Origin of the sequence: Actinosynnema sp. CA-299493 (genome assembly GCF_050946825.1) — a bacterium.
Lineage (GTDB): Bacteria > Actinomycetota > Actinomycetes > Mycobacteriales > Pseudonocardiaceae > Actinosynnema.
The window spans coordinates 3772328-3829998 of record NZ_CP191993.1; the positions used below are offsets into that span (position 1 = coordinate 3772328).

At 73.0% G+C, this 57671-nt stretch carries 34 protein-coding genes and 1 pseudogene (2 of these 35 running past the window's edge); 22 read left to right on the plus strand and 13 right to left on the minus strand.

Annotation, left to right across the window (positions count from 1 at the left end; genetic code table 11):
* The 5 genes in view from ACQPYE_RS16900 to ACQPYE_RS16920 are tightly spaced (each overlapping or abutting the next) and all read left to right on the plus strand, a layout consistent with a single transcriptional unit that may run on beyond the window.
* A protein-coding gene (locus tag ACQPYE_RS16900; RefSeq protein WP_498722265.1) for a non-ribosomal peptide synthetase crosses the window boundary here: on the plus strand, positions 1–441 show its 3' end. The gene continues 1281 nt to the left of window position 1, outside the view; only the last 441 of its 1722 coding nucleotides appear in the window; its start codon lies beyond the left edge, outside the window; it ends in the stop codon at positions 439–441.
* Positions 438–1724 (plus strand): cytochrome P450, encoded by a 1287-nt coding sequence (locus ACQPYE_RS16905; protein ID WP_498722266.1) that lies wholly within the window; start codon positions 438–440, stop codon positions 1722–1724. The genes ACQPYE_RS16900 and ACQPYE_RS16905 overlap by 4 nt, the downstream gene beginning before the upstream one ends.
* Complete coding sequence (locus ACQPYE_RS16910; protein WP_498722267.1) at positions 1699–2484, plus strand: thioesterase II family protein; 786 nt, start codon at positions 1699–1701, stop codon at positions 2482–2484. The genes ACQPYE_RS16905 and ACQPYE_RS16910 overlap by 26 nt, the downstream gene beginning before the upstream one ends.
* Entirely contained in the window at positions 2466–4430 is a 1965-nt protein-coding gene (locus ACQPYE_RS16915; RefSeq protein WP_498722269.1) for a carbamoyltransferase C-terminal domain-containing protein, read from the plus strand. The genes ACQPYE_RS16910 and ACQPYE_RS16915 overlap by 19 nt, the downstream gene beginning before the upstream one ends.
* Positions 4430–5716 (plus strand): MFS transporter, encoded by a 1287-nt coding sequence (locus ACQPYE_RS16920; protein ID WP_498722271.1) that lies wholly within the window; start codon positions 4430–4432, stop codon positions 5714–5716. Before ACQPYE_RS16915 ends, ACQPYE_RS16920 begins: the two co-directional genes overlap by 1 nt.
* A 52-nt stretch (positions 5717–5768) precedes the next feature.
* Here ACQPYE_RS16920 and ACQPYE_RS16925 read toward each other — a convergent pair whose 3' ends face one another.
* The 4 genes from ACQPYE_RS16925 to ACQPYE_RS16940 are packed head-to-tail and all read right to left on the minus strand — an operon-like array spanning position 5769 to position 10454.
* Positions 5769–7307, minus strand: a complete 1539-nt coding sequence (locus ACQPYE_RS16925) for an AMP-binding protein (RefSeq protein WP_498722272.1) — start codon at positions 7305–7307, stop codon at positions 5769–5771.
* Positions 7304–7963, minus strand: coding sequence for an FMN-binding negative transcriptional regulator (locus tag ACQPYE_RS16930; protein WP_498722273.1), 660 nt, complete (start codon positions 7961–7963; stop codon positions 7304–7306). The genes ACQPYE_RS16925 and ACQPYE_RS16930 overlap by 4 nt, the downstream gene beginning before the upstream one ends.
* Positions 7964–7973: 10 nt before the next feature.
* On the minus strand, positions 7974–9242 hold the full coding sequence (locus ACQPYE_RS16935; protein WP_498722274.1) for a lysine N(6)-hydroxylase/L-ornithine N(5)-oxygenase family protein: 1269 nt from the start codon (positions 9240–9242) through the stop codon (positions 7974–7976).
* A gap of 30 nt (positions 9243–9272) precedes the next feature.
* Entirely contained in the window at positions 9273–10454 is a 1182-nt protein-coding gene (locus tag ACQPYE_RS16940; RefSeq protein WP_498722275.1) for an NAD(P)/FAD-dependent oxidoreductase, read from the minus strand.
* Between the two features lie 461 nt (positions 10455–10915).
* On the opposite strand from ACQPYE_RS16940, the gene ACQPYE_RS16945 reads away from it, so the two are divergent.
* Both ACQPYE_RS16945 and blsG read left to right on the plus strand, forming a co-directional pair.
* Positions 10916–15937 carry an amino acid adenylation domain-containing protein gene (locus ACQPYE_RS16945; RefSeq protein ID WP_498722276.1) on the plus strand — a complete coding sequence of 1674 codons (5022 nt, stop codon included), beginning with the start codon at positions 10916–10918 and terminating at the stop codon, positions 15935–15937.
* Between the two features lie 15 nt (positions 15938–15952).
* On the plus strand, positions 15953–17101 hold the full coding sequence (gene blsG, locus ACQPYE_RS16950; RefSeq protein WP_498722277.1) for an arginine 2,3-aminomutase: 1149 nt from the start codon (positions 15953–15955) through the stop codon (positions 17099–17101).
* 619 nt (positions 17102–17720) lie between these two features.
* On the opposite strand, the gene ACQPYE_RS16955 is transcribed toward blsG, so the two are convergent.
* The 3 genes from ACQPYE_RS16955 to ACQPYE_RS16965 are packed head-to-tail and all read right to left on the minus strand — an operon-like array spanning position 17721 to position 19769.
* Positions 17721–18860, minus strand: a complete 1140-nt coding sequence (locus tag ACQPYE_RS16955; RefSeq protein ID WP_498722278.1) for an MAB_1171c family putative transporter — start codon at positions 18858–18860, stop codon at positions 17721–17723.
* Positions 18853–19338, minus strand: a complete 486-nt coding sequence (locus ACQPYE_RS16960) for a hypothetical protein (RefSeq protein WP_498722279.1) — start codon at positions 19336–19338, stop codon at positions 18853–18855. Before ACQPYE_RS16960 ends, ACQPYE_RS16955 begins: the two co-directional genes overlap by 8 nt.
* Positions 19335–19769 carry a helix-turn-helix domain-containing protein gene (locus tag ACQPYE_RS16965; protein ID WP_498722280.1) on the minus strand — a complete coding sequence of 145 codons (435 nt, stop codon included), beginning with the start codon at positions 19767–19769 and terminating at the stop codon, positions 19335–19337. The genes ACQPYE_RS16960 and ACQPYE_RS16965 overlap by 4 nt, the downstream gene beginning before the upstream one ends.
* Positions 19770–20048: 279 nt before the next feature.
* On the opposite strand from ACQPYE_RS16965, the gene ACQPYE_RS16970 reads away from it, so the two are divergent.
* The 3 genes from ACQPYE_RS16970 to ACQPYE_RS16980 all read left to right on the plus strand — a co-directional run bounded on the left by ACQPYE_RS16970 (position 20049) and on the right by ACQPYE_RS16980 (position 27546).
* Positions 20049–26684 carry a DNRLRE domain-containing protein gene (locus tag ACQPYE_RS16970; protein WP_498722281.1) on the plus strand — a complete coding sequence of 2212 codons (6636 nt, stop codon included), beginning with the start codon at positions 20049–20051 and terminating at the stop codon, positions 26682–26684.
* A gap of 140 nt (positions 26685–26824) precedes the next feature.
* Positions 26825–27064 carry a LuxR C-terminal-related transcriptional regulator gene (locus ACQPYE_RS16975; protein WP_498722932.1) on the plus strand — a complete coding sequence of 80 codons (240 nt, stop codon included), beginning with the start codon at positions 26825–26827 and terminating at the stop codon, positions 27062–27064.
* 149 nt (positions 27065–27213) lie between these two features.
* Positions 27214–27546 (plus strand): hypothetical protein, encoded by a 333-nt coding sequence (locus ACQPYE_RS16980; RefSeq protein ID WP_498722282.1) that lies wholly within the window; start codon positions 27214–27216, stop codon positions 27544–27546.
* Between the two features lie 77 nt (positions 27547–27623).
* On the opposite strand, the gene ACQPYE_RS16985 is transcribed toward ACQPYE_RS16980, so the two are convergent.
* The 3 genes from ACQPYE_RS16985 to ACQPYE_RS16995 form a co-directional block, all read right to left on the minus strand.
* Positions 27624–28103 carry a hypothetical protein gene (locus ACQPYE_RS16985; protein WP_498722283.1) on the minus strand — a complete coding sequence of 160 codons (480 nt, stop codon included), beginning with the start codon at positions 28101–28103 and terminating at the stop codon, positions 27624–27626.
* Positions 28104–28406: 303 nt separating this feature from the next.
* Entirely contained in the window at positions 28407–28901 is a 495-nt protein-coding gene (locus ACQPYE_RS16990) for a hypothetical protein (RefSeq protein WP_498722284.1), read from the minus strand.
* Positions 28902–29087: 186 nt separating this feature from the next.
* Positions 29088–29261 (minus strand): hypothetical protein, encoded by a 174-nt coding sequence (locus ACQPYE_RS16995; RefSeq protein ID WP_498722285.1) that lies wholly within the window; start codon positions 29259–29261, stop codon positions 29088–29090.
* 223 nt (positions 29262–29484) lie between these two features.
* Between ACQPYE_RS16995 and ACQPYE_RS17000 the strand changes: the two genes are divergently transcribed.
* A complete protein-coding gene (locus tag ACQPYE_RS17000) occupies positions 29485–29997 on the plus strand; it encodes a DUF1360 domain-containing protein (RefSeq protein ID WP_498722286.1) in 513 nt (170 codons plus the stop codon).
* A gap of 381 nt (positions 29998–30378) precedes the next feature.
* On the opposite strand, the gene ACQPYE_RS17005 is transcribed toward ACQPYE_RS17000, so the two are convergent.
* A complete protein-coding gene (locus tag ACQPYE_RS17005; RefSeq protein WP_498722288.1) occupies positions 30379–31554 on the minus strand; it encodes a zinc-dependent alcohol dehydrogenase in 1176 nt (391 codons plus the stop codon).
* Positions 31551–32093, minus strand: coding sequence for an SRPBCC family protein (locus ACQPYE_RS17010; protein ID WP_498722289.1), 543 nt, complete (start codon positions 32091–32093; stop codon positions 31551–31553). Before ACQPYE_RS17010 ends, ACQPYE_RS17005 begins: the two co-directional genes overlap by 4 nt.
* Positions 32094–32883: 790 nt before the next feature.
* Here ACQPYE_RS17010 and ACQPYE_RS17015 point away from each other — a divergent pair.
* The 7 genes and pseudogenes from ACQPYE_RS17015 to ACQPYE_RS17045 form a co-directional block, all read left to right on the plus strand.
* Complete coding sequence (locus ACQPYE_RS17015; protein ID WP_498722291.1) at positions 32884–33843, plus strand: NADP-dependent oxidoreductase; 960 nt, start codon at positions 32884–32886, stop codon at positions 33841–33843.
* Between the two features lie 127 nt (positions 33844–33970).
* On the plus strand, positions 33971–34579 hold the full coding sequence (locus ACQPYE_RS17020; RefSeq protein ID WP_498722292.1) for a flavodoxin family protein: 609 nt from the start codon (positions 33971–33973) through the stop codon (positions 34577–34579).
* Positions 34580–34590: 11 nt separating this feature from the next.
* The gene (locus tag ACQPYE_RS17025; protein WP_498722294.1) at positions 34591–35661 is read left to right on the plus strand and encodes an L-dopachrome tautomerase-related protein; all 1071 of its coding nucleotides are present in this window, start codon (positions 34591–34593) and stop codon (positions 35659–35661) included.
* A 331-nt stretch (positions 35662–35992) separates the two neighbouring features.
* Positions 35993–37204 (plus strand): zinc-dependent alcohol dehydrogenase, encoded by a 1212-nt coding sequence (locus tag ACQPYE_RS17030; protein WP_498722295.1) that lies wholly within the window; start codon positions 35993–35995, stop codon positions 37202–37204.
* The gene (locus ACQPYE_RS17035) at positions 37201–38982 is read left to right on the plus strand and encodes a thiamine pyrophosphate-requiring protein (protein WP_498722297.1); all 1782 of its coding nucleotides are present in this window, start codon (positions 37201–37203) and stop codon (positions 38980–38982) included. Before ACQPYE_RS17030 ends, ACQPYE_RS17035 begins: the two co-directional genes overlap by 4 nt.
* On the plus strand, positions 38979–39131 hold the full coding sequence (locus ACQPYE_RS17040; RefSeq protein WP_498722298.1) for a hypothetical protein: 153 nt from the start codon (positions 38979–38981) through the stop codon (positions 39129–39131). Before ACQPYE_RS17035 ends, ACQPYE_RS17040 begins: the two co-directional genes overlap by 4 nt.
* A 451-nt stretch (positions 39132–39582) precedes the next feature.
* Positions 39583–39699 (plus strand): annotated as a pseudogene (locus tag ACQPYE_RS17045) (YbhB/YbcL family Raf kinase inhibitor-like protein); the annotation flags it as partial.
* A gap of 205 nt (positions 39700–39904) precedes the next feature.
* Here the strand turns inward: ACQPYE_RS17045 and ACQPYE_RS17050 are convergent.
* A complete protein-coding gene (locus tag ACQPYE_RS17050; RefSeq protein ID WP_498722299.1) occupies positions 39905–40294 on the minus strand; it encodes a hypothetical protein in 390 nt (129 codons plus the stop codon).
* A 625-nt stretch (positions 40295–40919) separates the two neighbouring features.
* Between ACQPYE_RS17050 and ACQPYE_RS17055 the strand changes: the two genes are divergently transcribed.
* The 4 genes from ACQPYE_RS17055 to ACQPYE_RS17070 all read left to right on the plus strand — a co-directional run.
* Positions 40920–41126, plus strand: a complete 207-nt coding sequence (locus tag ACQPYE_RS17055) for a hypothetical protein (RefSeq protein WP_498722300.1) — start codon at positions 40920–40922, stop codon at positions 41124–41126.
* A 218-nt stretch (positions 41127–41344) separates the two neighbouring features.
* Positions 41345–53494: an SDR family NAD(P)-dependent oxidoreductase gene (locus tag ACQPYE_RS17060; RefSeq protein WP_498722301.1), complete on the plus strand. Its 12150-nt coding sequence runs from the start codon at positions 41345–41347 to the stop codon at positions 53492–53494.
* Positions 53491–56709, plus strand: coding sequence for a non-ribosomal peptide synthetase (locus tag ACQPYE_RS17065; RefSeq protein ID WP_498722303.1), 3219 nt, complete (start codon positions 53491–53493; stop codon positions 56707–56709). Before ACQPYE_RS17060 ends, ACQPYE_RS17065 begins: the two co-directional genes overlap by 4 nt.
* Before the next feature lie 14 nt (positions 56710–56723).
* Positions 56724–57671: the 5' portion of an adenine nucleotide alpha hydrolase family protein gene (locus ACQPYE_RS17070; protein WP_498722304.1), read on the plus strand. 201 nt of this gene lie beyond the right edge of the window; the window shows 948 of its 1149 coding nt (coding positions 1–948); its start codon is at positions 56724–56726; its stop codon lies beyond the right edge, outside the window.

Consider the following 57671-nt stretch of genomic DNA (forward strand, 5'->3'; position numbering starts at 1 on the left):
GTGTCGGTCGCCGACCTGCGGCGCTCGCTCGCCGCCGTGCTGCCCCGGCACATGGTGCCCGCCACGTTCAGCCGGCTGCCCGCGCTGCCGCTGACCGCCAACGGCAAGGTGGACCGCGCCGCGCTGGCCGCCACGCCGCTGCGCGGGCGGCCCTACCTCGACACCGACTACCGGGCGCCCAGCGGCGAGGGCGAGCTGTGGCTGGCCCGGCTGTGGGCCGACGTCCTGGAGGTCGACGACATCGGCGTGGACGACGACTTCTTCGAGCTGGGCGGCCACTCGCTGCTGGCCACGATGATCACCGCGGAGATCGGCAACGAGCGGGGCGCGTTCGTCCGGGCCCGCACCTTCTACGAGAACCCCACCATCGCCGAACTGGCCCGGCACCTGGACACCGCGCACCCGGTCACCGGGAACGACCCTGCGGGGGGACCCCGATGAGGCTCAGCACACCGACCGGCGACGAGGAGGTCGACCTCGACGCGGTGGACCTGTTCGACGCGGCCACCTACTCCGACGGCGACCCGCACGTGGTGTGGCACGCCATGCGCGACCGCGCGCCCGTGCACCGCCAGGTACTGCCCGACGGCCGCGGGTTCGTGTCCGTGACGCGGTACGACGACGTGAGCGCCGTGCTGCGCGACCACACCCGGTTCACGTCCAAGCGCGGCACCCTGCTGTCCATCCTCGGCAACGCGGACCCGGCGGCCGACAAGATGATGGCCGCCAGCGACCCGCCCGTGCACACCGCCATGCGCGAGCCGATGGCCAAGGCGCTGTCCTTCACCGCGCTGCGCGCCCGGCACCCGTCCGTGCTGAACGTGGTGCGGCGGCTGCTCGCCCCGCTCGCCGGCGACGAGCCGTGGGACGTGGCCGAGGCGGGCGCCGGGTTCCCGATGGAGTTCACCGGGGCGCTGATGGGCCTGCCCGAGTCGGACTGGCCCGAGCTGGCCCGGCTGACCACGATGGCCGTCGCGCCGGAAGACCCGTCGTTCGGCGCGGAGGCCGGGCACGGCTCGCTGATCGCCGCGCACCACGAGCTGTTCGAGTACTTCGCCGAGCAGGTCCACGGCCGCGGCGAGCGCGACGACCTGATCGGGTTCCTCAAGGCGATGGACGTCGGCGGTCGCGGCATGCGCGCCGACGAACTGGTCTACAACTGCTACAGCCTGCTGCTCGGCGCGAACGTCACCACGCCGCACGCGCTGGCAGGGACGGTGCTGGCGTTCAGCGAGCACCCCGACGAGTACGCCCGCCTCACCGGCGACGACGACCAGACGTCGATCGCGGTGGAGGAGGGGTTGCGCTGGGCCTCGCCCGCCAACCACTTCATGCGCTACGCCGTGGTCGACACCGAGCTGAGCGGGCAGCCGGTCCGGGCGGGCGAGGCCGTGGTGGCGTGGCTGGGCTCGGCCAACCGCGACGAGCGGGCCTTCGCCGACCCCTACCGGTTCGACGTCGCGCGCGCCCCGAACCGGCACGTGGCGTTCGGGTTCGGCCCGCACTACTGCATCGGCGCCCCGCTCGCGCGCATCGCGCTGCGCCTGCTGTTCGGGGAGGTCGTGCGCCTGGTCGAGCGGTTCGAGCTCGCCGGTCCGGTGGCGCACTTGAGGTCCAACTTCGTGGCGGGCATCCGGAGCATGCCGGTGCGCGCCGTCCTGCGGCCGGGCGCCGCGACCGAGCCGGGGGAAGGTGCCGATGTCGTCTCCGCCACGTCGAGGTAGGTGGCTGCTGCGGCGCCCCGACCCGGAGGCCGCCGCCCGCCTGTTCGTGTTCCCCTACTCGGGGCTGGGCGCGTCGATGTACGCCCGGTGGCCCGCGCGGGTCGGTGCGATGGAGGTCTGCGCCGTGCAGCCGCCCGGCCGGGAGAACCGCATCCGCGAGCCCCACTACGGCGGCTACGCCGACCTGGCCGAGGCCGCCGTGCCCCAGTTGCTGCCCTACCTGGACCGGCCGTTCGCGTTCTTCGGGCACTGCGGCGGCGCGCTCGCCGCGTTCGCCACGGCCGTGCGGCTGTGGGAGACCGGGGGACCGCCGCCCGCCGTGCTGTTCATGTCGTCCCAGGTCGCACCGCACGAGGGTCCGTACGGGCGCTTCCTGTCGATGACCGACGCCGAACTGGCCGTCGAACTGACCGCGCTGACCCGCGCGATGGGCGGCGCGCCGGACCCCGACATGATCGACCTGGGACTCGGGGTGCTGCGCGCCGACATCACCGCGAACCAGCGCTACCGGCTCGACGACCCGATCGAGCTGCCGAGCGCGGTGTGCGCCCTCGGGTGGGCCGACGACGTCGAGATCAGGCCGGAGCAGATGGGCGGCTGGTGCGAGTACGCGCCGGCCGGCCGGTTCTCCGCACCCGTGCTGACGGGCGGCCACCACGAGTTCCTCGGGGCGCCCGAGTACCTCGTGACCGAGCTGGACCAGACCATGGCCAAGGCACTCGCGTCACCCGGGGGGCGAACGTGGCCGAGCACGTCCTGAGCTGCTACCTGACACCGCCCGGCGCGCACGCCGTGCTGCAACCGCGGCACGACCAGAACGTCAGCCTGTGGCGGCGCACCGCGACCGACGTCGAGCTGGTGCGCCTGTGGGAGCTTGAGCGGTTCAGCGGGCAGAAGCACCACTACTGGCCGCTGCACACCCCCGGCCGCGTGGAAGCGGTGCTGACCGAACTGCTCGCCGCCGAAGGGCTCACGCTCGCCGACGTCCGCACCACGTGGGGCACGCCCTGCCTGCCCGCCGCCCAGGACGTGCCGGTGCCGCCCGGCGCCGAGGACTACGCCGTGCACTCGCTGGCGCACCTGTTCAGCGGGCTGCTCATGGACAGCGACGTCTTCGCCACCGGCACGATCGTGGCGATGGCCGTGGACGCCGCGCCGGACTTCGTGCTGGAGCGCGACACCAAGCCCTATTGGTACGCGGGCGCGGTGTCGCGGCGCGGCCGGATCACCTACGCGCCGGTCGAGTCGCCCGCGCCGCTGTACTCGGCGGCCGAGCAGCTGTTCGGCAAGGAGCCCGGCACGCTCATGGCGCTGGCGTCGGCATCGACGAACACCGTCGAGTTCGACGTCGGGGGCGTGACCGCGCTCAACCTCCTCGGCGGCCGGGTGCACCCGGTCTCCGAAGCGGTGCCGTTCGTCGCGTCGATCGTGAAGGCGGCCCACGAGCAGCTCGCCCACCAGGAGCCGGACCCGGACTTCACCGCAGAGGAGAACCTGCAGAGCGCGGTGATGAAGGTCGTGCAGCGGGCGTGCGAGCTGATCGCGGCGCGCAACGTGCGCAAGCTGTGCGACCTGGCCGGTGTCGACCCCACCACCGCGCACCTGTCGATGAGCGGCGGCTACGCGCTCAACTGCCCGACCAACACCGCCCTGCTCGACGAGTTCGGCTTCCGCGGCCTGCTCACCCCGCCGTGCGCCAACGACTCCGGCCAGTCCTACGGCCTGGGCCTGCTCGGCTTCTACGCTACCGGCGCGTTCGACACCGGCGCGACGGGTCCGGCCCGGCACCGGCTCGGCACCGCCTACCACGGCGCGGAGGTCACCGACCTGGACGACGCGCTGGCCGAGTTCGCGCCGTGGATCGAGGACGTCGCCGACTTCTCGCCCGAGCAGTTCGTGCTCGACGTGACCAAGGCGCCGCTGGCCTGGGTGGACGGCGCGGCCGAGATCGGGCCGCGGGCGCTGTGCCACCGCAGCCTGCTCGGCGACCCGCGGTCGATGAAGACCAAGCAGTCGCTCAACGAGCACAAGCGGCGCCAGTGGTGGCGGCCCGTCGCGCCGGTCGTGCTGGCCGAGCACGCGGGGGAGTGGTTCGCGGTGGACCGCCCGTCGCCGTTCATGCTGGAGGCGGTCGCCGTGCGTCCCGAAGTGCGCGACCGGGTGCCCGCGATCCTGCACCTCGACGGCTCGGCACGGCACCAGACCGTCACCGCCGCGGACAACCCGCTGCTGGACCGGGCGCTGCGCGCGTTCCACGAGGCGACCGGCGTGCCCGTGCTGTGCAACACCTCCCTCAACGACCGCGGCGAGCCGATCGTGGACACCGCCGCCGAGGCGCTCACGTTCTGCCTGCGCAAGGGCATCGGCGTGGCCTACGTGCTGGGCAGGCGGATCGCGCTGCGGGTCGATCCCGCCGCCGCGGCCCTCCCGCCGCGCACCCGCCGTGAACGGTTGTTCGCCGATCAGGAATCGGATCGCGACGCCGCCTGGAACAGGTGGGTGGACGCCGGTTACACCGAAAGTGCGATGTACCTGATGACGCAGATGCCGCAATTGCGGGCCGAACCTGATCCGGAGGCCGCCGAAGACCTGAACGGGTTGGCGGACTATGTTGGCTCGGTCGACCCGGCGTTCGAATTCTGGGTCGACGAGTTCCGACGCGACCAGGGGCCTGGTACCCGGTTTCCCTCCGGAAGGCACACGTGATGAATGGCCGGACCGGCAGTTTGTTCCGGCAGGCGAATTTCCGCAACCTGTGGTTCGGACAGACCCTGTCGTTGTTCGCGGCGGAGATCACCGCCGGGGTGATCCCGCTGCTCGCGGCGCTCACCCTGAACGCCAGCGTGCTGGAGATGGGCGTGCTGTCCGCCGTCTCCTTCCTGCCCTACCTCGTGATCAGCCTGTTCGCGGGCGTGTGGCTGGACCGGCTGCCCAAGCGGCCGGTGATCGTGGCGGCCGACCTGGCGCGCGGCGTGCTGCTGCTGCTCGTGCCGCTGGCCGCCGTGCTCGACCTGCTCAGCATGCCGTTCTTGCTGGTCATCGCGGTGCTGATCGGCATCGGCACGGTGATCGCCGACATCGGCAGCGCCTCGTTCCTGCCCAGCGTGGTGGGCAGGCGGGACCTGGTCGACGGCAACGGCAAGCTGGAGATCAGCAACAACGCCTCCCGGATGGCGGGTGAGGCGGTGGGCGGCGTCCTGGTGCAGGTGCTCACCGCACCGTTCGCGCTGCTGTTCAACACGGTGGCCTATGCGGCGTCCGCGGTGTTCACGCGGCGCATCCGGGTGGACCCGGACGCGGCGCCCGAGGACGACGATGACGACGAGGAGCAGCCCGACGCGCGCAAGCCCGACTTCTGGCGCGAGGTCGGCGAGGGGCTCCGGTTCGTCTTCGGCAACCCGATCGTGCGCACGCTCGCCATCACCGCGCTGCTGTTCAACCTGTTCACGTTCTTCATCGAGCCGGTGTTCCTGATCTTCATCACCCGGACGCTCGCGCTGGAGCCGATCTACATCGGCCTCATCCTGTCCTCGTCCGGCGTGGGCGGCGTGGTCGGCGCGATGATCTCCGGCTGGGTGTCGCGGAAGCTGCCGCTGGGCACGCTGCTGGTGGTGACGCAGTGGCTCGCGGGCGGCGCGTCCCTGCTGATCCCGGTCGCCACGCTGGTGCCCAAGCCCGCCGCGGTGGTGCTGATCATCGTGATGCACTTCGTGGACGCGGTCATGGTCATCGTCTACAACGTCAACCAGCGCAGTTACCGGTCCGCGGTCACGCCCGACGCCCTCCAGGGCCGGATGAACGCCTCGATCCGGATGATCGTGATGGGCGTCTGCCCGCTCGGCGCGCTGCTCGGCGGCGTGGTCGGCAACGTGCTCAGCGCCACCACCGCGCTGATCATCGGCGCGGTGGGCATCCTCAGCTCGGGCGTGTACATCGCGTCCACCCGCATCCGCTCGGTCAAGGAGATCCCGACCGAGCAGCCCACGTCCTAGACGCCGGGCAGGAGGGCCGCCCGCACCGGGTGGCCCTCCTCGTCGTGCCCGGTCACAGCGCCGCGGCGAGGTCCTTGGCGACGGCCTCGCGGTCGACCTTCCCGCTCGGCGTGCGCGGCAGCGCGGGCCGCACGGTGATCGACTGCGGCACGGCGTGCGCGGGCAGCACGCCTTCGAGGGCCTTGAGCAGGCCCGGCACGTCCAGCTCGGCGCCCGCCTTCGGGGTGACGGCCGCGCGCAGGGTCCGCGCGCCCTCGCCCGCCTCCACCACCACGCACACCGCCGCCGCGACGCCCGGCTGCTCCAGCAGCCACGCGTCCACCTCCAGCGGGTTCACCCGGTAGCCGCGGATCTTCACGTCGTGGTCGGCGCGGCTGAGGAACCACGCCACCCCGTCCGCGAACCGCACCAGGTCGCCGGTGCGGAACGCGCGGGTGTGACCGTGCGGCGTGCGCGGCACCTCCACGTACCGCCGCTCGTTCAGCTCCGGCTGGTTCAGGTAGCCCAGCGACAGCGGCAGGCCCGCCACCAGCAGCTCGCCCACGTCCGGCACGTCCGGGTCGGTCGGGTCGAGCAGCAGCTCGCAGCCCGGCAGCGGCACGCCGATCGGCGGCAGCGCGGGCCACGACGAGGGCGGCCCGGTGAGCACGTGCGAGCTGACCATCGCCGACTCGCTCTGCCCGTAGTGGTTGGTCAGCCGGCACCCCGGCAGCCGCTCGAACAGCTCGCGGATCGGCGGCGTGCACACCAGCTGCTCACCCGCCGTGTTGACCTCGACCAGCGACAGGTGCTCCAGCGAGTCCTCGGCGGACGCGGCCACGGCCAGCATGGTCAGCGCCACGTTGGGCAGGAACAGCCGCTCCACCCGGTGCTCGGCCAGCCAGTCCAGCAGCTCGAACGGGTCCTGGCGCAGCTCCTCGGGCACGATCACCAGCGTGCCGCCGCCGCCCAGCGTGCCCAGCACCTCCTGGAACGACACGTCGAAGTTCAGCGGCGCGAACTGGGCGGTGCGCAGGTCCGGCCGCGGCGAGTGGGCGCGCTGCCACTCGGCCATGCCGTCCAGGCAGCTGTGCGGGATCGCCACGCCCTTGGGCCAGCCCGTCGAGCCGGACGTGTAGATGACGTACACCGGCAGGTCGGGCGAGCACGCCACCACCTCGTAGGCCGCGCCCGCGCCGGGTCGCGGGATCGCCACGGGCACGGCGGCGGAGTCGAACCGGGGTCCCGTGCCGGTGTGCAGCAGCACCGACGCGCCGCTGTCGGTCAGCATGTGGGCGAGCCTGCGCTCCGGGTACTCCGCGTCCAGCGGCACGTAGGTGGCGCCCACCGCGGCCACCGCGAGGAACGCGGCCACCACCTCGGCGCTGCGCGCGCCCGCCACCGCGACCCGGTCGCCGGGCCGCACGCCGTGCCCGTGCAGCAGCGCGACGACCTCGCCGACCCACCCGTGCAGCCCGGCGTAGGTGAACGAGCGGTCGCCGTCCACCACCGCGACCCGGTCCGGGTGCTCGCGGGCCGTGGCCACCAGCGAGTCGAGCAGGCACGGCGGTCGCGCCGGGCCGCCCCACAGGGTCGTGGTCGCAGCGGTCATGTGCCCTCCACTCCGTCGTGCCCCAGCCCGTGCAGCCGCATGATCCGGCCCAGCTCCGGCTCGGTGCCGCGACCGGTCTCGTGCAGGCTCGCCATGATCCGGGACTGCACCTCGGGGGACTTCTCCTGGCTGAGCTTGAACATCGAGTCGACCGACTCGACGTGGAACCGGAACGCGCCGACGCCGACGATGATCCGGGTGAAGTACTCGTGGGACGACTCGGCCGCCCACCCGTCGCCGAACGACGCCTCGAACACCTCGACCGTCCGCTTCACCACCTCCAGCGAGCCCTCCGCGCCCTCGATCGGCTCCACCCGGCCGTGCAGGTGCACCGAGACGAAGTCCCAGGTCGGCGCGGCCGGCGTGGTCCGGTAGGCGGTCGGCGTGATGTAGGCGTTCGGCCCGGTGAAGATCAGCACCGACCGGGGCCGGTCGGCCAGCGCCCGCCAGTGCTCGTTGGCCCGGTTGAGGTGACCCCACAAGGTGGCCCCGACCAGCTCGCCGTCCTCCGGCGTGCCGGGAGGCCGGACCACGGGCAGGTGCGTGGCCAACGGCGCGCGGGGCCCGTTGCTGACCAGGGTGGCCAACGGGTAGTCCCGCACGATCTCGCGAGGCCAGCCGTCGTCGGTGGCGCGGTACATCGATGGCACGTACACGGAGACCTCCTCACCGCCTCTGGCCGAGGATCGACCGGACGATCTCCCCGGCCCGGACGGCCGTGGTGGACAACAGGCCCGCGGACAGCCCGTGCGACGACTCGGCGACCGCGCCCTGCAGGTAGATGCCGCAGTGCACGGAGTCGGAGGTCACCACCCGGTAGTCCCGGTCCAGGACCGGCCTGCCCGCTTCGTCGAGCTTGGCCAGGCCGCGCAGCATCGGCGTCGGGTCGGCCGGCCGGTAGCCCGTCGCGCACACCACGGCGTCCACGTCGAGGCGCGACACGGCGCTGGTCGGCAGGTGCTCGACCCGCAGCGCCACCCCGTCGTCGGTCTCGACCAGGCCGTGCAGCCGCGAGGCGTTCACGATCCGCAGCCGCGGCGTGCCCAGCACCTGCTCCTGGTAGTGGGTGCGGTAGAGCCGGGCGGACAGGTCGGCGTCGACCACCGAGTAGTTGGTGTTCGCGTGGTAGGCGAGCAACCGCGCCCGGGCGTCGGCCGGCGCGTCGAAGAACAGGTCGACCGCGTCGGGGTCGAACACCGCGTTGGCGAACGGGCTGTCGTCGGCGACGCTGTAGCCGTACCGGGAGAACACCGCCAGCACCTCGGCGCCGGGCAGTTCGCGGTGCAGGTGGTCGGTGACCTCGGCGGCGCTCTGGCCCGCGCCGACCACGGCCACCCGGCGCGGCGACCGCGCGCGCAGCTCCTCCACCCGGTGCAGCAGCTCGCCGCTGTGCCAGACGCGGGACGAGGTGGTCACGCCCGGCGGCAGGACCGGGGTCAGGCCGGTGGCGATCACGACGTTGCGGGTGCGGCGGGCCGTGGTGCGGCCGTCGCGGCGCACCACCACGTCCAGGTGCTCGACCGCGCCGTCCTCGGCGACCGGCTCGATGCCGACCACCTCGCTGCCGTAGGCGACGGAGTCGGCGAAGTGCCCGGCCACCCACTCCAGGTAGTCGTGGAACTCCACCCGCAGCGGGTACAGCGTCTTGCTGTTGATGAAGCCCGGCAGCCTGCCCTTGGCGTGCAGGTAGGCCACGAAGCTGTGCCCGCTCGCCGGGTTGCGCATCGACACCAGGTCCTTCAGGAACGACACCTGCATCGTCGCGCCGTCCAGCAGCATCCCCCGGTGCCAGCCGAACCGGGGCTGGCGCTCGAAGAACTCCGCCCTCAGCGCGTCGACCTCCGCCAACGCCACCGCGAGCGCCAGGTTCGACGGTCCGAACCCGACGCCGACGACGTCGGCCACCGTGGCGATCCCGCGCGGTACCGCAGCCAATCGCTCCGCCTCCCCAGTAGCAGTAGCGCGTCAGATGAAGTCGAGCAGCTCCTCGGTCAGCAGGTCCTCCATCGGCATGAGCCCGGCCACGACGGCGAAGTACCCCGCGGTCAGCTCCGGGTCCGCGGCGATGGCGCGCAGCACCGCCAGCCGCGCGTCGGTGACCTCCAGACGGGCCAGTTGCAGCGTGCCGTGGTAGCTCTCGACCAGTTCGTCGTCCCGCCGGGCGGCCCACGCGCGCAGGCCGGCGGCCCTCGTGCCGGGGTCGCGCAGACCGTCGCCGAGCGCGTCGGTCAGCAGCTCGGCCTGGAGGAACGCGTTGGAGATGCCCTGTGCGGTGATCGTGTCGCGGTGGTGGCCCGCGTCGCCCACCAGCGCCCAGCCGGGGCCGGCGGCCCGGCGGAAGAAGTTGCGCTGGTCGCCCGTGCCGACCAGCCTGCCGACCTGCTCGCCGCCGGCGAGCTGCTCGAACACCTCGCCGGCCGTGGTGGCCAGCGCGTCCAGGTGCGCGGCACGCGGGTCGGCGCGGACCTCGTCGAACCGGTCCTGCGGGAAGTACGTGGCCAGGACCGTCGCGCCCTCGTGCGTGGGGATGGTGGCGATCCAGCGACCGGTGCGCTCGTGGAACCCGAACCCGGTGTCGAGCCCGGTCCACAGCGAGTAGTACACGCAGCTCAGACGGGGGTCCTCGACCTCGGTGGGCGCGGCGACCAGGTCGGCGACCCGGGAGCGCATCCCGTCCGCGCCGACGACGAGGTGCGCCGGCGCGGCGACCTCGGCGCCCGAGGGCGCGCGGAACCGCACCCCCGTGACCGCGTCGCCGTCGGTGAGCAGGCCCCGCACCGACGAGGAGTCGGAGAACTCCGCGCCCGCCGCCACGGCCGCGTCCACCAGCACCTGGTCCAGCACGTGGCGCCGGGGGCCGTAGGCGGAGTCGACGCCCTCGAACGCGGGCGCGCGGCTGCTCAACCGCACGTCGCCGACCGAGTAGGTGACGGTGTCCAGCCGCGGCGCGCCCGAGGCGGTGATCGCGTCCAGCACGCCCCAGCGGGCCAATCGGGCCACACCCGGCTGGTGGATGTAGAGCGTGGACATGGTGTCGGAGGGGAACCGGGCCCGGTCCAGCAGCAGCACGCGGTACCCGCGGCGCGCGAGCAGCAGCGCGGTGGCCGCGCCGGCGCACCGGGCGCCCACCACCACGGCGTCGTACATGCCCGCCCTCCTCGGCTGCGCGCCCGGCCTGTCCGGCGCGGTGGTGACAAATGGCGGATAAAGCGATCGGTAAACAGGTCCGCTTAGATCGCGGAATATCGCTTATCGTTCGCAACGTAACTCATCGTCGGACGGAGCGCAACGGGCCGGAATAGCTGCGACAGCCAGCGGAAAAAGACCGGAGATCGTTGCCTTGACAACCCCTGGGGTGGCTGCTGTAGTGGCCTGGGAGAGCGGCGAGCGGCGGGGGTGGACATGTTCCGAGGTTCGTCGCAGTAGTCGTGTCGATTAGGCCGACCGGGTGTTCCGCAACCTGTTCGGACGCGTACGTAAATGTGGGTGGTGGCACACCGGAAATCTTCCGGAGCGCTGTTCGAGTACCCCGACGCACGATGCCGCCGCGCCTGTGGTCCGACCGGGGCGGGCGCGTCCGCGCATGTCCGTGAACGGATGGGATGACGATGGCTGACAGTGTCGCGCAAGCCAGGCGGGAGCTCCTGCGCCGGATGCTCTCGTCGGGGATGCCGTCCGGTGGGCGCGCGCCGGCCGAGCCGGTGCGGACTACCGAACGACCCGACCGGGTCCCGACGTCGGCCGCGCAGAACCGCCTGTGGTTCCTCGACCAGCTCAACGGTCCCAACGCCGCCTACAACGTGCCGTTCGTGCTGCGGCTGCGCGGGGCGCTGGACGAGGGCGCCCTGTGGTCGGCGCTGGACGACCTGGTGGCGCGGCACGAGGTGCTGCGGACGACGTTCGAGGTGGTGGACGACGAGGTCTTCCAGGTGATCGGCGAGGCACGACCGCTGCCGCGCGAGGTGCTGGACCTGCGCGCGCTGTCCGCCGCCGAACGCGACCCGGCGGCCGACGAGGCCATCCGGTCCGCCGCCGCCCGCCCGTTCCGGCTGGACGGCGAGCCGCTGGTGCGGGCGTCGCTGCTGCGCGTGGACGACCAGCTGCACCACTTCGTGCTGAACCTGCACCACGTCGTCACCGACGGCTGGTCCGAGACCACCTTGTTCCGCGAGTTCGGCGAGCTGTACTCCGCGCGCGCCCGCGGCGTGCCCGCCGACCTGCCGCCGGCCGCCCAGTACGCCGACTACGCGGTGTGGGAGGCGGAGCAGGCGGGCGGTCCGCTGTTCGCGGCGCAGCTCGCGCACTGGCGCGACCGCCTGTCCGGCCACCTGGGCGAGGCGGGCATCCCGGCCGACCGGCCGCGACCGGACGGGTCGAGCACGCGCGGCGACAACGTGCCGGTGGCGGTGCCCGACGACCTCCGCACCCGCCTCGGCGGCACGTCCCTGTTCACCGGCGTGACGACCGCGCTCGCGGTGCTGCTGCACCGGTACGGCGACCAGGACCGGGTGATCGTCGGCGTGCCGGTGGTCAACCGGACCCGCGAGGACTGGGAGTCCGCCGTCGGGTTCTTCGCCAACACGGTCGCGCTGCGGGTGGACCTGTCCGACAACCCGACGCTGGCCCAGGTGGCCGAGCGGGTGACGGCGGAGGTCCTGGACGCCCTCACCCACCAGCACGTGCCGTTCGACCGGGTGGTGGACGCGCTGGACGCCCAGCGCGGCGCGGGCATGAACCCGGTGTTCCAGGTGATGTGCTCGGTCAACGCCACCACGCCGCCACCGGCGATGACCGGCTTGGACGTGCGGCTGCGGGCGCTGGACAACGACACCGCGAAGTTCGACGTCGAGCTGGCCGTGGAGTACGACGAGCACGGCGTGGAGTGCCGCTTCGAGTACGCCACCGACCTGTTCGACCGGCCGACCGTGCAAGCGCTGGCCGGGCACTACCGCGTCGTGCTCGACGCCCTGCTGACCGCGCCGGCCACTCGTGTGGGCGACATCGCGCTGGCCGACGAGGCGGAGGCGACCGTCGTGCTGGACGGCGCCGAGGCCGTGCTGCGCGACCGTTACGGCGCACCGGTCCCCACCGGTGTCCCCGGTCGCGTGTGGACGGACGATCGCGAGGACGGCCGGGTGGCGAGGGTCCGCCGTGACGGCACGGTCGAGGCGGTGCTGGTCGGTGCGGGCGACACCGCGGGCGTGGAGGACTTCGTCGAGCCGGCCACGCCGGTCGAGCGCGAGCTGGCCGCCATGTGGGCCGGGGTGCTCGGTCGGGCTCGGGTGAGCCGGGACGAGAACTTCTTCCGCGGCGCGGGCGGCGACTCGATGCTGGCCACCAAGGTCGTGGTGCGGGTCCGGCGCAAGTGGGGCGTGCGCATCACCGTGCGCCAGATGCTCCAGTTCCCGGTGCTGAAGGACCTCGCCGCGCACCTCGCCCCACTGGTGCCCGAGACCGCGCCGGACGACGTGCCGGTGATCGACGCGGCGCCGACGGCGCAGGACGTGCCGCTGTCGTTCGCCCAGCAGCGCCTGTGGTTCATCGACCAGCTCGAACCGGACAGCGCCGCCTACAACATCGCCGAGCTGCTGGAGGTCACCGGCCCGCTGCGCGTCGACGCCCTGGAACGCGCCCTGAACGCGGTGGTCGCACGGCACGAGGCGCTGCGGACGTCGGTGGCGGTCGTGGACGGCGTGCCCGTGCAGCGGATCGCGCCCGGGCTGCGGCTCTCCGTGTCCGTCGTGGACGGTTCGTCGCCGGCGGAGGCCCGCGAGCGAGCCTGGCGGGAGGCGGACCGGCCGTTCGACCTGACCGCCGGGCCGTTGCTGCGCGTCACCGTCCACCAGACCGCCCCGGACCGGAGCCTGCTCGCGTTCACCTGGCACCACCTCGTGTTCGACGGCTGGTCGCAGGACCTGTTCTTCACCGAGCTGGCCGCGTTCTACGCCCGCGAGACCGGCCGCACCGCAACCGTGCCCCCGGCGCCGGTGATCCAGTACGCCGACTACACGCGGTGGCAGCGCGCGTCCCTGCGGGACGCGGAACTCGTGCGGTTGCAGGACTTCTGGTCCACGACCCTGGCCGATGCGCCCGCCTTGCTGGAGCTGCCCACCGACCGGCCGCGACCGGCCGTGCGCGGCACCGCGGGCAGCAGCAGGTTCCACGACCTGCCCGCGGACCTGGTGGACGGCCTGCGCGCGGTCGCCGACCGGCACGGCGTGACGCTGTACCTGGTGCTGTTCGCCGCGTTCAACGCGCTGCTGGCCCGGCACAGCGGGCAGACCGACATCGTGGTCGGCGGCACCACGGCCAACCGGGCCACCGAGGAGACCGAACGCGTCGTCGGCCTGTTCGTCAACACCCTCGCGCTGCGCACGGACGTGTCCGGCGACCCAGGGTTCGGCGAGCTGGCGGCCCGTGCGCGCGACACCGTCACCGCCGCGTACGCGCACCAGGACCTGCCCTTCGAGCAGGTGGTCGAGCTGCTGCGGGTGGAACGGTCCTCCAGCCGGACACCGTTGTTCCAGGTGCTGTTCGACTACCAGGAGGGCAGCTGGTCCACTGTGGACCTCGACGGGGTGACCGTCGAACGGGTGCGCGGCGCGGACAACGCGGCCATGTTCGACCTGACGTTCGTCGTCGTGGTCGACGACGACGGGCTGCACTGCGACCTCCAGTACGCCACCGACCTGTTCGACGAGGCCACCGCGCTGCGGCTGCTGGACCGGTGGGAAACCCTGCTGCGCGCCGTCGTGCGCGACCCGGACGCCCGCCTGCACGACCTGGACGTGCTGCCCGACCACGAGCGCGACCTGGTCACGCGGCGGTTCGGCACGCCAAGGCCCGCGGTCGGCGACCGGGAGCCGGTGACCGCGCGGATCGCGGCGCAGGCCGTGCGGCGGCCCGGCGCGACGGCCCTCGTGCAGGGCGACCGGCGCATGTCGTACGCGGAGCTGGACGAGGAGTCGGCCCGGCTCGCGGCCCACCTGGTGTCGTCGGGCGTCGGTCGCGGCGACCGGGTGGTGGTGTGCGCGCCGCGCGGGTTCGAGTACGTGATCGGCTCGCTGGCCGCGATGCGCGCCGGCGCGGTGTACGCGCCCGTGGACGCCGCGTTCCCCGCCGCCCGCGTGGCGCAGGTGCTGGCCACGGCCGGTGCGGCGGCGGTGCTGGTGACGGGGGAGACCCGCGGCCTGGTCGATGGCTTCGTCGGCGTCGTCGTGGCGGTGGACGAGCCGCGCGACCCGGCGCCCGCGCCCGACGTGCCGATCGGCCGGCACGACGCGGCCTACGCCATCCACACCTCCGGCTCGACCGGGCAGCCGAAGGGCGTGCTGCTCGACCACGGCGGCCTGGCGCTGCGCGTCGACTGGTACAACGCCGACTGCGCCACGACCGAGCACGACCGGGTGTCCCAGATCGCGGGCACCGGGTTCGACGTGTCGGTGCTGGAGATCTGGTCCGCGCTGACCGCGGGCGCCGAGCTGCACCTGGCCGACCCGGACACCACGGCCTCCGGCGAGCACGCCGTGCGCTGGCTGGCCGAGCACGCCATCACGGTCGGCTTCCTGCCCACACCGCTGTGCGAGCTGGCACTGGACGTGCCGTGGCCCGCGGGCAGCCCGCTGCGGGTGCTGAGCACCGGCGGTGACGCGCTGCGCAAGCGCCCCGCGCCCGACGCGCCGTTCACCCTGATCAACCTGTACGGCCCGGCGGAGGCCACGGTCGTCACCACGAGCTGCGCCGTGCCGCCGACCGGGCCGCGGGTGCCGTCCATCGGCATCCCGGTGCCCGGCGCCCGCGTGCACGTGCTCGACCGGCACCTCAACCCGGTCGGCGTCGGCGTGCCCGGCGACCTGCACGTCGGCGGCGGGGGAGTGGCCCTGGGCTACCTCGGCCGGCCCGACCTCACCGCCGACCGGTTCGTGCCGGACCCGTTCGGCTCCGGCGAGCGCCTCTACCGCACCGGCGACCTCGTCCGCTGGCTGCCCGACGGGACGCTGGACTACCTCGGCCGCATCGACACCCAGGTGCAGCTGCGCGGGTTCCGGGTGGAGCTGGGCGAGATCGAGGCGGTGCTGCTGGCGCACGCCGAGGTCACCGACGCCATCGTCGTGGCCCGCGACCTGCCCGGCATCGGCCTGCACCTCGTCGCCTACGTCGTGGGCGGCGCGGACACCGACGGGCTGCGGGCGCACCTGCGCGGCCGGCTGCCGGACTACATGGTGCCGGCGACGGTGCACCCGCTGCCCGCGCTGCCGCTCAACCGCAGCGGCAAGGTGGACCGGGCCGCCCTGCCCGAACCGGACCGCGCGGGCGACGAGGAGCACGTCGAGCCCCGCACGGACGTCGAGGTGGCCGTCGCCGCCGTCTGGTGCGACCTGCTGCGCGTGGACCGCGTGGGTCTGCACGCGAACTTCTTCGCCCTGGGCGGGCACTCGCTGCTCGCCACGCAGGTGGTCACGCGCCTGCGCGCCGAGCTGCACCGCGATCTGCCCGTGCGCCAACTCTTCGAGACACCGACCGTGGCGGAGCTGGCCGCGGTCCTCTCGACCGCCGCGACCACCGGGGCCGCCGAGCCCGCGGTCGTGCGGCGCGAACGCCGCCTGCAGCAGCTTCCAGTCACCTCCTGAGCAACGGAGCCACAGATGTCGGAGTCATTCGCCGCGCCCGCAGCGGCGCCGGGAGCACCTTCCGCCGAGCAGTGGTCGGACTGGCGCTGGCACATGCGCAACCGCGTCACGACCCTCGACAAGCTGCGCGAGTGGGTGAAGGTCAGCCCGGAGGAGGAAGAGGCGATCGCCGGGACGGCGGGCAAGTACCGCTGGAGCGTCACGCCGTACTACGCGTCCCTGATGGACCCGGACGACCCGGACTGCCCCATCCGGTTGCAGGCCGTGCCGGCGCACGGCGAGCTGCTGGAGTTCCCGGACGCCGACGTGGACCCGGTCGGCGACATGTTCTACCGCAAGACCAACCGCATCGTGCACAAGTACCCGGACCGGGTGATCATGCTGATCACCGAGTCGTGCCCGGTGTACTGCCGCCACTGCACCAGGAAGTTCCACACCACCGACGTGGAGGGCACGTACTTCCGCGACAACGAGGGCGGCGACTTCGAGGAGGACTTCCGCTACCTCCGGGAGCACCCGGAGATCCGCGACGTCCTGCTCACCGGCGGCGACCCGCTGTCCTACCGGGACGAGAAGCTGGAGACGATCATCTCCGGCCTGCGCGCCATCCCCAGCGTCGAGATCATCCGCATCGGCAGCAGGTTCCCCGTGCTGCTGCCGCAGCGCATCACCGACGAGTTCTGCGAGATGCTGTCCCGGTACCACCCGGTGTGGCTGAACACCCACTTCAACCACCCGCGCGAGATCACCCCCGAGTCGGCGGCGGCCGTGGACCGGCTGCTGCGCCACGGCGTGCCGGTCGGCAACCAGACCGTGCTGCTCAAGGGCATCAACGACGACGTGGACACGATGCGCAAGCTGATGACGGAACTGCTCCGCATCCGGGCCCGCCCGTACTACCTCTACCACTGCGACAACGTCACCGGCGTCTCCCACTTCATGACCTCGATCGAGAAGGGCTGGGAGATCATGGAGGCGTTGCAGGGGCACATGACGGGCTTCGGCGTGCCGCAGTACGTGCTGACCACCAGGATCGGGAAGATCCCGGTCAGCCAGCCCTACCACGAGGTGGTCGAGGACGGCCTGGCGCTGCGCAACTACCGGGGCCAGACGATGACCGTCACGGGCGAGCACTACCGGGTCACCAAACCACCATCGGCCTGACATCCGGCGAACGGCCGGCCACCTCGCCCGAAGGCGGCCGGCCGCTCGCCGTCTCCCCGACCTGTCGTGCGTTCCTGACAGGGCGGGGTGCGACCATTACCTCGCCCAACACGGCTCAGGGCGGCGCCAAAGTCGTGACATGGCAGTGTGACCTGCGGTTTCGGTGCGTCGTTGTGTTCGAGAATTGGCGGCAAATCGACGGTGAGTTGTGTCTCCAAGTAACCGACAGCGTGCTGGAAGCGGACTCCTTCCGGGCTGAGAATCGCGATATTCCGTCGTCGTGTGGACTGGGCCGCGTCCATTGGTACTGCGAGCCCTCGTACATGCCAGAGGGTGCGTCGCGGTAGGCCGAGTGCCCGGACACGGCGGCCATCGCCGGTGGGTGCGGCAGCAGCGCGCAAGCCGCTGGTGGACATCGCCGTGTCACCGTGCACCCGGCGGATCGGCCGGTCCGGAGTGGACCACCGCAGTCCTGGCGTGTCGTGGATGCGAGAGGTGAGCCTCGCCGTCCGGGCCCGCGACGCGCGTGAACAGCACTTCGGCGACGTATCGGCGCAGCGGTCCGGTATCCGTGTGCATCACCTCGCCACACCGAGAGCAGGAGCCGGACGGACTCGTGTCACCGGATGTGGTCGGCGGCGCCGAGGCCGGGAAGGGGTCGAGGAGCAGGTCGGTCTCCCGTGGTGGCGCGGTAGGCGGCGGAGACCTGGCGGAGGAAGAGGGTGTCCTCGACGAGGTCCGCGCCGCCGTTGACCGGGACGGGTTCGGAGGTGGGCGGGGCGCCGACGGCACGGGCGCGCAGGGCCGCCGCCACGGCCTCGGCCTCGACGGCGGCTTCGAGGGCGCGGCCGGTGAGTCCGGCCGCGGCGGCGCGGGCGTGGGCGGACGTGGTGGCGTCGGGGGTGCGGTAGGGCTGGAGGGCCAGCAGTCCGTCGCGGATCTCGATCACCCGGCGGTACAGGCGGAGCCGCAGGTGGCGTAGCACCAGGACGTCCGGCACGGTCGGCGGGTCCAGCGCGATGGCCGGGTCGGCGCGGTAGAGCGCCCGCCACAGCGGGCCCAGCCCGAGGTGCAGTCGGTAGCGGTCCAGCCAGTCCCGCGCGGCGGGCAGCGCGGCGCCGACCAGGACCAGCACGTACGCCGTGGTGGGGAGGACCTTGCCCGGCAGGGCGGTGCGACCGAACGGGAACTCGAAGCCGAGCCTGGGCGCCATCGCCAGCACGGACTTGTCGAGCAGGTACAGCAGCCCCAACGCGGTGCCGGCGACGACCAGCCGCAGGCTGACCCGCAGGACCCGGTCCTGCGCCCGCCGGGCGTAGCGCAGGCCCAGCAGGATCACCGCGGCGAAGGCGGGCACCTGCCCGGCGACGTAGGTCAGGCTGTACTCCATGACCCAGGGCGACTGCGGCAGCAGGTCGGGCAGCGCGGCGAAGAGCACGCACATCAGCGCGAAGGCCGCGGCTATCCACCTGGCGTGCCACCGCGAACCACGCGGCAGGCCGTTCACGCGGGCCATGAACTCCTGGGCCGCCCAGGCGGTGAACAGCATTCCCGCGTGGCTGACCAACCGCGCCGCGTGGGACTCCCCGGACAGCCGTCCCAGCGCCGCGTACACGACGGGCACCTGCGTGGTCAACGAGCACGCGAGGCCCAGCAGCACCCACCGCACGCAGCGGCGCGCGCCCTCGCCGCTGTCACGGGTGAGCACCAACGCCCACGCGAGCACCGCAGGCGCCCACTGGCGCAGCACCTCACCCATAACGCCCGCCGCCCAGGGCACTGCGCAGCCAGGCGGTGAGCGACGAGCCCGGCGCGTCGCGCTGGCGGATGAGGGAGGCGAGCAGTTCCGCCTCCCGCTCCTCCTCCGACGAGTAGCCGGCCCGCCCGAGGACTCGCCGCACGACCTCCGGGTCCAGGCTGGGGAACAGCACCCGGGCCCGCTCGGTCGCGGACAGCGACACCGGGTAGTGGTCGCACAGCACGTGGGCCAACTCGTGCAGGATGATGTGCTCCTGGTGCGGTGGCGTCGTGCCGCTCTCGTGGAAGATCAGGTCGGTGGTGTCCGTGGCGATCCACAGGCCGCAGACGTCCCCCAGGCCACTCAGGGGAACCAGCCGCATCGGCCTGCCCCGGCGCGCGGCGACCTGCCGGCACAGCTCGCGCACGTCGAACGGCACGGGCGTGGGCAGGTCGCGCAGGAGGGCGGCGTGGCGCCTGCGCAAGCCGGACCGGTTCACGCCTCGCTGCCCGGAGGGCTCGGGTGGGGCAGTCCTTCCAGCTCGCGGACCCGGTCGACCATCTCGGCTATGGCTTCCAGGCTCTTGGCGGACAGCCCGTTGGCGCGCAGCGCGATCTGCCGCACCGGCGCGTCGCGCAGCGCGGTGAGCAGCGTCAGTTCGGCGTCGATGCGCTCGGTCTGCGCGTCGTCGAAGAAGTACGCGGGCGGCACGCCGAAGAACCCGGCCAGCGCTTCCAGGTGGCGCTTGGTGGGGTTGTCGCGGATGCCCTTGCGCAGCTGCCACAGGTAGGTCGCGGAGATCGTGGGGCCCTGCTTGGCGCGGATCGCCGCGGCGACCTCTTCGAACGTGTACTCGCCGCCGTCGCGCGGGCGGACGGACCGGAACAGGTGGTCCACCTTGGCCGCGAGGGAACCGACGTGGTCCGACATGGCGACAGCCTACCGCCCCGACAACTGAGGTGAAGGAGAAGCGGTTCATCCATTTGCCCGCGTTGACAGGCCTCTTGAGCTGAGTTTACGGTTGCCCGAGCCTCATCAACTGACGTGAATTCGACCGCGAGCTGGAGGGGTGCCCGCGGTCGGGTGTGGTCGGGGGACCGCAGTCGGGATGGGTGGAACTCCAGCGCACGTCGCTTCGCACACCCGGGGGGAACTGTGGTCGTACCGTTAGCGCGCTCAGCGAACGGGTCATCACGCAGGACGAGGTTCTTGGCAACGGCGTTGGCCCTGGTGCTCGCCGCGAGCACCGCGGAGACGATCGCTCCTCCCGCGGCCGCGGCCCCACCGGAGCCGACGCCCGCGGCGACGGCCCCGGTGGAGTCGCGGCCGGACGTCGTGTCGGCGGCGGTCAGCGCGCGGGCGCAGGGCTCGCGCGTCGAGGTGGAGTCGATGCGGACCGAGACGTCGTCCACGTGGTCGAACCCGGACGGGACGTTGACCACGGAGGCCCACGGCGCGCCGATCCGCTTCAAGGACCCCGGCGGCCACTGGCGCACGGTGGACCTGAAGTGGCGCAAGGACCGGGATGGCAGCGTGGCCCCGACCGGCCACCCGTTGGGCCTGAAGCTGGGGAGGAGGAACGCCAAGGCCGGGACGTCCTTCGTCACGGCGGCGGCCGACCAGGCGCGTCAGGTCGAGTGGTTGGCGCCCTGGACGTTGCCGGAACCGAAGCTGGACGGGACCAAGGCCACCTACCCGGACGTGGAGCCCGGTGTCGACCTGGTGCTGCACACCCGCCGGTCGGGCTTCGAGTACGACTTCGTGGTCAAGACCCGCCCGGCCACCGCGCCGGTGTGGCGGATTCCCCTGCGCGTCAAGGGGCTGACCGCGAGGCAGCAGCCCGACGGCACGATCGACTTCCTCGGCGCCAAGGACGAGGTGCACTCCAGCATCCCGGTGCCGCTGATGTGGGACGCCGAGGTCGACGAGCGCAGCGGCGAGCACGTCAACCGCGCCGCGGTGGGCATCTCCGCCGAGACCGCCGCCGACGGGTCCACCACCCTCGTGGTCACCCCCGACCCGGTCTGGTTCAACGATCCCAAGCGGACCTACCCGATCACCGTGGACCCGACCTACGCGGTCGGCACGGCGTACTCCAGCTTCGACACCTGGGTCCAGTCGGACTACACCACCGACCAGTCCACCTCGTCGGAGCTGAAGCTGGGCACCTACAACGGCGGCGCGGTCAAGGCGCGGTCGTTCCTCAACTTCTCCGTAGCCCCGTTCAAGGGCAAGCAGATCGTGAGCGCGCACCTGTCGATGTTCGAGACGTGGTCCTACTCGTGCACCGCGTCGACGATGATCGTCCGCAGCACCTACGAGCTGGCGTCCACGGCCACGCGGTGGACCGCGCAGCCGACGTTCGGCTCGCAGTACGGGTCGACGAGCGTGGCCAAGGGGCATGACAGCGGCTGCCCGGCGGGACGGATGTCGGTGCCGATCACCCCTCTGGTGCAGGCGTGGTCGAACGCGCCCTACACCGTCGGCGGCATGGTGCTGGCGGCCGGCAACGAGGCGGACTCCAACTCCTGGAAGCGGTTCCACTCCAGCGAGAGCTCGGCCGACCCGTACGTCTCCTACACCTACAACCGACCGCCGGGCGCGCCGGCGACCGTGGAGCCGAGCGAGGCCGTCGCGTACGCGGCGCCGGGCGAGACGAGTTCGTGGCTGTACTCGTCGAGCCTGCGCCCCTGGGTGCGGACGAAGGCGACGGACCCGGACGGCAACACGGTGAAGTACGTCTTCGAGTTCTACACGGGCACGGGCTCGACCTTCAGCCTGAAGGGCACCTGCACGTCGTCGGTCTACGCGTCCGGCACGACGGCCGGTTGCCGTCCGGCGACGGACCTGCCGGACAACACCCTGCTCTACGTCCGGGCGAAGGCGAACGACGGCCGGCTCGACGGCCCCTGGGTCAACTACAACCAGCGGCTGCGCACAGGTGCGGCGACCCCGGCGTCGCCCGTCGTGTCGTGTCCGGCGCCGTACGACGTGAGCGACACCTGGCAGGACAACCCGCCCGCCACGGACGTCACGTGCACGATCACCGCGACCGGCACCGGCTACAACGCACCGGGCTACCTGAGGCTCATCGTGGACGGCAACCGCCCGGCGGCGAATTTCACCGGTGGCGCCGAAGGCCAGATCAAGATCACCCCGTCGAACGACCCGGCGGTCGCGAAGCACACCGTGACCTTCCCGAAGGACAAGGCGGGCCTGCACACCATCGTCGTGCAGGCCGAGACCCCGGCCGGCAAGCTCTCGCCGAACCGGACCCACAAGTTCGGCTGGGGCGGCACGACGCTGACCTCGCCGACCTCGACCCCCCGGATCACCACCACCGACAACATCCGCGTCACAGCCTCCGGCCCGCCGAGGGGAACCGCCTCGTCGGTGACCGCGAAGGTGAAGTGGCGCGTCTCCGGCTACGGTGGGAACAACGACCTGACCGGCTGGAACGACGCGACCGACCTGCCGGTGACCGACAACGGCGCCGGCGGCGTCAACGTCAACGCCCTCTGGGACACGAACCTCGCCAAGACCGACGCGAACCTGGACGCCGACCCCGACACCGCTGGCACCCAGCCCACCACGCTGAACGACCGGATCCCGGTCAAACTCGACATCCAGGTCTGCTTCAAGTACGGCACCACCGAGCAGTGCACCTGGTCCCAAGCCCCCGGCGCCACCGTGCAGCGCCTACCGCACGCCTTCGGCAACGGTTTCCCGGTCTCGGAAGCCGGCCCCGGCCAGGTCGCCCTGTGGACCGGCGAGTTCAACACCTCCGCGACCGACGTGTCGGTGCCCGGCTACACCGGCGACCTGTCCCTGTCCCGGTCGCACTCCACGTTCGCCGGCGCCACGGACGCGGTCACCGGCGTCTTCGGCCCCGGCTGGACCGCGCAGTTCGACGGCGCCGACGCCGGCGTGGCCGGGATGCGGGTCATCGACAGCACCCGCGTCGACGGCACCATCGTGCTGCTCGACGGCGACGGCAGCGCCCTGGTGTTCGAGTCCCCGAACGCAGCCCGACGCACCACGGCGTCCTTCCAGACCGGAACCTGGGTGGCCGCCGACGAGGACACCGCGCTCGATGCCGGCAAGTTGACCGTGACGGGCAGCGGCGCGGCGACCACCATCGCCTACACCGAGGACGACGGCACGATCACCACCTTCGCCACGACCACCGCAGACGCTCCGACAGCCGGCGCGGCCGGGAAGTTCCGGCCGGCGGGCATCACCGAGGCCGGGGTCGTGGGGAAGACCACCTACACCTACGACCCCGCGACCGGCCGCGTGACCCGCATCCTCGCGCCCGCCGCGCCCGGTGTCGTCTGCACCGACGCCCAGGGCGTCTACACCAACGCGGTGGGTTGCCGGTCGTTGCGGCTGGAGTACGGCACCTCCGGGTCGGCCAACGGGCGGCTGGTCGCCGCGTGGCTGGACATCTTCAACCCCGACAAGACCGGCGGTCCCGGCATGGACGCGGTCAAGGTCGCGGCCTACACCTACGACACGGCCGGACGCCTGGCGACGGCCACCGACCCGCGCGACAACCTCGGCACCACCTACGGCTACGACTCCGGCAACCGGCTCACGTCGGTGAAACCGGCGGGCCAGGTCCCCTTCCAGCTCGCCTACACCGCCACACCGAACGTCAAGCTGGCAGCCGTCAAGCGCGACCGACCCGCGGGCGACCCGACGGGCGGCGTCGCGACCCTGGCCTCGTTCGTCTACGACGTGCCGACCACCGGCACCGGTCTGCCCGACCTGTCGGCCGGCTCGGTCGGGCGCTGGAACCAGGCCGTCGCGCCGGTGAAGGGCTTCGCCGTCTTCGGCCCCGACCACCCGGTGAGCTCGACCTCAGCGGCGAACATCGCCGCCGGGGACTGGGAACACGCCGACCTGCGGTACACCGACGCCCAGGGCTACACCGTCAACACCGCCAAGTACGGCGCGGGAGCCTGGCAGCACACCGCCACCGACTACAACGCCCAGGGCAACGTGGTGCGCGAACTCGACGAACGGCCCCTGCGGCTGATCGTCGACCAGCAGCTTCCCCCCGCTGCCACCGCCGACCAGTTGGCCACGATCACCACCTACAACGCCGACATCGTCAACGGCGCCACCGTGGTGACCCCGGCGGGCACCCTGGTCACCGACACCTACGGCCCGGCGCGGACGGCCGCGCTGCGCGACGGCTCGCTGCGTTGGCTGCGCACCCACACACGCACCGACTTCGACCAGGGCGCGCCCAACGGCGGGATCAACCCGGCGACGACGCTGCCCTACCGGTTGGCGACCGCGGAGACGGCGTTCGCCCACGACCCCGGCACCGGCCAGGACGTCGAGGTGGTCTCGCGCACCCTCACCGACTACGCCGCCCCCGTCGCGGGCGACGCGGCCGGGTGGGCGCTGAGCCTGCCGGGCCGGGTGACCACCGATGTCGACCTCGACGGCACGCCGACCGCGGGCGACATCGTCCAGGTCACCCGCTACGACACCGAGGGCCGTGCCGTCGAGACCCGGCAGCCGGCCTCCAACGGCGCGGACGCGGGCACCACCAGGACCGTGCACCACACCGTCGCGGCGAACCCCGCGCACGCCGAGTGCGGCGGGAAACCGCAGTGGGCGGGCCTGGTCTGCAAGACCTTCCCGGCCGCCGCGCCCAGTTCGGGGCCGACCCTGCCCACGACCACCACGACCGGGTTCACCTACCTGCTCTCGCCGACCACGGTGGTGGAGACCTCCGGCGCGGTGACCAGGACGTCCACGACCACCTACCTGCCCGACGGCCGCACGGCGTCCACCTCGACGGCCGTCACCGGTCTGACCGGGTCGACGCCGAACACCCGCAAGGAGACCGAGTACGACCCGCTGACCGGCGCGGCCACCAAGGTGACCGCGAAGAACACCGACGGCTCGACCGCCGGCACGGTGACCACCGGGTACGACTCCTGGGGTCGGCAGACCACCTACCAGCCCTCCGGGGAAACGGCCACCACCACCGTCTACGACGCCTCCGGCGCCGTGGCGACCGTGACCGACGCCAACGGGTCCACCCGCTACACCTACGACGGCGCCGACGCCGCCGGCAGGACCGAACGCCGTGGCCTGGCCACCAAGGTCGAGGTGACCACCGCCGGCTCCACGTGGACGTCGACGGGGGCCTACGACGCCGACGGCGGCCTGGTGGTCCAGAAGCTGCCCGGCGGCATCACCCGGCACACCGACCTCGACAACGCCGGCGAACCGGTGGGCCTGCGCTACACCGGCCGGGTCACCGCGGTGGAGGAGGACGGGACCACCACCGTCGACCCCGACGGCGGCTGGCTCGCCTGGTCCCAGGACAACGACGTCACCGGCCGTGTAGCCCACGAGTGGACCCCGGAGGGCAGCGCCTTCACCGGCCCCGCCGGCAGCGGCCCCGGTGACGCCGTCCCCTACGACCGCGCCTACACCTACGACGCCGCGGGCAGGCTCACCCAGGTCCGCGACCGCACCGCCGCGACCACCGGCGTGGACATCACCGACCCGGCGGAAACCCCGGCCTGCGTCACCCGCTCCTACGGCTTCGACGGCAACCACAACCGCCTCACCAGGACCACCGCCCCCGCCGCAGTGGACGGCTCCTGCACCACGACCGGCGGCACGACCGTCAACCGCACCTTCGACACCGCTGATCGCCCCGTCACCGGGGCCGGTGGTCAGGGCGCCTACACCTACGACCCGTTCGGCCGCACGCTGACCCTGCCCGCCTCCGACGCACCCCGTCCACAGGTCGGCGACGTGGCGTTGACCTACCACGACAACGACCTCGCCAAGTCCATCGCCCAGGGCGGCGTCACCACTACGTTTGCCCTCGACGCCCTCGACCGCCGCGCCACCGAGACCGTCACCGGCACGGCGGGATCGACGCAGACCGTCCGGCACTACACCGACACCTCTGACAACCCGACCTGGGTCACCCGCAACGGCGTCACCCGCCGCTACGCCGAACTGGTCGGCGGCGATTTGGCCCTGACCGTCGACAACACCGGCACGGCAGAGCTGACCATCGCCAACCCCCACGGCGACGTGGTGACGACGGTCGACCTTCCGGCTGCGGGCACCGCCGCGACTTCGATCGCCGGGTGGAGCACGTACGACGAGTACGGCAACCCCTCCGCGGTCAACAGCACCACGACGGGCGAGGTCGAGTACGGCTGGCTGGGTGCCAAGCAGCGTGCGATGTCCGGTGCGGGCCTGACCCTCATGGGCGTCCGCCTGTACAACCCGGTGACCGGGCTCTTCACCAGCACCGACCCGGTGTCGGGCGGAAACAGCAACGCGTACACCTACCCTTCGGATCCGGTCAACGACGAGGACCTCGACGGCCGGTGGCGCAAACCGAAGTGGCTCACGTGGAAGAACGTGGGACGAGCCGCCGGCGTTGCCGCGTTCGGCGTCTGCGTCTTCGCCTCGGCCGGCCTCTGCCTCGGTGCAGGTCTGGCAGCGGGCGCCCTGGCGGCGCGTGGCAGCGCGGGCAGGTGGGGTGGCCGCAAGTACTGGAAGTCCTTCGGGATCAGCGCTGCTTGGGCGCTGGCGGGCGGCGCGGTGGGCAAGGGCATCTCGCGCATGTACGGGGCGCGGGCGACCAGCCATGCCAAGCACATGCGCATGGGTCGGTTGCGGAAGTTCTACCGCAACAGGATCTGGCGATCGAGCGGCCCCGTGTCGTCTCGTGTCGGTGTGCGCCATCACCGCTCACTGCACTACATGCACCAAGCGAAGACCGGCTTCGTGATGAACGTCTACCAGAATGGCTGGTACAAGCGAAAGCGCAAGAACTACGGCGCCGACTGAGCGCACCGGACGACGTTGCCTCGGTAGTCCCCGGCTCCGGCCGGGGACTACCGAGTCGCAGACGGAGCGTCACGGGTCCGACGCAGCACGGCGACCTCGTCGTAACGCCAGGCTTCACGATCATGCTCCTGCGGTCGGTGATGCACGATCACCGCAGGTCGGCAGCCCGGTGCAGAGTATCGACACCCACAGGACCTGACCTGAGCCTGTGGGAGACCGAGGTTCTGCGACTCCTCGTCGACGGTCGGACCAACGCCCAGATCGTCGCCGAACGGTGCCTGAGCGAACGGACCGTGCACCGGCACGGGAGCTTCCGAAAACCCGTTGACCGGCGGTCGGCGGGCCGGACATCATGGCCGACATGCAGCAGTGACCAGTGACCACCGGAGATGCCGCCGCGGGCTCGTTCCCGCCGCTCTCCGCAGTGCCGCTCGAAGCCCGCACCGCGTGATCGGTGCCGGGCCGCACACCACTGGTCCCGAGGCGGTGCACCACGCCTCCTGCACGAGCACTGGAGTCCACGGAAACCATGAGCGAACTCCGCCCTGCCTTCCTGCTCGCCGAACGCGTCGGGTCGGTCATCGACCGCGAAGCGCTGTGGGCGGTCGGCGCCCTCGGCCTGTCCGCCGTCCGCACAACGGGGGCGCCGATCCGCGAACGCATCCACGTACCACTGCTCGAACGCGATCGGCGGCGCATGTTCGAGGGCGACGAGCACGTCCACGGTCCGTCATCCGGCCGCGGGCGCCACGCCGTCCGGCACGGCCGCGTGCGAGCCCGAGGGGAGCGACACCTGGGCACCGGGGCCCGGCACGCGGTGCTCCGCGCTCGACTGCGGGGTCGAGGTCGCCGTCAGCTGTGAACAGCCGTCACCGAGGCGTTGCGACATGATGTCCGGATGTGGGTGGTGGCGGCCACCCACATCCGGTCCGGGGGCGGTCAGGCAGCGGCGGCGGCGCAGGCGGGGGCTGCGGCTGGGGCGGCCATCGCCGTGGTCGTCGCGGGCGGGCCGGCGTTCGCCGGGCGGGTGCCGGAGCAGTAGTGGGACGACACCTCGCCGTCGGCGGAGTCGCCGAACGCGAACACCAGGTACGACTGGCCGACGTAGAGCGAGAGCCCGCACATCGACCCGGCGTAGTGGGTCGTCACGGTCACGGTCGCCGGCACGTCGCCCTTGTACTCCTGGTCGACCTGCACGGTGTACGCGCGCAGGTCGTCCCAGACGTAGTCGGGCTTGCCGCGCTCCAGGACGGTGGACGCGGACACGTAGCCGCTGAACACGTGATCGGCTCGTGCGTAGCGCTGTGGTTCGGTGTCGTAGGGCGTACAGCTGCACGCACTGGCAGTACCGGTGAGCACGACGGCGGACAAGACGGCCGTCAGCACCACGGCACCGGTGGCGTGAGCGAGAAAACGCAAGCGCGCCAATGAAAGCTCCCCTGATCGGGTGAACGGCGGCGATGCTCTTCCAGCGTATCGCTCGACGCTCCGGCAGGCATTCGCCCAGTTGCCATTTCACCGAGTCAGGTGCTGCACATCGACGCCACCACAACCCTGTGCCGCACGGCGGACTTCCTCCACCTCGACACCGTGCTCGGCAGGCGCCTCTACGCGCTGGCGTCCCTCGAACACGGCGCACATCACCGGTGTCACCGCTCACCTACCTGGGAGTGGACGACGCAGCAGGCCAAGAACCCCGCCGCCGACTGTCGGGCTCTCGGGTCAGTAGTCGTCGGACGCCTGGCCCCGGCCCACGGCCTCGGCGCGGATCTCGTCCTGGCGCGACAGCGTGTCCGGGTCGGCCCGCACGAGTTCCTCGGGATGGTCGGTGCGCACCAGTTCGGGCTCGTCCTGAGTGATCGCGTCGGCGTCGAAGCTGAGCACCTCCTCGCCGGGCTCCGACGAACCGCCCAGGTCCGACGGGTCGCCCCGGTCGACCGGTTCGGGCGCGGGCGCACCGGGCTCGACGTCGGGCTGCTCCTCGGCGAGCCGCTCGTCCAGCGGACGGGGGTGGGACTCCTCCCACGGCGTCATGCCGTACTTGGTCACGCCGGACCAGTCCTCGGGCGGGTCCATCCCCGCCTCCAGCGGGTCCTTCCGGAGGCGGTCCTCATCGAGGTCCTCGGCGCTGTTCAACGCCGCCGGGTCGTTCTCGGCGGCGTCGGGCGATCCGGTGCCCTGGGGGTCGGCGTACGAATTCAGGTCCTCCGCGCTCATGGCGTTCGTGTACCCCCGAATGGCGGCTCCGGAACCCGCTTCCGCCGAATACGGCGGCTCGACCACTGACCTCTCGGACAGTCGACGTCCGACATCTCCCTCGACGACGTAGCTGGGCGCGCTGCCACCCGAACCCGCACCCGGCCTCTCGGTCGAGTTCAAGTGGGGCGATTACCGCGCCCTGGCCTACGCCGCGGGCACGACGTGCGCCTGCTCAGCCGCAACGGCCTGCCCCTCATCGAGGACTACCCCGAGGTACGCGTTCTGTCCGACCTCGTGGCAGGTCGACCGGTCGTCCTCGACGGCACCCTGCTCGTCGGCGTCCACGACCACACCGGCGTCCTGCGCTACGCCGGCCACGTCGGCATCGGAGCCGGCTGGACCACCGCCGGCCGCCTTCGCCACCCCCTTCCGGGGACTCCGAGCCGACCTCGACCCGCACGACGTGCGCACGTCCACCGGTTGACGCCGGAATTTCGACGTAGTCCGTGCTCTGACAGCGGGGACCGCGGTGGGCGGAGGCGTCGAGCATCCGTAGGCATCAGGACCGTTTGCACGGGCGCGGACCGGTAACCCCGCGTCCATGTCGATAGCCGAGTGGTGGCGTCACACCAGATCAACTTATGCCGGTGACGAACAGCGGCCGCTGGGCGGTTACGCGACGTCCCTCCTGTCGTACGCGGCGCTGGTCGGCGTGGCGACCGCTGTCGGCAGGCGGCGGGGCGTTCGCCTGCCGGAGCGGTGGTCCACCAGGGACGTGGTGTTGCTGTCGGTGGCCACGCACAAGGCGAGCCGGCTGGTGGCGAAGAGCTCGGTCACCAGCGTGCTGCGGGCGCCGTTCACCCGCTATGACAGCGCCGCGGGCGAAGCGGAGGTCAACGAGTCGGCGCGCGCCGGACATCGGCACGCGGTCGGTGAACTGGTGACCTGCCCGTTCTGCTCCGGGGTGTGGATCGCCGGCGCGTTGACGGCAGGCCGGGTCCTCGGTCCGCGCGTCACGCTGCTGCTGATGACGGCGCTGACCGCGGTCGCGGCGTCGGACTGGCTGCACCTGGCTTACGACTACGCCAAGCAGGCAGCGGCCTCGCGGTCCTAAGCGGACCGAGAGGCCACGACCGTCGGGGCACGACGACCACTGGCCGGCCGTGACGGGTGAACGGGCCGCCCGAAAGGGTGAAGGAACTGCCGGAGCCATTGGTCCGGCTGCGGGACGACATCGAGTTCCGGGTCCGGCCGGCCACCGGCGACAGTCGTTGTCTACAAACGATTGTCTGAGCTTGACCAGCAGGCGCAGCCGGCCCCGCAGACCGGTCACCTCACGGCGCCCGGGGACCGGTGGTGCTCCTCGTCGGTGCTCGCGCGAAGGCCGGGCCGGCTCTTCGGCCACGACGAGCACCGATGGGACGGACCGGCGCTGCCGAACGATCACCGCGTCCGGCCACCACGCCCGCCGCGGTGATCCGGACGTGGGTGACCGTCAAGGTTTGAGGACGACCTTCTCGCAGTTGTCCTGCTTGTTCTTGAAGATCTCGAAGCCGCGTTCCGCCTCGTCGAGCCGCAGGGTGTGGGTGATGATCCGGGTCGGGTCGATCTCCCCGCGCTCGATGCGCTCCAGCAGCGGCTTCATGTAGCGCTGCACGTGGCACTGCCCGGTGCGCAGGGTCAGCGATCGGTTCATCCACGCGCCGGCGGGGAACTTGTCCAGCAGGCCGCCGTACACGCCGATCACCGAGACCACGCCGCCACTGCGGCACGACATGATCGCCTGGCGCAACGCGTGCGGGCGTTCGGTCTCCGACCGCACCGCCTGCTTGATCCGGTCGTAGGCGCCGATGTGCGCGCTGCCGTGGGTGGCCTCCAGACCAACCGCGTCGATGCACTTGTCCGGGCCGCGCCCACCGGTCAGCTCCAGCAGCCGGGAGCGGACGTCGACCTCCTCGAAGTTCACCGGCGTGTGGCCCGCCCGTTCCGCCAGCTCCAACCGGTAGGGCTCCTTGTCGATGGCGATGACCTGCGCGGCGCCCAGGAGCCGGGCGCTGTCCATGGCGAACTGGCCGACCGGACCGGCGCCCCAGACGGCCACCACGTCGCTGGGTCGGATGTCGCACATCTCGGCGCCCATGTAGCCGGTGGGCAGGATGTCGGACAGGAACAGCACCTGCTCGTCGGTCAGGTCGGACTCGATCTTCAGCGGGCCGACGTCGGCGAACGGCACGCGCGCGTACTGCGCCTGACCGCCCGCGAAGCCCCCGGTCAGGTGGGAGTACCCGAAGATCCCGGCGACCGGGTGGCCGAACATCTTCTCCGCGATCCCGGCGTTGGGGTTGGAGTTCTCGCAGCAGGAGTACAGCTCGGCCGCGCAGGCGGCGCACGCGCCGCAGGCGATCGGGAACGGCACGACGACCCGGTCCCCGACGCGCAGCCGGCCCGGGTCGACGCCCGGACCGACCTCGACCACCTCACCCATGAACTCGTGCCCCAGGACGTCCCCGTCCTGCATGGTCGGCACGTAGCCGTCGACCAGGTGCAGGTCCGAGCCGCAGATCGCGGTCGAGGTGATCCGGACGATCGCATCGCGGTTGTTCAGGATCCTCGGGTCCGGCACGTCGCGGACCTCGACCTTGTTGCGGCCCGCCCAGGTGTTCGCCCTCATGCGTCCGCTCCCTTCGCGAGCTCGGAATCCGACAACGGTTGCGCCGGCCGTTGCGGGAACTCCTCACGCGCCCTCTTGCCCCACGGGGCGCCGTCGGAGCGGACCACCTCGCCGGTCTCCAGGACCTGCTTGAACCGGCGCAGGTCGTCGTCGAGCTGCTGGTGCGGTTCCTCGCCGAAGTACTTGGCGACCGCCTTGCCGACCGCGCCGCCCGGGATCTCGTACACCAGGACGACGAACACCTCGGTGCTCACACCGTCCGGGGCGGGCAGGAAGCGGACCGTGCCGGCGTTCGGCACGGCGGCCTCCCCGGTCGACCGCCACACGATCTTCTCGCCGGGCGTCTCGTCGGTGATCTCCGCGTCCCACTCGACGTCCTTGCCGAATGGGGCACTGGCCGACCAGTGGCTCGTCCGGCCACCGGTGGTGCGGACCTGTTCGAGGTGTGCCATGAACGTCGGGAGGTTCTCCAGGTCGCGCCAGAACGCGTAGACCTCCGACGCGGGTTTGCGAATGGTTGTCGTTGCTGTCAACTCCACAGATCCTCCTGTGCGTGCTCTCCGCGCCACCGGCACGGAACCGGCGCGTGTCGCTCAAGTGGCCTGCACGACGGTCAGCAGGTCCAGTGCCGTGATCCCGGCGACGGCGCCGGTGACCCCGACCAGCCGCCGTCAACAACCCGGCCGCGTGGACCAGTTCCCGCGCTCCGACGACCGGCACCACCGCCCGTGACCGAGCGGAGTCGTCCACGCCGCTGAGCCGGCGCACCGCGCCCTCCAGCCAGGCTCGCCGGTCGGGTCATGGGCAGCCTCCGCATCCGATCGCGTGCTGTCGAACGCCCCGGTGCACCACGATCCGGGACGCGACCGATGTGGACTGGGCTACCCCTCGGCAATCCCGCTAACCCGCCGACCGGCCACCGCGTACCACGAGACGCTGCCCGACCAGGCCGGTTGGTGCCGGGCGGCGCGTCTCCGCGCTCGAAGACGTCGAGCTGGTCGCCTGCACAACCCCGTGCAGGCACAGCGCTGTAGCGTCATGTCCTCCTTTACCGGCTGTCGTCACCGCGCACCGCCATCAGCGTGGGCCGGAGGCTTCCCGACCGCAGCGACACCCTCGTCCGAATCGGAGTCAAGGCCGCCGGTCGCGGTTCGGGCTGCTCCATGGAGTGGGGGTGAACGGGCGGCGCCGTTCGACAACCGGGTCCTGACCGGCACTTCGCGCACAACGATCTGCCCGTACGCGCACGAAGGCACTCGTCGTGGTCCGAACGGATCACGGATCTCCGAGAGTTCCTCACGAATGGTTCCGATCCAGCGGGGAGCTCCGATGACCATGCGCGCGATCAGCCAGACCGGGTTCGGGGGACCCGAGCACCTGGCCCTGACGTGGGTGCCCAAGCCGGTGCCGCTGCCCACCGAGGTCCTGGTGAGGGTGGCCGCGGTCGGGGTGAACCCGTGCGACTACAAGACCGGTCGGGGCGAGGCGATGGCGGCCGTGGTCGGTGAGCCGCCGTTCACCCTCGGCTGGGACGTGTCCGGTGTCGTGGAGGAGGTGGGCTTCGGCGTCACGACCCTGGAACCGGGCGACGAGGTGTACGGCATGCCGTGGTTCCCCCGCGCGGCCGGCGGCCAGGCCGAGTACGTGACCGCGCCGTCGCGCCAGTTCGCCCGCAAGCCGCGCAGCGTCGACCACGTCCGAGCCGCCGCCCTGCCGCTGGCCGCCCTCACCGCTTGGCAGTCGCTCGTGGACACGGCGGAGGTCCGAGCCGGACAACGGGTGCTGGTGCACGCCGGGGCGGGCGGGGTCGGGCACGTGGCCGTGCAGGTCGCCAAGCACCTGGGCTGCCACGTCACGACCACCGCGCGCGCGGAGAACCACGCGTGGCTGCGCTCACTCGGCGCCGACGAGTGCGTCGACTACACGGTGCGGCCGTTCGAGTCCGCGATCGACCCCGTGGACGTGGTGCTGGACCTCGTGGGCGACGACCACGACATGACCGGCAGCAGGTCCTTGGGGCTGCTGAAGCCCGAAGGGCTGTACCTGGCGATCGCGTCCGGTGCGCCGCACCACCTCGTCCACGAGTTCCGCGCCAGGGGCATCCGGGCCAAGTCGTTCCTGGTGGAGCCGGACGGCGCGACGCTGGGGCACATCGCCGGCCTGGTCGACTCGGGTGCGCTGCGCGTCGAGGTGGCCGACGTCATGCCGCTGGAGAAGGCGGCCGACGCCTACCGCCTGCTGGCCCAGGAGCACGTCCGCGGCAAGCTCGTGTTGGACGTGGCCCTCTGATCCCCAGCTGATGGCACCGCAGGGACGAGTCCACCGACGGGTGGTCTGCGATCGGGTGCGCGGCGAAATCCCGGACGTCGCGCCGATTGGGGCCGGGTTGAGCGGGTAGGCCCTGTGCATGGTTCCGATGACGTTGACCGCGCTCGCGCTGACCTGTTCCCTCAAGCCCTCGCCGGCGCCGTCGAGCACCGACAAGCTCGCCCGGCAGGTGCTGGACGAGCTCGCGACCCACGGTGTCCGGGGCGACCTGGTCCGCGTGGTGGACCACGACGTGCGTCCCGGCGTGGAGAAGGACATGGGTGACGGCGACGAGTGGCCGGCGCTGCGCGACCGCGTCCTGGCCGCCGACATCCTGGTGCTGGCCACCCCGACGTGGGTGGGGCACCCGTCCAGCATCGCCCAGCGCGTGATGGAGCGGCTGGACGCGGAGCTGTCGGAGACCGACGACGAGGGCCGGCTGCTGACCTACGGCAAGGTGGCGGTGGTGGCGGTGGTGGGCAACGAGGACGGCGCGCACAAGATCATCGCCGACTGCTTCCAGGCGCTCAATGACGTCGGCTTCACCATTCCCGCGAGCGGCGGGACGTACTGGAACAACGAGGCGATGACGCCCAAGGACTACATCGAGCTGGAACAGACCCCCGACCCGGTGGCCTCGACGAACAAGAAGCTGGCGGGCAACGCCGCGCACCTGGCCCGGCTGCTCAAGCAGGCCCAGTACCCGCCCGTCCAGTGAGGAGCGCCCGCGTGAGCGAGCTGGAAGTGGTGCACGAGTTCACCGGCCCGATGCCCACCGGGGTGAGCGTGTCGCACACCGGTCGGGTGTTCGTGAACTTCCCCCTGTGGGGTGACGACGTGCCGGCGACCGTGGTGGAGCTGCGGGACGGCGTCGAGGTGCCGTTCCCCGACCAGGCGTGGAACTCACCATCGGGTGATGACGATGAGGGCGCGTTCGTCTCCGTGCAGAGCATCGTGGTGGACCCGGCCGACCGGCTGTGGGTGCTCGACACCGGCAGCCCGCTGTTCCGGCCGACCAAGCCCGGCGGGCCGAAGCTGGTGTGCGTCGACCTGGCCACCGACACCGTCGCCAAGGTGATCACGTTCCCGACCGACGTGGCTTTGGGGACGACGTACCTCAACGACGTGCGGTTCGACCTGCGCCGCGGTGAGGCCGGGGTCGCCTACATCACCGACTCGGCCGACTCGGGGCCCAACGGCATCATCGTGGTGGACCTGGGCAGCGGCGAGTCGTGGCGCAGGTTGCACGACCACCCCTCCACCAAAGCGGAACCGCTGGAGACGTTCCGCCCGGTCGTGGAGGGCACCCCGTTCCTGGAGCGCCCGGCCGACGGCGAGCCCGAGCCGGTGGCGATGGGCGCGGACGGCATCGCGATCAGCGCCGACGGGACCCGCCTGTACTACTGCCCGCTGGCGTCCCGCCGCTGGTACAGCGTGCCCACTCATTCCGTGGTGGACCGGTCGCTGCCCGACGACGAGGTGGGGGAGCAGGTGGTCGACGAGGGGGACAGGGGAGGCGGCGCGGACGGCTTGGAGACCGACGACGCGGGTCGGCTGTACCTCACGAACTACGAGCACGACGCGGTGCTGCGCAGGCTGCCGGACGGCACGTTCGAGACCGTCGCGCACGATCCCCGGCTGCTGTGGCCGGACACGATGTCGGTCGCCGAGGGCTACCTGTACGTCACCGCCAACCAGCTGCACCGCCAGGCGAAGTACCAGGGGGGCGAGGATCGGCGGCGCAAGCCGTACCACCTGTTCCGCGTGCCGATCGACGCCGGACCTGTTCGACTCCGGTGACACCACGAGCCGAGGAGTGATCCGCTGGACCACCACGACGGTGCCGATGCCGGAAGCCCACCCGGGCGGGATCGACCTGGACCGGGCAAGCCGGCTGCGGCGATCGACGGGCTGGTCACGTGCGCCCAGGCGTGCACGGCGTGCCTGAGCGAGAGTCCGGTGGCGGAGTCGGCCAAGTGCGTGCGCACCGTTCGAGCAGGGCCGCGGGGCCTCGTTGTCGACCACGTCGGCATCCCCGAGGTTCGCCGCGTCGATGCCCCGCCCACCGGGCGGGGTGGCGTTTCGGCGCAGATCGCGTGGGAAGCCGTCCGTGGACGACGGAGGAGGCGGTATGAAGGCTGTGGTGTGGCACGGGACCGGGGACATCCGCCTGGACGAGGTGCCCGACCCGAAGATCCTGGAACCGAGCGACGCGATCGTGCGCATCACGCGCAGCGCGATCTGCGGCACGGACCTGCACCTGGTGCGCGGCACCATGCCCGGCATGGTCGAGGGCACGATCCTCGGGCACGAGGCGGTCGGCGTCATCGAGGAGGTCGGTCCCGCCGTGCGCGGGTTCACCCCGGGTGACCGGGTCGTGGTGACCTCCACGATCGGGTGTGGGACTTGTTCGTACTGCCGGGCCGGTTACTACGCGCAGTGCGACACGGCGAACCCGAACGGGCCGACCGCGGGCACGTCGTTCTTCGGCGGTCCGGAGATGACCGGTCCGGTGGACGGGTTGCAGGCGGAGTGCGCGCGGGTGCCGTTCGCGATGACCACCCTGGTGCGCGTCCCGGACGCGGTGACCGACGACCAGGCGATCCTGCTGTCCGACATCTTCCCCACGGCCTGGTTCGGCGCGCGGCTGGCCGAGATCGGCAAGGGCGACAGCGTGCTGGTGCTGGGCGCGGGCGTGGTGGGGCAGTTCGCCATCGCCTCGGCAAAGCGACAAGGTGCCGGGCGGGTGTTCGTCGTCGACGGCATCGCCTCGCGGCTGGACAAGGCGCGTGAGCAGAACGCCGAAACGGTGGACTTCAACCGGGAGGACCCGGTGGCCCTGGTCAAGGAGCTGACCGGTGGCATCGGCGTCGACCGGGTCATCGAGTGCGTCGGCGTGGACGCGCAGCGCCCGAAATCCGGACCCGCCGCCGAGGACGCTGCGTCGATGGTCGACCGTTTCGAGCGCGAACGACGGCAGGCCGCCCCCGAGGCGAACCCGGTCGGCGAGCAGTGGATCCCCGGAGACGCGCCCAGCCTGGCCCTGCGGTGGGCGGTGCAGGCGGTGGCGAAGGCGGGCAGCATCGGGGTCGTCGGCGTCTACCCGCCCGGCCTCGACGGCTTCCCGATCGGCGAGGCCATGAACAAGAACCTGACGGTGAAGATGGGCAACTGCAACCACCGCCGCTACCTGCCCGAACTGCTCGACCTGGTGGTCAGCGGCGTGGTCGACCCCACCGCGTTCATCACGCAGCACGAGGAGCCGGTCACCGCGATCGAGGCCTACGAGACCTTCGACCGGCGTGACGAGGGCTGGCTCAAGACCGTCCTGGACATCGCATGAGCGCCACCGTCGCGGACGCGCTGGTCCGACGCCTGCGGACCTGGGGCGTGCCCAGGGTGTTCGGCTACGCGGGCGACGGGATCGACCCGATCCTGGCCGCCCTGCACCGGGCGGGTGGCGACCCGGAGTTCGTGCCGGTGCGGCACGAGGAGATGGCCGCGTTCATGGCCACCGGCCACGCCAAGTACACCGGTCAGGTCGGCGTGTGCCTGGCCACCCAGGGCCCCGGTGCCATCCACCTGCTGGGCGGGCTGTACGACGCGAAGCTGGACCATCGGCCGGTGGTGGCGGTCGTCGGCCAGGTGGTGTCCACGGCGCTGGGGACGGGTTACCTGCAAGAGGTGGACCTGCACTCGCTGTTCAAGGACGTGTGCGGCCAGTACCTGCAGACGGTGTCCGCGCCCGAGCAGCTGCCCGTGCTGCTGGACAACGCGATGCGCACCGCGATCTCCGAGCGGGTGCCGACGTGCCTGATCGTGCCGCACGACGTGCAGCGCGCCGACGCGGTGCAGGAGCTGCCGCACACCCACGGCGTGGTGCCCTCCTCGGCGGTCGTGGCCCGGCCACGGGTGCTGCCGCGCACCGACGACCTGCGTCGCGCCGCCGACGTGCTCAACGCCGGCCGGAAGGTCGCGCTGCTGGTCGGGCGCGGTGCGGCCGGCGCGGAGCGCGAGATCGCCCGGGTGGTCGAGGCACTGGGCGCAGGAGTCACGGCGTCGCTGGTGGGCAAACCGGTGATCCCCGAGGACGCCCCGTGGCACACCGGGGTGATGGGCCACCTGGGCACCACCGCCTCGGCCGAGTTGATGTCGGGCTGCGACACGCTGCTCATCGTGGGCAGCAACGACCCGTGGACCGAGTTCTACCCCGAGCCGGGGCAGGCGCGTGCCGTGCAGATCGACATCGAGGCTCGCGTGGTCGGCAGCAAGTACCCCGTCGAGGTCCCGCTGGTGGGGGACACCACCGAGACGCTGCGGGCGCTGCTGCCGCTGCTGCGCCGCAACCCCGACCGCCGGTGGGAACAGGAGGTGTTCACCTCCGTGGCCCGGTGGCGGCGGATCGCCGGGGAACGGGCCCACGCGCCCGCCGACCCGCTCAACCCGGAGCTGGTGGTGCACGAGCTGTCCGGCCACCTGCCACTCGACGTGCGGGTGGCGGTGGACGTCGGCTCGGCCACCTACTGGTTCGCCCGCCACCTGGCGCTGCCGGTCGGCGTGCCCGCGCACACCTCCAGCTACCTGGCGTCGATGGGCTGCGCCCTGCCCTACGGCCTGGCGGCGAAGCTGGACGCGCCGGACCGGCCCGTCGTCGCCCTGGTGGGTGACGGCGCGATGCAGATGAACGGCCTGCTGGAGCTGATCACCGTCGCCGACCGGTGGCGCACCTGGGCCGACCCGCGGTTCGTGGTGCTGGTGCTGCACAACCGCGACCTCAACGAGGTCACCTGGGAGCAGCGCGAGATGGAGGGCGACCCGCGCTTCCCGACCTCGCAGCGAGTGCCGGACTTCCCGTACGCGGCCTACGCCGAGCTGCTCGGGCTGCGCGGCATCCGCGTCGACGTACCCGACCAGGTCGGCAAGGCGTGGCACGAGGCGTTCCACGCCGACCGACCGGTGGTCGTGGAGGCGATCGTGGACCCGGCCGTGCCGCTGCTCGCCCCGCACCTGCCCGAGGAGAAGGTGGACATGATCCACCAAGGACTGGACCAGGAGCCCGGTGGCGAAGCGGAACGGGAGCACCTGCGGCGGCAGCGCGCCGACGAAGGTCACCGGCCGTGAGTGGCGGCGCCCCGGCAGAGGCGGTGCGTGCCGGCGAGGCGAAGCCCGCCACCGGGCAGGAGGAAGGACTCGGCGAACCGGACTCGTCATCGCCCGACGACCAGCGGGACGACGACCCCACACCCGAGGACGACCGCGACGACACCTGACCGCGACGGCGTTGCGCGTCGGCCGCCATCCTCACGGCTTGTCCGATGAGGACTTAGTCGTGTGCTGCGCCGCCGGTAACGAGGAAGTCCTGGTTTCCGCCGACGTGGACGGTTTGCCGGACTCCGACGAAGCCCGTCGTGCTCGGACGACCTGCTGGACGACGTGTCGGCCGGTGGTGCCGATACCGGCATCACCGGAGAAGAAGCGGCCTCCGGTCGCCCCGGGGGAAGGCGCGGCCGGAGGCGGGCAGCCCCTGGCCGCGCTGGGGGAGGCAAGCGGCCGGGGGCGGGTCGAGGGGTCGGTACGGCGGTCGCCTCTCGGCGGGTGGCTCGACGCGGCTCCAGCCGAACGGTGTTCCGCGAAGGCGTTGTGGGTGAGGCCCGGGGGACACGGACCGCACCGACCACCTCGTACAACGGCACGACACGTCCCGGTGTTCCCCTACCGACGTTCGCCGTCGACAGGCCGCTCGGGCTCGGCGAGGGCGTCACGGCGGACGACCTGCGTGCCGCGGTCGAGGGACGTGTGCCGGCCGCCGGGACCCTGGTCGGGCTGTTCGGCCGTTGAGCGACAGGAGCGGTCACCGTCGAGGAGTGCGCCACGGGAACGTCCTGGCAGCAGGGGCAGCGGTGGATCGGTGACCGGGCGCGGGAGGTGGTCGGGGCCGGCGCCGACCGTGGTGCCGTGCCCGGTCGACCGTTTCGCTTCCTCGTCGTGCGACCGTGCCCGCGCCGCGCCGCGCCCGTGGGTGGGGAGCGGTGCGGCGTCGAGGTCATCGGTGCGCGTGGGCTCGGATCACGCGATTGCCGAAGGTCCCCGAGGTGTGGTAGACGTCGTTCGACTGGTCGGTGGTGAACCAGTAGGCCACGCTCGACCAGGACCCGTTGTTCTGCTGGGAGTCCGGCCTGACGCGCAGGACGATCGTCTCCCCGCCCCTGTGGGTGGTCACCACGCACCGGTTGGTCCAGGCGATGGGAGTGCTGACAGCCGGACTGCGGTACGGGAAGTCCACCCAGGAGTGGAAGTCGTCCGAGTAGTTGCACAGGGTGAGGCTGTAGGAGGGCGAGGCCGAGGCGGGCGTCGCGGTCGCCATGGCGGTGATCGCGGTGAGGGAGGTGGCCAGAGCCGTGAGGGCGGTCCGCAGCGCGCGGTAGGTGGACATGTGACTCTCCCGGAGTCGGGTGGACGCTGTCGTGAGAACCATGCGACCCGCCTGTTCGGTTCGTCCGCGTCCGCCGCGTCCTGGTGCCCCATAGGCCACAGGTCGTTTCCCCATCGTGCGATCACGTGCGGCGGGACGCGACCACGAGCCCTGCGGGTGGCCTGCTGAGTGCAGCGGCGGCACGGGGCCGTCGTTCGTGGTGCGGAGGAAACGGTCGGTGATCATCACGCCGAAGTGGTCCTGGCGGCTCAAGCGGCGGTTGCTCCGGATGTGGCCCACGCGGGCGCGTCGACCGGGTCCGCGGCGCCGTCCACCCGGAGTCCGCTTCCCGTCGTCTCCATCATGGTCCCGTCGTCCACCAACTCCGCGGAACCCAGGGCACCCACGTCGCTCGCGTCCGGTTCACCGACGTGCCGGTCTCGGGCCAGGACGGCGACCAAGTCATGCGGTCGTACACCTGGACATCTCCCCGCTGCGCGGCGACTACCACCCGCTCTACAGCCGGCTCGGCTTCACCGAGCACACCCCGAACGGCGCGTGGGGAGGTCGGGAGCCGTTGCGCGGCCACGCGAGCGTCTGCACCGTCAGTAGCGAGCCTTACGACGCCAAGCAGGCCGTTACGTCGGTGCTGCCCCGTCAGGCGATGTCGCCGAACTCCACCCCGTGGTTCATCGACCTGGCGGGCCACCGCGACGGGGTCGGCACTTACGCCCGGGACGAACTCGTCTCGTCCGGCGACGCGGCAGGGCAGGTCACCGCCCACCGTGCCGCGGGCACCACCCGGGCGGACACGCTGAGTGGCGGTGAGCGCACGCCCGCGCACTGCCGCTGAGCTGCGCTTTCCCGCACGGGTCACCCTTGGTGCCCGAAGGGGCGGGCCCTCACCTCGGCTGATCAGGGCAGCCGGACTGCGACATACGGTCCCGCCACGAGGACGGACCGGCGGAAAGTCGCCGATAGCGGCGCATCACCCACCGGTCCGTTCCGCCCCCTTGGAACCGGCTCGCACCGCATCGCAGTGGCGCGCGCCCCGTCGCGTGGAGCGGCCGCGTGAACACAGACACCGATGTGGCGATCGTCGGAATGGCGTGCCGGGTACCGGGGGCCGACGGTCCCGCCGAGTTCTGGGACCTGCTCGTGCACGGCAGGGTGGGGCTGAGCCGGTCCGACGCGTCGGGTGGCCCGAACTTCGTGCCGGTGCACGGGTCCCTCGCCGACGCCGAGCTGTTCGACGCCGAGTTCTTCGGGATGACCCCGGCGGAGGCGGCGGTGACCGACCCGCAGCAACGGCTGTTCCTCCAGGCCTGCCACGCGGCGCTGGAGGACGGCGGGTACGACCCCTCCCGCTACCCGGGGCTGATCAGCGTCTACGGCGGCGCGGCGCTCAACACCCATCTCCAGCGCCACGTCCTGCCCGTCGTCGACCAGGGCACCACCTCGCGGCAGTTCCAGGTGATGATCGGCAACGACAAGGACTTCCTGGCCACGAGGGTCGCCTACAAGCTCGACCTGCGCGGCCCCGCCTACACCGTGCAGACCGCCTGCTCGACGTCGCTGGTCGCCGTGCACCTGGCCTGCCAGGGCCTGATCGCCGGCGAGTGCGACATGGCGCTGGCCGGCGGCGTGACGGTCAAGTTCCCGCAGGCGGCCGGGTACACCTACGAGGAGGGCGCGGTCCTGTCGGCGGACGGCGCGGTCCGCGCCTTCGACGCCGGCGCGAGCGGCACGGTCGCCGGTGACGGGGTCGGTGTGGTCGTGCTGAAGCTGCTGTCCCAGGCCCTCGCCGACGGCGACACCGTGCACGCCGTCATCAAGGGCACCGCCACCAACAACGACGGTTCGGGCAAGGTCAGCTACGCCGCTCCGAGCCGGGACGGGCAGGCCGCCGTCGTCGCGGAAGCGCACGCGGTGTCCCGGGTGGAGCCCGACACGATCACCTACGTGGAGGCCCACGGCACCGGAACCCCGCTCGGCGACCCGGTCGAGGTCTCCGCGCTCACCGAGGCGTTCCGCCGCGGCACCGACCGCACGGGGTTCTGCGCGCTGGGCACCGTCAAGCCCAACACCGGCCACCTCGACGCCGCCGCCGGGGTGGTGAGCCTGCTCAAGGCGACGCTCATGCTGCGCCACCGCGCGCTCGTCCCCACCCCGAACTTCACCCACCCCAACCCGGCGATCGACTTCCCCGCCACGCCTTTCTCCGTCAGCACGGACTTCCGCGAGTGGACCGCCGAGGGCCCGCTGCGCGCGGGCGTCAGCTCGTTCGGCATCGGCGGCACGAACGCGCACGCCGTGCTGGAGGAGGCGCCACCGGCGACGCCGACCAGCGTGCCACGCCCGCAGCAGGTGATCGTGCTGTCCGCGCGGACTCCGGCCGCGCTCGACCGGGTGCGGGCAGACCTCGCCGACCACCTGCGGGCCCACCTCGACCTCGACCTCGCCGACATCGCCCACACGCTGGCCGTCGGCCGTCGGCCGCACCCGTGCCGGTGGGCCGCCGTGGTGGCCCACCGGGAGGAACTGCTCGCGCTGCTGGACGGCGGCGGGTGGACCGAACCGCCCGCGGGGGAGCCCGCCGACGTGCTGCACGCCTGGCTCGCCGGCGACCCGGTGGACTGGGCCGGGTACTACGCGGACGAGCGGCGGCGGCGCGTGCCGCTGCCCACCTATCCCTTCGAAGGCGTCCTCCACCGGTTGCCCGCCGCGCCCGGGTCGGGGCTGCACCCGTTGGTGGGGGCCAACGTCTCGACCCTGCGCGAGCACCGCTACCGCAAGGCGTTCACCGGCGCCGAGCCGATCCTGTCCGACCACCGGGTGGGCGGCGAACCGGTGCTCCCGGCCACCGCCTACCTGGAGATGGCCCGTGCCGCGGGCGCACTGGCGGGGGAAGGCGAGGTCGTGGCGCTGCGCGACGTCGTGTTCGAACGCCTGCTGCGCGCCCCCGCCCAGGTCCACATCGGACTGGACGCGGACCTCGGTTTCGAGGTGACCTCCGCGGAGGGCGCGCACTGCCGGGGGCAGCTGGTCCTCGGCGACCGCCCGGCACGACGGGTGCTCGACCTTGTCGCCGTCGAGGCGCGCTGTGGCGAGGACGTGGACGGGGTCTACGACGTGCTGGCGAGCCGCGGTCTCGACTACGGGCCGTCGTACCGGGTGGTGACGAGCGTGCGGTGCGGTGACCGGGAAGCCCTGGCCGACCTGGAGCTCGCGGAGCACCCGGACGGGTGCCTGCTGCCCCCGGCGCTGCTGGACGGCGCGATGCAGACCGCCGTCGTGCTGCTGGCCCGCACCGGCCTCGCGCGCCACCTGCCGCTGGGCGTGGACGAGGTCCGCGTCGCCGGGCCGCTGCCCGCGCGTTGCCGGGCGCACGTCGTCCTGCGCGCTGCCGGGGACCACGCGGCCACTGTCGACATCACCGTGTGCGACGTCGCCGGCGAGGTGGCCGTCGAACTGCGGGGCGTGTCGGTGCGCTCACTCGCGGACGTGCCCCGGTTGCTGAGGCCCGAGTGGGTGGACGCCCCGCTGGAACCGGCCGCGCGCGACACCTCGGGCCGTGACCCGTCCGGCGTGGTCCTCTTCGACTGCGCCGACCGGGACGACGCCGTGCGCGACCTGCTGCACGTGACCCGGGACCTGCTGGAGCGGGGCCTCGACGGACCGACGCACGTCGTGGTAACCCACGCCCTCGACGGCGGCCGGGCACGACCGGAGCACGAGGCGCTCGGCGCGTTCGCCCGGTCGGCGCGCCTGGAACACCCGCACCTGCTCCTCCAGGTCGTGGGCGTCGAGGCGACCGACGACCCGCTGCCGCACGTCCTGGCGGATGACGCGGAGGTCGAGCTGCGCGTCGTCGGCGGCCGGCGGCTGGTCAAGCGGCACCGGCCCGTCGAGGTCGAGCCGACCGCGCGGTTCGCGGACGGCGGCGTCTACCTCGTCACCGGTGGCGCGGGCGGCCTCGGACTGCTCGTGGCCGAGCACATCGCGTCCTCGGTGCGCGCACACGTCGTGCTGGCAGGTCGGTCCGAGCGGCCGGCCCGGGACCTCGCCGCCCTGCGGGCCCGGTGCGCGTCGCTGACCTACCGCCCGGTGGACGTGGCCCGCGCCGACGAGGTCCGCCGACTCGTCGCCGAGCTGCGGGACCGGCACGGGCGGATCGACGGGGTGGTGCACGCGGCGGGCGTGCTGCGCGATTCCTTCCTGCTGCGCAAGACCGGCGACGACCTCGACGCCGTCCGGTCGGGCAAGGTCGACGGCGCGCGGCACCTGCTGGACGCCACCGCGGCGGACGACCTGGACTTCTTCGTCGCGTTCTCCTCGATCGCCGCGGCCGTCGGCGGGGTGGGGCAGGCCGACTACGCCTGGGCCAACGCGGTCCTCGACGGGCTCGGCGCGACCTCGGTGGCCTGGCCCGCGTGGCGGGACGGGGGCATGGCCCAGGACCCGGCCGCGGCCGCGGCCCTGCGCGCGCGCACCGGGTTCACCCCGCTGGCGACGGCCGAGGCGATGGCTGTGCTCGACCGGGTCCTCGGCGTGCCCGGCCCGCTGCTGGTGGCCGCCGGGGACACCGACCGGATCGTCGCGGCGACCGGCCGCGCCGGATCCCCGGCGCACCCGCCCGTCCGGCCGCGACACGACACCGACGTCGTCCGACTGGTGCGCGACCTGGTCGCCGAGGTGACCGGCAACGCCGACGTCGACCCCGACGTCCCCTTCGAGCACTACGGCATCGACTCCCTGGTCATCACCGGGCTGAACGCCGCGTTGGAGCGCCGCTTCGGCGCCGTGCCCAAGACGCTGTTCTACGAGCACGCGACCGTGCGCGAGCTGGCCGACCACCTCGCCGGCGCCGGGGCGCGCGCCGCGCGGATCGAGGTGCGCGAGCCCGAGGACGACGCCATCGCCGTCATCGGGATCAGCGCACGCCTCCCGATGGCGCGCGACCTGGACGAGTTCTGGACCAACCTCGTCGCCGGCCGGGACTGCGTCACCACCGTGCCCACCGGGCGGTGGGACCACGACCGGTACTTCGACCCCGACCCCGCCCGCGCCGGTCGGACCTACTCGAAGTGGGGCGGGTTCCTCGACGGGATCGACGAGTTCGACCCGCTCTTCTTCGGCATCTCGCCCCGCGAGGCCGCGCTGCTCGACCCGCAGGAGCGGCTGTTCCTCCAAGCGGCGTGGCACGCCGTGGAAGACGCCGGGCTGCGACGGTCCGACCTCGCGCCACTGGAGGTCGGCGTGTACGTCGGCGCGATGTACGACCACTACCAGCTGCACGGCGCGGCCGACGCCGAGCGCGGCGACGGGCCGGTCGCCGGGTCGTCGCGCGCCTCGATCGCCAACCGGGTGTCCTACGCGCTGAACCTGCGCGGACCGTCGCTCGGGCTGGACACCATGTGCTCGTCGTCGCTGACCGCGATCCACCTGGCCTGCGCGAGCCTGCGCGCCGGTGAGACCGACCTGGCCATCGCGGGCGGCGTGAACATCACCTCCCACCCCTACAAGTACGTCTACCTCAGCCAGGGCCGCTTCCTGTCCGACGACGGCCGGTGCCGGTCCTTCGGCGAGGGCGGCACCGGGTACGTGCCGGGTGAGGGCGTGGGCGCGGTCCTGCTCAAGCCCCGGGCCAGGGCGCTGGCCGACGGCGACCACGTCCACGGCGTCATCCTCGGCAGTGCCGTCAACCACGGCGGGCACACCCACGCCTACACCGTGCCCAACCCGGCGGCGCAGCAGCGGGTGGTCACCACCGCGCTGCGCCGCGCCGGAGTGCGGGCGAGCCGGGTCGGCTACGTCGAGGCGCACGGCACCGGCACCGCGCTGGGCGACCCCATCGAGATCGCCGGGCTCCGCGGTGCGTTCGACGCGGCGGGCGCGGCCTGCGCCATCGGGTCGGTGAAGTCCAACATCGGACACCTGGAGTCCGCCGCGGGCATGGCCGCGCTGGCGAAGGTGCTGCTCCAGCTGCGGCACCGGACGCTCGTGCCGTCGCTGCACGCCGACCCGCCCAACCCCGACATCGACTTCGCCGGGTCGCCGTTCACGGTGCAGCGCGAGGTGGCCGACTGGGCCGAACCGGCGGACGGCGGACCGCGCGTGGCCGGGATCAGCTCGTTCGGCGCGGGCGGCTCCAACGCCCACCTCGTGGTCCAGGAGCACCCGCGACCGCGCGCCGACCGGCCGGCCGCCGAGCAGCGGCTGGACCGGCCCGCCGTGCTGGTGCTCAGCGCCCGGGACGAGGACCGGCTGCGCGAGTACGCCGCCGACCTCTCCCGGTACCTGCGGCGGGAGCACGTGCCGCTGGCCGATGTCGTGCACACCCTCGCCGCGGGGCGCGAGGAGATGGACCACCGGCTGGCGCTGGTCTTCGACGACGGCGCCACCGCGGCGGCCGAGCTCGCGGCCTTCGCCGACGGCCGGCCGGGCGCCGTCCTGCTCGGCCGGGCGCGGCGCGGGGCCGGCGTGGCGACCGGCGACCCGGCCGACCTCGCCCGGCGGTGGGTGGAAGGCGCCGAGGCGCGGTGGCCGGACCTGCCCGGCCGCCGGATCCCCGCGCCGGTCTACCCGTTCGCCCGCGAGCGCCACTGGGTGGCCGACCGTCGCCCGGTCGAGCCCCGACCGCGCTGGGAGCTGGACGCCGAGGACCCGTCGCTGCGCGACCACTCGATCGGCGGCACCCGGCTGCTCGCGGGCGGGGCGAGCCTGCAACTGGTGCTGGCCTCCACCGGCAGGCCGCACGTCGTGCGGGACCTCACCTGGGTGCGGCCGATCACGTCCGGGACCGCGGTGGTGGCGGTGCGCGAGGACCGCTTCACCGTCGTGGACGAGGCCGGGGCGGTGCTGGTCACCGGCGCCGTCGAACCGGGACCGGGCACACCGGTCCCCCGGGTGGACCTCGCCCAGCTGCGCGACCGCTGCGCCACCCGGCACGCGGACGCCGACGTGCGCCGCCGCTACCGGGCGGGCGGCTTCCACTACGGACGGTCCTACGACGTGCTGGCCGAGGTCCGCGGTGGGCACGACGAGGCGTTGGTCCGCGTCTGCGCGCCCGACGGCGCCGAGCCGGGGTGGGCACGGGACGGCGCGCTGCTCGACGGCGCGCTGCGCGCGTGCCACTGGGTGCGCCCGGACGATCCCATGCACATCCCGTTCAGCCTGACCCGCCTGGAGGTGTTCGCGCCGCTGCCCGCCGCGTTCCACGCCCACGCCCGGCTGATCGGTGACGGCGCGGTCCGCCGCTTCGACGTCACCCTCATCGCCGAGGACGGCGTCGTCCTGGCCCGTGCCCACGACCTGGCCGGGAGGCCACCGCACCCGGCGGGCGAGCTGTACCGGCCCGAGTGGGTGGCGGAGGAGGTCCGGGCGGCCGGTGGGCGGGCCGCGACGCTGGTCGTCCTCGGCGGGTCGCCGGAGCTGCGCCGCGCCCTGGACGCCACCGGGGCGTGGGCGCGGGTCGAGCCGGGCGACCCGGAAGGGCTCGCCGAGGTGCTGGCCGGGCAGGACGGCGGGGTCGACGTGGTGGACCTGCTCGGCGGCGGCGCGCTGTCGGCGCTGCGGCTGCTGCACACCGTCGCGGACCTGCCCGGTGACGGGCGGGTGCGGTGCGCGTACGTGCACGGCGGCGGGCCGGAGCACGAGGCAGTGGTCGGCTTCGCCCGGTCGGTGCCGGCCGTGCTGCCGAGGCTGGAGCTGTGCGCGGTCGAGGCCGCGGAGGACGTGGACCTGGCCGCGGCGCTCGCCGCGGAGTTCACCGCGGGCAGCGGTTTCGCCGGGGCCGACCTGCGGTGGCGCGCCGGGCGGCGCTGGGTGCGCCGGGCCGGGCCGGTGCCCGACGTGCCCGACGCCCCGGTGCCCCTGGTCGAGGGCGGTACCTACCTGCTCACCGGCGCGACCGGCGCGGTGGGGCGGGTGCTGGGCGACTACCTGGCGGACCGGTGGCGGGCCCGGATGGTCCTGCTGTGCCGGTCCGAGCCCGACGAGCGCGTCCGGCGGTGGGAGGACGCCGGCGCACGCGTGCTGGTCGTGCGCGGCGACGTGGCCGACCGCGCCGACGTCGACCGCGCGGTGGCGGCGGCCCGGTCCGCCTTCGGCCGGATCTCCGGTGTGTTCCACCTGGCCGGCGAGGTGGACACCACCCCGGCCACCCGGCTCGACGCCGACCGGTTCGCCGGGAGCACCGCGGCCAAGGCGACCGGTCTGGTCCACCTCGACCGGGCCACCGCCGACGAGCCGCCGGACCTGTTCGTGGTGTTCGGCTCGATCTCCTCGGTGCTGGGCGACTTCGGCACCTGCGGTTACGCCGCGGCCAACCGGTTCGCCGACGCCTACGCCGAACAACGGGCCGGGCGGACCGTGTCGCTGGCCTGGCCGCTGTGGGACTGCGGCGGTGTGGACGCGCTCGTGGACGACCGGCAACGCACCCGGTACACCGAGGCCACCGGCCTGGAGCCGATCGACGCCCCCACGGCGATCCGCCTGCTGGAACGCGCGCTGGCGGTGGGGGAGACCCGGCTGATCCCGGTCGTCGGCGACCCGGCCCGCATCGAGGCCGTCCTCGCCGGACCGCGCCCGGTCGGCGCCGCCGAGGTGCCCGCCCTGCGCGACGACCTCGTGCAGCACCTGAGGGACCGGGTCGCGGGGGTGCTCGGGGCGTCGGCCGCCGTGCTCGACGTCGACACCCCGTTGATCGAGTACGGCCTGGACTCGGTGCTCGTCGTGGAGGCGGCGGCCGGCCTCACGCGGGTGTTCCCCGGCCTGCGCGCCACGGTGTTCTTCGAGCACCCCACCCTGCGCGGCCTCGCCGAGCACCTGCTGCGCGAACGCCGCCCCGACGTCGACCGGCTCCTCGGCGGCTCTACGACCCGCCCCGCACCGGCGTCCCCGGTCGCCGCACCCGCGGTCCCCGCCCGCGTGGACCCGGCGCGGCGGGCCCCGCGGTCGGAGCCCTCCTCCGACGAGGACATCGCGATCATCGGCATCAGCGGTCGCTACCCGCACGCGAAGGACCTCGACGGGTTCTGGGAGGTGCTGCGGCGCGGTGAGGACTGCGTCGACGAGGTGCCCGTCGACCGCTGGGACGCCGAGGCGCTGTTCGGCCCGGCGCCCTCGCCGCTGGGCCGCAGCTACTCGCGCTGGGGCGGTTTCCTGTCCGACGTGGACGCCTTCGACCCGATGTTCTTCGGCATCCCGCCGAAGCACGCCCGCAGCATGGACCCGCAGGAACGGTTGTTCCTGCAAACCGCCTGGGACGCGTTGGAGGACGCCGGTTACCCGCCCTCGGCACTGCCCCGCCCCAAGTTCTCCGAGGACGGGCACGACGTCGGTGTGTTCGTCGGCGTGATGTGGGACGACTACGCCGTGCTCGGGGCCGAGCTGTCCTTCGCCGGGCAGCACAACCTCGCGATGACCAACCGGTCCTCGATCGCCAACCGCCTGTCGCACTTCGCCGACTTCCGCGGGCCGAGCCTGGTCGTGGACACCGCCTGTTCCTCCTCGCTCGTGGCCCTGCACCTGGCGTGCGAGAGCATCCGGCGGGGCGAGTGCTCCCACGCGGTCGTCGGCGGCGTCAACGTGGCCGCGCACCCGTTGCGCTACACCCACCTCAGCCGCCGCAGGATGCTGTCGCGTGACGGCCGCTGTCGCTCCTTCGGGGCGGGCGCGACCGGGTACGTCCCCGGCGAGGGCGTCGGCGCGGTCCTGCTCAAGCGGCTCTCCGCCGCCGAGGCGGACGGGGACCGCGTGCACGCCGTCATCAAGGCCACCGCGATCAACCACGGTGGCCGGACCAGCGGGTTCACCGTGCCGAACCCGCACGCCCAGCGCGCTCTGGTGGCCGAGGCGCTGCACCGCGCCGGGATCGACGCCGCCACGATCGGCTACGTCGAGGCGCACGGCACCGGCACCGCGCTGGGCGACCCGATCGAGCACGCCGCGCTGGCCCGCGCCTACCGCGACCACACCGATCGCCGCGGCTTCTGCGCGCTGGGGTCGGTGAAGTCGAACATCGGCCACAGCGAGGGCGCGGCGGGCATCGCCGGCCTGACCAAGGTCGTGCTCCAGCTGCGGCACCGGCAACTCGTGCCCAGCCTGCACGCCGGGGACCCCAACCCCGACATCGACTTCACCGACTCGCCGTTCGTGCTCCAGCGCGAACTCGCCGACTGGCCCGCCCCACCGGGCGGTGGTCCCCGGCGTGCCGCGATCAGCTCCTTCGGCGCGGGCGGCGCGAACGCGCACGTCATCGTGGAGGAGCACGTGCCGGTGACCTGGCCCCGCCCGGCGCCCGCACCGGAACTGGTGGTGCTGTCCGCGCGCACCGAGGAACGCCTGCGGGCCCGGGCGGGCGTCCTGGCCGACTTCCTCCGCGAACCGGACCACCCGGCGCTCCCCGACCTCGCGCACACCCTGCGCACCGGTCGTGAAGCGATGTCGCACCGGCTCGCATTCGTGGCCCGCCGGGTGGAGGACGCGGTCGCCAAGCTGGCCGAGTTCGCCGCCGGCGAGCAGCCGGAGGGCGTCGTCCACGGTGACGCGCGCGGGACCTCGGCGCTCACCGACCTGTTCGACGTCGACGGTGGCCGGGACTTCCTGCGCCGGGTCGCCCTCGCCGGCCACGACGCCAAGCTGGCCCGGCTGTGGGTCGACGGGCTGGCCGTCGACTGGACCGTGCTGACCGACCGCGACCCCGGCCACCGGTCCACCGTCTCGCTGCCCGGCTACCCGTTCGCCCTGGAGCGGCACTGGCTCCCCGCCGCACGCCGCGCCACCGCGCCGCACGAGGCCGCCTCGCCGCGGCCCCACGCGCGGCTGCTGGAGCCGGGCGACCCGGTGGTGCGCGACCACGTCGTGGGCGGTAGGTCGATCCTCCCCGGCGCGGGCCACCTGGACCTGGTGGCCGCCGCGCTCGGCGGCGGACCGCTCGCGCTGGAGCACGTCCGCTGGACCGTGCCGCTGGTGGTCGACGCGGACCCGGTCGAGGTCGCCGTGGCGGTGGACGAGGACCGGGTGGAGGTGCGGGTCGGCGCCACGTCCCACTTCACCGCGAGGACGACCGCACTCGGGGCCGAACCACCCGCCGTGGCGGTGGCGGAGGTGGCGGCGCGGTGCGGGCGGCGGATGACCGGTGCGCAGACCTACCACGCGCTGGCCGACCGCGGACTGGCCTACGGGCCGTTCTTCCGCGCGGTCCACGAGCTGCGCGTCGGCGATGGCGAGGCGTTGGGGGTGCTGCGCGCACCGGCCGGGGGCGAGGGGCACGCCCTGCACCCCGGTCTGCTGGACGCCGCGCTGCACACCGCCGTCGGGCTCGTGCTCGACACCGGCTCGCCGCTGCTGCCCGCCGCCGCCCGGCGGGTCGAGGTCCACCGGGCGCTGCCGGTCCGCGGCCACTCGCACGTGCGCGCCCTGGGTGGCAACCGGTTCGACGTGGTGCTGACCGACGAGGACGGCCGCGTGTGCGTGCGCGTCACGGACCTCACCTGCCTGGCCGCCCGGCCGGCGCGCGGTTCCACCTACCGCCCCCGGTGGGTGGAGGAGCCGGTCGAGCCGGTCGCGCCGCCGGAGGGGCCGGTGCTGGTGGTCGGCGCGCGCCGCGCGGAGGTCGCCGCCGCGCTGCCCGGTGTGGACGTGCTGGAGCGGGTCGAGGACCTGACCGGCCCCCCTGAGTGCGCCTACTTCGCCGGTGGCGACGTGGTCGAGTTGTTCTCGCTGGTCACCGCGCTGGACCGACGGGGCTTCCTGGCCGCCGGGCGGCTGCGGGTCATCACGACCGGCGCGTTCCCCCGGGACGGCGAAGGGGGACCGGACCCCGACGCCGCGGCGCTGTCGGGCTTCTGCGCCTCGCTGGCCAAGGAGTTCCCGGGCTTGCGGGTGTCCTGCGTGGACCTGGGACCGGACGGGTCGCCGGGTGACGCGGTGCGGGAACCCTTCCCGCCCAAGCCCGTGCCGGTATCCGTGCGCGACGGGGTCCGCCGCGTCCGCCGCCTGGAACCGGTTCGCCTCGACCCGCCGCGGCGTTCGGCGTTCCGCGAGGGCGGCGTCTACCTGATCGTCGGCGGGCAGGGCGTGGTGGGGGCGGACACCGCCGTGCACCTGGCGTCGCGGTACCGGGCCAAGCTCGTCCTGCTCGGCCGCTCCGGGCCGGACCCCCGCGTGCTGGAGCGCGTCGAGCGGGCGGGTGGCGAGGTGCTGCACCTGTCGTGCGACGCAACCGACCCGGAAGCCCTGCGCGCCGCGGTGGCGCGGGTCAAGGACCGGTTCGGCGCGCTGCACGGCGTCGTCAACTCGGCCATGGTCCTGATCACCACCCCGCTGCGACGACTGGACGAGTCGGGGCTGCGCGCCGCCTTCGACGCCAAGGCGCGCACCACCGGCGCCCTGCACGAGGCGCTGCGGGACGAGGAGCTGGACTTCCTCCTGCACTACTCGTCGGGCGTGGCCTTCGAGGGCAACGCCGGGCACACCGGGTACGCGGCCGGCTGCTGCTACCAGGACGCCTGCGCGGCCCGCCCGGCGCCGTTCCCGGTCAAGGTCGTCAACTGGGGCTTCTGGCACGCGGGCGGCGACCCGGAGCGGGAACGGGTGCTGGCCCGGCTCGCCGCCGCCGGCGTCGAGCCGATCACCGCCGACGAGGGCATGCGGGTGGTCGAAGGGCTGCTGGCCGGCCCCCTGACCCAGGTACTCGCCACCAAGGTGGACCAGCGGACCCTGGAGGGCATGGGCGTCGACCCCGACGCCGCACCCACCGCGCCGCCGGTCCCGCCATCCGTGCCCCTCGCGCCATCCGCGTCCACCGCGCTGTCCGCGCTCACCGCGCCGCCGGTCTCATCCGTAACCGCTTCCCCCGCGACGGGCGTGGAGCACCGCGTCAGGTCCGTCTTCGCCCGCGTGCTGGGCGCGCCCGGAGAGGAACTGGATCCCCGGGTCCCCTTCGACCGGTACGGCGTGGACTCCCTGGTGGCGGTGGAGCTGGTCGACGAACTGGAGCGCGAGTTCGGCCGGTTGCCCGCCTCGGTGCTGCACGACCACGGCACCATCGCCGCCCTCACCGACCACCTCGGCCGCAACCCCGACCCGGCACCGGCCGAACCGGTCCCGGCGATGCCCGGCGACGGCCTCGTCGCCGCCGTGGCGGACCTGACCGACCAGCAGGTCCACGACCTGCTCGGTGCCCTGACCCCTCCGGCAGGAGAACGCCCGTGACCCCGAACCCCGAGCAGGACGAATACCCCCTCACCTCCCTGCAGCACGGGATGCTGCTGCACGCCCTCAACGCCCCCGGCGAAGGCGTCTACACCCAGCAGAAGGTGCTGACCCTGCGCCACCCCGTGGACGCCGCCGCCCTGGAGCGCGCGGTGTGCCGGCTGGTGGCGCGGCACCCGGTGCTGCGCACGACCTTCCACCTGGACGACCCCCGCGCGCCGAAACAGGTGGTCCACGCCGGGCTCCGGCCGCGGTTCACCCGCGAGGACTGGTCCGACCTGAGCACGCCCGTAGCCGACCGGAGGTGGGAGCGGTTCCTGGCCGCCGACACCGCCCAGCCCTTCGACGTCGCCGCCGAACCGCCGTCGCGGTTCGTCCTGGCCCGGCTGCCCGACCGGCACGAACTCCTGTGGACGTCGCACCACGCCCTGTTCGACGGACGGTCCTACGTGATCCTGCTCGGCGAGCTGTTCGACCTCTACGAGGAGGAGACCGGCGGACCGACCGCCGAGCTGCCCGACCGGGTCCCGTTCGGGAACTACGCGCGGTGGGCGGCCGATCTCGACCACTCCGCGTCCGACCTGTTCTGGCGCGAGCGGCTGGCCGGGGTGACCGGCGCCGGGCCGCTGCTGGTGCAGGGCGAGCACGCGCTCGCGGACGGCGTGCCCGCGTTCGGCAAGGTGTGGGCAGAGCTGTCCGAGGCGGCCGTCGAGCCGATCAGCGCCCTGGCCGCGCGCAACGGTGTCACCGCCAACACGGTGGTTCAGGCGGCGTGGGCGTTGTTGCTGCACGCCCACAGCGGCGACCGGCACGTGCTGTTCGGCGTCACCGCGTACTGCCGCTCCTTCCACCCCGACGGGTGGAACGCCGTCGGCCTGGTGATGAACACCCTGCCGCTCGGTGTGCGCCTGACCCCGGGCATGACGGTGCCCGACCTGCTGCGCGCGCTGCGCTCCGCCCACCGGTCGTTGCGGGGAGCGGAGCACACGCCGCTGGCCCGGGTCCACGAGTCGAGCCCGCTCCCGGCCGGCACGCCGCTGTTCTCCAGCGTCCTGGTCTTCGAGAACCACCCCATCGCCTCGGACCTGCGCGCCCTCGGCGGAGCCTGGCGGGATCGCGACTACCGGCTGGAGGACCGCACCAACTACCCCCTGACCCTCTGCGTCGACCACGACGGGCGCATGGTGTTCAAGCTGGGCCACGACCGCCGTCGGTTCACCGACGACGCGGCGCGCCGACTGCTCGACGACCTCCTGGCGCTGCTGGGCGACCTGGTGGCCGCACCGGATGACGGCGCGGTCGACGCGCTGGCGGTGCCCGCCGGCGCGGCGGCGCTGCGTCCCGGACTCGCCGAGGTCGACCGGCGGCGGGTGCTGGTCGACTGGAACGACACCGCCCACGACTACCCGCGCGACCGCTGCGCCGTGGACCTGGTGTTCGACCAGGTGCGCTTGCGCCCGGACGCCACGGCGGTGGTCGCGGGGGAGCGGGTGCTCACCTATCGCGCCCTGGGCGACCGCGTCGACCGCCTGGCCGCGGAACTGGTCGCGCGCGGCATCGGACCGGGTTCGCCGGTCGCGGTGTGCCTGGACCGCTCGCCGGACCTGGTGGTCGCCCTGCTGGCCGTGCAGAAGTCCGGCGCCGCCTACGTGCCGCTCGACCCCACCCACCCGCCGAGCCGGCTGGCCCACGTCCTCGCCGACTGCGCGGTGGGTCTGGTCGTCACCGAGTCCGGGGTGCGGGCCGCGGTGCCCGACGGGGTGGCCGACGTGCTGCTCCTCGACCGGGTGGACCTCGGCCACCACCGGATCGGCGCGCCCGGCCGCGCGGACCCCGAGGGAATCGCCTACGTCATCCACACCTCGGGCTCGACCGGGCGCCCCAAGGGGGTCCGGGTGGGCCACCGCGCGTTGACGAACTTCCTGTGCTCGATGGCGCGCGAACCGGGCTGCGGCCCGGACGACCGGCTGCTCGCCGTCACCACGCCCTGCTTCGACATCGCCGCGTTGGAGCTGTACCTGCCGCTGATCACCGGGGGGCAGGTGGAGCTGGCACCCGCCGAGGCCACCGCCGACGGGGTCGCGCTGCGGGACCTGCTCGACCGGGGGCGGCACACCCTCGTGCAGGCGACGCCCGCCACGTGGCGGCTGCTGGTCGCGGCCGGCTGGAGCGGGCACCCCGGACTGCGCGCGCTGTGCGGCGGCGAGGCGATGCCGCCGAGCCTGGCGGACCGGCTCCTCGACCGGGCGGACGAGGTGTGGAACCTCTACGGCCCCACGGAGACCACCGTCTGGTCTACTGTGGACCGCGTGCGGCGCGGCGAGCCGATCACCATCGGCCGCCCCGTCGCCAACACCCGCTGCCACGTGCTGGACCGGTGGGGGCGCCCGGTGCCGCCCGGCACGCCCGGCGAGCTGCACATCGGCGGCGACGGGGTGGCGCACGACTACCTGGGGCTACCCGACCTCACCGCGTGGCGGTTCGTCCCGGACCCGTTCGGAGCGCCGGGGGACCGGCTCTACCGGACCGGCGACCTGGCACGGCACCTGCCCGACGGGCGGCTGGAGCACCTGGGGCGGTTGGACGACCAGGTGAAGGTCGACGGCCACCGGATCGAGCCCGGCGAGATCGAGGAGGCGTTGCGCCGCGACGAGTCGGTGCGCGAGGCCGTGGTCGCGGTGCGCGAGGACGCGTCCGGGCACCGCGCGCTCGTCGCCTACGTCGTGCCCCGGTCGCCGGCGGACGGGGTGGACGCCGACCGGTTGCGCACGGCCCTGCGGGCGGTCCTGCCGCGGTACATGGTCCCGGCGGTGATCACCGCCGTCGAACGGGTGCCCCTCAACACCAACGGCAAGGTCGACCGCGGGGCTCTGCCCGCCCCGGTCGACGCGGGCGCCGGGCGCGGTGGCCGACCGTCGACCTCCGTCGAGGGGAAGGTGCTCGCCACCTGGCGCCGGGTGCTCGGCACGGACGGGATCGGCGTGGAGGACAACTTCTTCGACGTGGGCGGCAACTCGTTGCTGCTGCTGCACGTCCTGCGCGAACTGCGCGCGGAACTGTCCCCGGCGCTGTCCACGACGGACCTGCTGAGGTTCACCACCGCGCGGGCGCTGGCGGCGCACCTGGCCGCCGTGCCCGACCGCCCCTCCGAAGTGCCGCACCGGCGCGCCGGCGCGCTGACCGCCCGGCGGACCCGCGCCACCACCACCCAGTGAGCAGGAGAGCCACCATGACCCACTGCCGGATCTGCACCCTGCGCGACGGGCACCCCGGGATCACCCTCGACGACGACGGCGTCTGCAACCTCTGCACCCTGGAGTCCGCCGACGAGCTGCTGAAGAACTTCAGGTACACCAAGGAGGTCTTCGAGCGGTTCGACGCCGCCGAACCCCGCCGCGACGGCGGCTACGACTGCCTGCTCATGTACAGCGGCGGCAAGGACAGCACCTACGTGCTGGACCGGTTCGTCAACGAGCAGGGGCTCAAGGTGCTCGCCTACACCTTCGACGTGCCGTTCGAGAGCGCCCAGGCCGCCGACAACGTCCGGCGCGTCCGTGGGCTCATCGACGCGGACTTCGTGCTCGACTCCGACCACACCGGCATCAAGTCCGTCATGCGCGAGGTGTTCACCTCGACACCGGGGAAACCCGGCCGGTACCTGGACGAGAAGCTGCCCTGCGTCTCCTGCCGGACGTTCTTCGTGATCCGCGCGATCCTCTGCGCGGTGCGCCACGACATCCCCTACATCGTGCTGTGCGCCGACCCCCAGCAGACCCTGACCATGGAGTCCGACGTGCGCGAGGTCGTGCGCGGCTTCTACCGCACCTTCGGCCGCGCCCTGGCGGACCGACTGTTCGGCGGTGAGCTGGAGGACGTGCTGTTCGCGGACGAGGACGCGCTGCCCCGCATCGTGTTCCCGTTCGTCGGCACCCGCTACGCCTACGACCCGGACCGGATGATCGCGGAGCTGAAGGCCAAGGGCCTGTACGACTCCTCACCGCTGGAGACGCACTGCACGCTCTACCCGCTGCTCAACCTCTACTCGCTGCGGCACTTCGACTGCGCGTTCTACAAGCTCAACGCGGCCAGTCGGCTGCGCGCCGTGCGCCGCAACGAGGACTACGACCGCTCCACCTACAGCCTGAGGTTCTCGGGGACCGCGGACCTGCCCGACGTC

What these genes read in the sequence shown, in the direction of transcription:
- ACQPYE_RS16905 (WP_498722266.1), top strand. Translation starts at nt 438, where the DNA reads ATGAGGCTCAGCACACCGACCGGCGACGAGGAGGTCGACCTCGACGCG.
- ACQPYE_RS16910 (WP_498722267.1), top strand. Translation starts at nt 1,699, where the DNA reads ATGTCGTCTCCGCCACGTCGAGGTAGGTGGCTGCTGCGGCGCCCCGAC.
- ACQPYE_RS16920 (WP_498722271.1), top strand. Translation starts at nt 4,430, where the DNA reads ATGAATGGCCGGACCGGCAGTTTGTTCCGGCAGGCGAATTTCCGCAAC.
- ACQPYE_RS16925 (WP_498722272.1), bottom strand. Translation starts at nt 7,307, where the DNA reads ATGACCGCTGCGACCACGACCCTGTGGGGCGGCCCGGCGCGACCGCCG.
- ACQPYE_RS16940 (WP_498722275.1), bottom strand. Translation starts at nt 10,454, where the DNA reads ATGTACGACGCCGTGGTGGTGGGCGCCCGGTGCGCCGGCGCGGCCACC.
- ACQPYE_RS16945 (WP_498722276.1), top strand. Translation starts at nt 10,916, where the DNA reads ATGGCTGACAGTGTCGCGCAAGCCAGGCGGGAGCTCCTGCGCCGGATG.
- blsG (WP_498722277.1), top strand. Translation starts at nt 15,953, where the DNA reads ATGTCGGAGTCATTCGCCGCGCCCGCAGCGGCGCCGGGAGCACCTTCC.
- ACQPYE_RS16955 (WP_498722278.1), bottom strand. Translation starts at nt 18,860, where the DNA reads ATGGGTGAGGTGCTGCGCCAGTGGGCGCCTGCGGTGCTCGCGTGGGCG.
- ACQPYE_RS16965 (WP_498722280.1), bottom strand. Translation starts at nt 19,769, where the DNA reads ATGTCGGACCACGTCGGTTCCCTCGCGGCCAAGGTGGACCACCTGTTC.
- ACQPYE_RS16975 (WP_498722932.1), top strand. Translation starts at nt 26,825, where the DNA reads ATGCACGATCACCGCAGGTCGGCAGCCCGGTGCAGAGTATCGACACCC.
- ACQPYE_RS16980 (WP_498722282.1), top strand. Translation starts at nt 27,214, where the DNA reads ATGAGCGAACTCCGCCCTGCCTTCCTGCTCGCCGAACGCGTCGGGTCG.
- ACQPYE_RS16990 (WP_498722284.1), bottom strand. Translation starts at nt 28,901, where the DNA reads ATGAGCGCGGAGGACCTGAATTCGTACGCCGACCCCCAGGGCACCGGA.
- ACQPYE_RS17000 (WP_498722286.1), top strand. Translation starts at nt 29,485, where the DNA reads ATGTCGATAGCCGAGTGGTGGCGTCACACCAGATCAACTTATGCCGGT.
- ACQPYE_RS17005 (WP_498722288.1), bottom strand. Translation starts at nt 31,554, where the DNA reads ATGAGGGCGAACACCTGGGCGGGCCGCAACAAGGTCGAGGTCCGCGAC.
- ACQPYE_RS17015 (WP_498722291.1), top strand. Translation starts at nt 32,884, where the DNA reads ATGACCATGCGCGCGATCAGCCAGACCGGGTTCGGGGGACCCGAGCAC.
- ACQPYE_RS17020 (WP_498722292.1), top strand. Translation starts at nt 33,971, where the DNA reads ATGACGTTGACCGCGCTCGCGCTGACCTGTTCCCTCAAGCCCTCGCCG.
- ACQPYE_RS17030 (WP_498722295.1), top strand. Translation starts at nt 35,993, where the DNA reads ATGAAGGCTGTGGTGTGGCACGGGACCGGGGACATCCGCCTGGACGAG.
- ACQPYE_RS17035 (WP_498722297.1), top strand. Translation starts at nt 37,201, where the DNA reads ATGAGCGCCACCGTCGCGGACGCGCTGGTCCGACGCCTGCGGACCTGG.
- ACQPYE_RS17050 (WP_498722299.1), bottom strand. Translation starts at nt 40,294, where the DNA reads ATGTCCACCTACCGCGCGCTGCGGACCGCCCTCACGGCTCTGGCCACC.